Genomic DNA, 55,529 nt, shown 5'->3' on the forward strand with positions numbered 1-55,529 from the left:
CGACGGGCGGGGCGCCGAGGTATTCGAGGGGCATGGAGACTCCTGAGAGGTGAAGGGTAGTGAAGGAAGGAGAGTCGCGAGTATCGCGCTCAATCTGAAAATCTCTTTCAGAATAACCCTTGATCGAGGGTTAACACGGATGATTTGGCATGAATACTGCTTCAAAGTCCAGGCCGAAGAGAAATTTTCTTTCAAAAACTCGCACGCCCCATGAAGGAGTTCCCCATGCCCCACGTCGGTCCTGTTGTCCAGCGCCTGCCCAAGCTGTCGAAGCGCAGCCTGCTGGGAGCTTCCCTGCTCGCGATGCTGTGCGCCGCGCTGCCCCATCAGCAGGTCCACGCCCAGGGCCCGCGCAACTTCGCCACGCTGGCGATGGTGGCCGAGCCGCAGACGCTCGACCCGATGGCCTCCACGGCCGACCTGGTCGGAACCATCATGCAGCACGTGTACGAGACGCTCTACACCTTCGACGCCAAGTGGAACGTGGTGCCGATGCTGGCCGAAGGCATGCCGAAGATCTCGGCCGACGGCAAGACCTACGCCATCACCCTGCGCAAGGGCGTGATGCTGCACAACGGCCACGAACTCACGGCTGACGATGTGGTGGCCAGCCTGCAGCGCTGGATGGACCAGTCGCCGCGCGGCAAGGCCGTGGGCAAGGAGGTCGCCAGCCTCAAGGCCAAGGGCCCGCTGGCGGTCGAAGTCGTGCTGAAGGAGCCTTATGCACCGCTGCTGTCGCAGCTCGCGCTGCCCAGCGGCATGGCCGCGATCATGGCCAAGGATTCCATCGCCTCGCCGCTGAAGGACTTCGTCGGCACCGGCCCCTACAAGTTCAAGGAACGCCGCCCCGACCAGTTCGTGCTGCTCACGCGCTTCGACAAGTACAGCGCGCGCAAGGAACCGGCGAGCGGTTACGGCGGCAAGCGCGAAGCGGCGATCGAGGAGCTGCGCTTCGTGCCCGTGCCCAACGCCAGCACGCGTGTCGAAGGCGCGCTGGCCGGCCAGTACGACTTTGCCGACCTGCTGCCGGTGGAAGCACTGCCGCGCCTGGAGAAGTCGGGCGGCAAGACGGTGCCGATCATGACGCCCTCGTTCGGCTTCCCGTACCTCGTGCTCAACACCAAGGAAGGCGTGGCCGCCAGCCAGCCGGTGCGCCAGGCGATCCAGACCGCGCTCGGCGAAGGCGAGATGCTCGCGGCCGGCTTCGGCGACACGCGCTTCTTCGTGGCCGAAGGCAACCATTTCCCGAAGGGCTCGCCGTTCTATTCGGCGGCCGGTGCCGACCAGTACAACCAGCGCAACGCCGCCAAGGCGAAGGAGGCCGCGGCCAAGGCTGGCTACAAGGGCGAGCCGATCCGCGTGCTCACCAGCCGCCAGTACGACTTCCACTACAACATGGCGCTGCTGATGGCTGAGCAGCTCAAGCGTGCCGGCTTCAAGGTCGACCTGAACGTGGTCGACTGGGCCACGCTGGTGCAGCGCCGCAACGACCCCAAGCTGTGGGACATCTACGTCACGCATTCGGGCCAGTTCCCCGAGCCGATGCTCTCGCCGCCGCAGCTCGGCGACGGCGCACCCGGCTGGTGGGACACGCCCGCCAAGAAGACGGCACTGCAGGCCTTCAACGTCGAGAGCGACCCTGCCAAGCGCGGCGCACTGTGGGGCAAGGTGCAGCAGGTGGTCTACGACGAGGTGCCGTACATCAACGTCGGCAAGTTCAACGGCCTGTCGGCAAAGAGCCCGGCGCTGGACAACTACCAGCCCGCGACCTGGCCGTTCTTCTGGAATGCCCGGATCAAGTAAGTAACGAGGCCGTTGAAGCAATAACCGCCCCATGATCCGCTACATCGCTTCCCGCGCCGCAGGCATGCTCGTCGTGCTCGCCATCGTGGCCGTGCTCGTCTTCGTGCTCACGCGCGCCGCATCGGGCGACCCGGTCTCGGTGCTGCTGGGCGACCAGGCCACCGCGGCCGACATCGCCCGCGTGCAGAAGGAGTACGGCCTCGACAAGCCGCTGCCCGTGCAGTTCGGCTACTGGCTGCGCGAGGTGCTGCAGGGCAATCTCGGCACCTCGATCTTCCTGCAGCGTCCCGTGACGCAGGCGCTGTGGGAGCGCTCCGAACCCACCACGCTGCTCGCGCTGATGGCCGTGGCCATCGCCGCGCTGATCGGCGTGCCCTGCGGCATCGTCTCGGCCGTGTTCCGCGGGCGCGTGGTCGACCAGCTGTTCACCGGCATCGCGATGCTGGGCGCGAGCATTCCGAGTTTCTGGCTGGGCATCGTGCTGATCCAGATCTTCGCGGTGTCGTTCGGCTGGTTCCCGGTGTCGGGCTACGGCGCGCCCGATGCGGCGCTGGCCGAGCGGCTGCACGCGCTGGTGCTGCCGGCCACGGTGCTGGGCCTCTTGAACTCGGCGCTCATCATCCGCTTCACGCGCGCCTCGATGCTCGACGTGCTCGGCGAAGACTATGTGCGCACGGCGCGCTCCAAGGGCCTGAGCGAAAGCACGGTGGTGCTCAAGCATGCGCTGCGCAATGCGCTGGTGCCCATCGTCACGGTGATCGGCCTCACGGTCGCGCTGATGATCGGCGGCGCCGTCATCACCGAGACCGTGTTCGGCCTGCCCGGCGTGGGCAACCTGGTGGTCAGCGCCGTGCTGCGGCGCGACTACCCCGTCATTCAAGGTGCATTGCTCGTGATCGCCGCGATCTATGTGCTCATCAATTTCTCGATCGACCTGCTGTACGCAGTGGTCGATCCGCGCGTGAAGGTCTGAGCGATGCGCATGCCTCGAATGCTCCGCCAGCTGATGCATCGCCGCATCGTGATGGTTTCCGCTCTGGTGCTGCTGGTGATCGCCATCCTGGCGATCGGCGCTCCGCTGTTCGCCTCCATCGATCCCAACGACACGGCGGTGCTGCAGCGCCTGAAGGCGCCGAGCGCCGAGCACCTGCTCGGCACCGACGAACTGGGCCGCGACCTGTATTCGCGCATCGTGCACGGCGCGCGCTACTCGCTGGCCATCGCTGCGCTCACGGCGCTGGGTGCCGTTATCGCCGGCACGGTGCTGGGCCTGATGGCCGGCTTCTTCCGCCGGCTCGACGCGCCGCTGATGCGCGTGGTCGACGCGATGATGTCCTTTCCCGACATCCTGCTGGCCATTGCGCTGGTGGCGATCCTCGGGCCGTCGCTCATCAACACGGTGCTTGCGCTGGTGCTGGTCTACACGCCGCGTGTGGCGCGGGTGGTGCGGGCCTCGACGCTGGTGGTGCGCGAACTGCTGTTTGTCGAAGCGGTGCGTGCGCTGGGTGTGCGCACCTCGCGCATCCTGTGGCGGCACATCTTGCCGAACCTGATGTCGCCGATCCTGGTGCAGGTGTCGTTCATCTTCGCCTACGCCATCCTGGCCGAAGCGGGTCTGTCGTTCCTCGGCGTCGGCGTGCCGCCCGAGATTCCGACCTGGGGCACGATGGTCGCGGGCAGCCAGCAGTACGCGCACCAGGCCTTCTGGGTGGTGCTGTTCCCGGGGCTTGCGATCATCTTCACGGCGCTGTCGCTGCAACTGCTGGGCGACGGTGTGCGCGACCTGCTCGACCCGAAGCTCAAGAAGACATCGTGATGACGAACGCCAATCAAACACCACGTCTCACGGTCAGCAACCTGAGCACCAGCTTCCCCACCGAAGACGGCCTCGTGCGTTCGGTGGCCGACGTGAGCTTCTCCATCCAGCCCGGCAAGACCACCGCGCTGGTCGGCGAATCGGGCTCGGGCAAGTCGGTGACCAGCCTCACGCTGATGCGCCTTCTGCCCAAGACCGCGAACGCGCAGGTCAGCGGCAGCGCCGCGTTCGTGACGCGCGAAGGCAAGACGCTCGACCTGCTGCAGATCGGCGAACGCGAGATGCGGTCGCTGCGCGGCAACCAGCTGTCGATGATCTTCCAGGAGCCGATGACCAGCCTGAACCCGGTGTTCACCATCGGCGAGCAGATCGCCGAGAGCGTGCGCCTGCACAAGGGCCTCGATCGCAAGGCTGCTTTGGCGCATGCGCTGCGCATGCTCGAATTGGTCGAGATCCCGGCCGCAGCGCAGCGCATCCACGAGTACCCGCACCAGCTTTCGGGCGGCATGCGCCAGCGCGTGATGATCGCGCTGGCCATGGCCTGCGACCCGACGCTGCTGATCGCCGACGAGCCCACCACCGCGCTCGACGTGACCATCCAGGCGCAGATCCTCGAACTCATGCGCCGGCTGCAGGCCGAAACGGGCATGAGCATCCTGTTCATCACGCACAACCTCGGCGTGGTCGCGCACCATGCCGACGACGTGGTGGTGCTGTATGCGGGCCGCGTGGTCGAGAGCGCGCCCGTGCGGCCGCTGTTCGCGCAGCCCGAGCATCCGTACACGCAGGGCCTGCTGGCCTGCCTGCCGGGCAAGGCGCGGCTGCCGGGGCAGCCCAAGCCGAAGCGGCTGTTCGCGATTCGCGGGCAGGTGTCGAGCTCACTCGCGCCGCCGCCCGGCTGCGCCTTCGAGCCGCGCTGCGACCTCGCGCTGCCCGAATGCCGCAGCGCAATGCCGCCGTTGATCGAAACACACCACGGCCGCCAGGCCCGCTGCATCCGCGTGCAGCCAGCGCAACCCCTGAAGAGGGTCGCATGAGAAGCGCACTGCCTGGCGTGTTGCTCCTTCCCCTTCCGGGGGAAGGCTGGGATGGGGGCAAGCGGCGTTTGTTCGGCGCAGTGCTTCATCCAGTGCCGTCGTGCCCCCACCCCAACCCTCCCCCGGAAGGGGAGGGAGCCAATACAAAACACCCACGATGACCACCGCCGTCCCCCTCATCGAAGTCCGCGGACTCAAGAAGTACTTCGGCAGCAGCGATCGCCCCGTGCGCGCGGTCGACGACGTGTCGTTCGCGATCCGGCCCGGCGAGACGCTGGGCCTCGTCGGCGAATCGGGCTCGGGCAAGAGCACCATCGGCCGCACCGTGCTGCGCCTGCTCGAACGCACGAGCGGCCAGGTGCTGTACCGCGGCGACGACATCGGCACGCTGACGGGCGAACGCATGCGCAAGCTGCGCAGCAAGCTGCAGATCATCTTCCAGGACCCGTATGCCAGCCTGAACCCCAAGATGCGCATCAGCGCCATCCTCGGCGAGGCGCTGTCCACGCACGGCCTGCACAAGGGTGCGGCCGCACGCGACAAGCGCATTGCCGAACTGCTCGAAACCGTGGGCCTGCGCGCCGAGCATGCGAGCCGCTTTCCGCACGAGTTCTCGGGTGGGCAGCGCCAGCGCATCGGCGTGGCGCGCGCTCTCGCGGTGGAGCCCGAATTCATCGTGGCCGACGAGCCGCTGTCGGCGCTCGACGTGTCGATCCAGTCGCAGGTCATCAACCTGCTGGCCGACCTGCGCGAGCGGCTGGGCCTGACGATGCTCTTCATCTCGCACGACCTCGACGTGGTCGAGTACCTGTGCGACCGCGTGGTGGTGCTGTACCTCGGCAAGGTGATGGAAGTCGCCACCACCGACGAGCTGTTCGCCCGACCCTCGCACCCCTACACCCAGGCGCTGCTGGCCGCGAGCCCGAAGCCCGACCCGGAGGTCGCGACCGGGCGCATCGCGCTGAAGGGCGACATTCCCAGCCCCATCTCGCCGCCCTCGGGCTGCGTGTTCCGCACGCGCTGTCCGCACGCCATCGAGGCCTGCGCGCAAACGGTGCCGCCGCTCGACGAGATTTCCGCCGGACACTACAGCGCCTGCATCCGCAAGGAATTGCTCTCCAACATTGCCGCACGACCATGACCGATACCGCCACCACCGATTTCAACGACCCGCTGCTGAGCAGCAGTTTCAAGGGCTACCCGCGCACGCAGCCGCCGCGCCGCCGCAGCGAGATCGGCGCCGCCGGCTGGAACGTGCTGGCCGGCGACCTGCCGCTGCCGCTGGCCGTGCTCAAGCGCGAGGCGCTCGAGCACAACCTCGCGTGGATGCAGTCGCGCGTGCGCGAATGGGGCATCGACCTCGCACCGCACGGCAAGACCACCATGTCGCCGCAGCTGTTCCAGCGCCAGCTCGACGCCGGCGCCTGGGGTCTGACCTTCGCGACCGTCACGCAGCTTGCCGTGGGCGTGGCGGCCGGCGCGCGCCGCACGCTCATCGCCAACCAGGTGGTGAGCGACGAAGACCTCGCGGGCATCCAGCTGCTGCTGGCCAACCATGCCGACCTGCGCATCGTGTTCCTGGTCGATTCGCTGGCGCAGCTCGCGCTGATCGAGGACTGGTCATCGCGCCATCCCGCGAGCGAGCCTTTCGAGGTGATGATCGAGATCGGCGTCGACGGTGCACGCACCGGCTGCCGCACGCATGAAGAAGCCGTCACGCTGGCCACGCGGCTGCGCGCCAGCAGCGCCGCGAAGCTCGTCGGCATCGAGACCTACGAAGGGCAGGGCGCGACCGGCGCCAGCGAGCCCGACACGGCCTACGCCAAAACGTTGATGGACCGCGTGGAAGCCGTCGCCCGTCATTGCGACACCGAAAAACTTTTCGAGACCGACGAGGTGCTGGTGTCCGCAGGCGGCTCGGCCATCTTCGACCTCGTGGCCGGGCGTCTCAAGCCCGCGCTCGGCGCGCCGGTGCGCGGCCTGCTGCGCTCGGGCTGCTACGTCACGCACGACCATGGCTTCTACAAGCGCATGGTCAGCGCGGTGGACGAGCGCCTGGGCTGCGGCTGCGGCGAAAGCCTGGTGCCGGCGATGGAGGTCTGGGCCACGGTGCAGTCGCGCCCCGAGCCCGGCCTCGCGATCCTTGCCGTGGGCAAGCGCGACATCTCCTTCGACCTGTCGCTACCCGCGCCCATCGCGCGTGCCGCGCGCGGCGTGCTGCAGCCGCAGGCCGTGCCCGCCGGCTGGAAGATCACCGCACTCAACGACCAGCATGCCTACCTGCGCTGGGACGCGGGCGAGGAAGCCGAGGCGCCCAAGGTCGGCGACCGCGTCGGCCTCGGCATTTCGCACCCCTGCACGACCTTCGACAAATGGCACTGGATGCCTGTCGTCGAACAGGACTACCGTGTGAGCGACGCCGTCGCCATGCACTTCTGAACACGCACCGATGACTCCTTCCCTGCTTCAGAAAATCGGCGGGATCCGCAGCGACGCCCCGGCGACGCGGCGCGCGATTCTCGACCTGATCCTCGAAGACCCCGACCGCGTGCTCGAGGAAAGCTTCGAGCAGCTGGCCGAACGCTCGCGCAGCTCGGTGCCGACCATCATGCGCACCTGCCGCGACCTCGGTTTTGCCGGGCTGCGCGAGTTCAAGCTCGCGCTCGCGCAGGAACTGGCGCTGGGCGGCTCGCCGCTGCACCGCCGCGTCAACATCGAGGATGCGGCCGACGAAGTGGTGGGCAAGATCGCGCGCAGCGCGGCGGCCTCGGTCTCGGGCGTGCGCGGCCAGCTCGACATGCAGGTGCTCGACGGTGCAGTGGCCGCCATCGCGGCCGCGCCGCACGTCGACCTGTATGGCGCGGGCGCGACCTCATGGTTCATGGCCAACGACCTGCAGGCCCGGCTATTCCGCCTCGGCCTGTCGGCCAACGCCTGGGCCGACTATCACCTGCAGCAGGTGGCCGGCGCGGCGCAGCGCCCGGGCGGCGTGGTCATCGCCATCTCGCACGTGGGCGGCATGCCCTCGCTGCTCGACGCGGTGGACATCGCGCGCGGGCAGGGTGCCAAGGTGGTCGCGATCACCCGGCCCGGCACGGCGCTGGCGGCCAAGGCCGACTTTCTGCTCGGACTCTCGGTGCCGGACGACGCGGTAATGCACGTGGGCATCGACGCCTACCTGACGCACCTCACGGCCATCGAGATCCTCACCGTGCTCGTGGCCCAGCGCCGCGGCGAGCCCGCAGTGCAGCGCCTGCAGCGCGCGCGCGAGGCCTTCCAGCGCCATGGCATCGACGCCACCACGCATCCACTGCAGAGCTGGGATGGCGGCGGCATCAGCGGGGGAGGGCGAGCATCGTGAGCCAGGATTCCAAAGCCATCCTGCTCGAGGCCGGCCTCGTGGTCGACGGCTCGGGCGGCCCCTCGTGGCCCGGCGACGTGCTGCTGCAGGCCGACCGCATCGTCGCGCTCGGCGAAGGCCTGCGCGGGCGGCTGCCCGACGGCCTCGCGCTGGCCGACGTCGAGATCGTCGACTGCCGCGCCAAGGTCATCGCGCCCGGCTTCATCGACGCGCACACGCACGACGACGCCATCGTGCTGCGCGACCCGCTGTGCCTGCCCAAGGTGTCGCAGGGCATCACCACGGTGGTGACGGGCAACTGCGGCATTTCGCTCGCGCCGTACCGCACGCCGCAATCGAAGCCGCCTCTTACGCTGCTGGGCGCCGATTCGTTCAAGCACGCGACCATGGCGGAATACCGCGCGGCCGTCGATGCGACGCAGCCCGCGCTCAACGTGGCCGCACTGGTCGGCCACACCACGCTGCGTTTCGCGACCATGCAGGCGCTGGACCGTCCCGCCAGCGCCGACGAACTGGCGCGCATGGAAGCGCTGCTCGACAGCTGCATGGCCGACGGAGCGCACGGCATGTCGTCGGGCCTGTTCTACGAAGAAGCCTTTGCCGCGCCCGCCGAGGAGGTGACGGCGTTGGCGCGCGTCGTGGCCCGCCACGGCGGCGTCTACGCCACGCACCTGCGCAGCGAGATGCAGCAGATCATCGAGGCGCTGCACGAGGCCGGCGACTCGGCCTTCAGCGCCGGCGTGCCGCTCGTCATCTCGCACCACAAGTGCGCCGGGCCGGCCAACTGGGGCCGTACCAGGGAAACCCTGCCGCTGATCGAGTCGCTGGCGCGGCGCCAGAAGATCGCGATGGACGTCTACCCCTATGTGGCCGGCTCGACCGTGCTGCGCGAGGACCTGGTCGACGGCGTGATCGACGTGCTGCTCACCTGGTCCGACCCGCATCCCGAGATGATGGGCCGGCTCATTTCCGACATCGCGCGCGAATGGGGCACCACCGAGCAGGAGGCCTGCCTGCGCCTGAAACCGGGCGGCGCCTGCTATTTCCAGATGCAGGAGGAAGACGTGGAGCGCGTCATCGCGCACCCGCTCACCATGATCGGCAGCGACGGCCTGCCGCACGACCGCCATCCGCATCCTCGCCTCTGGGGCGCCTTTCCGCGCGTTTTTGCGCGCTATTGGCGCCAACGCCGCCTTTTCACACTTGAACAGGCGGTGCACAAGATGACCGGCATGACGGCGCGCAACCTGCGCATTGCCGAGCGCGGCCTGCTGCGCCCGGGCGCCATGGCCGACGTGGTGGTATTCGACCCCGAGACCATCGCCGACACCGCCACCTATGAGCAGCCGCACGGTGTGAGCCTGGGCGTGGAACGGGTGTTCGTGAACGGCGTGCTGGCCTATCGGGGCGGCGAGGCCGAAGCCCGGGTGCTTGCGCGAGCGGGCCGAATGCTGGCGCGGGGGGCCTGAAGAGCGGGGCGGGGCGCCATATCTGGCCGGGAATAACCTCAAGACCTCTAAAGTTCTAACACTCTCGGCAAAAATCAGTCAAACTTGTACATCTTATTGGCCGTCGAATTCCGACAGGAGCAAAGATGGACAAGGACGCTGAAGGCCTTGGTGCTGATTTCGAGCTGTGGCAGCAGCTCACGGACGACTACGAAGCCGCGTTGGGCGCCCTGGCCCGGGGCGAGCCGGGCGCGCGAGAGCGGGTGGTCCGGTTGTCGTTGGCACTTCAGCAACTGCATCCGGACCTCTCCCCCGTCGACCACGACTGCTGAGGCACCGCACAAGATCGGCAAGCTCAGTCCCGCGCCGGCTCCTCTTCCGCCTGTGCCTGGAACATGCGAGTGAAATCGCAGCACGCCTGCGCCAGCATCACGATGGACGAGGTGAGCGCGCTGCGGTGCTCGCCCTTGTGCATCGCCACGTAGCGCACCACGGGCAGGGCTGGCGCCACATCGATCACCGTCAGCATGCCGGCCGCCACCAGCGGCTGCAGGCATTGGCGCGGCAGGTAGCTCACGCCCAATCCCGACACAGTGAGCCCGGTCAGCGCCACCAGGTTGCTCACCACGATCACGTTGGCGGGCTGCACGCCCTGCTCCTTCATCCAGGCGTCATAGGCGCGGCCGGTGCCCGAGTTGTTGCCCTGCACCAGCATGCGATGCCGCGCGAGCTCGTGCAGCCGCACGGTGCCGCCGGCCGGCACCACGCCGAGCTTGCACATCCATGCGCTCGTCACCTGGCCGATGGCCTTGTGCTGCAGCCGCGAGTCGGCGAAGGTGTCGGGCACGATGACGAGGTCGAGTTCGTCGGCCAGCAGCTTGTCGCGCAGCTGCAGGCTGTCGTCCACGTCGGGCTCGAGGATCACCTTGGGGTAGTGCTGCTGGATCAGGCCGACCAGCCGCGGCAGCCACGTCATCGCGGTCAGCTCGGTCACCCCGATGCGGATGCGCCGCTCCACCACGCCGGGCTTGCCGAACTGCTCGATGGCCGCGTCGCGCTGCGCCAGCAGCTTCTGTGCGAGCACGTACATCTCCTCGCCCTTCTCGGTGAGCCGCGCGGTGCGCTGGCTGCGGTCGAACAGCTCGGTGTCGAACAGCTGCTCCAGCTCGTGCACCCGCTTGGAAATGGCCGACTGCGAGGTGTTGAGCTGGTTGGCCGCCTGCGCAAAACCGCCGAGGCGGGCGATCCAGTACAGGGCTTCGAGTTGCTTGAAGGTCATCACGATCGCGGCTCCAGCGATATGCGGTTGATAGAACGCTTTTATTCATGCGATTCGATCACAAAAAATCGCTTTTAGAAATTCATCGCGAAGCCGAAGATTCGCCCGAGCCAACGTCATCGACTCTTCAAGGAACCACCATGGACCTCAGGAAACTGCCTCTCGCACTCGGCCTCATCCTCGCTTTCGCCTGCGGCGCCGCCAGCGCACAGGACGGCGGCACCCTGCAGAAGATCAAGGAGAGCGGCACGATCCAGATCGGCGCGCGCGACAGCCAGATCCCGTTCTCGTACAAGCTCAGCGCCGACAGCGCACCCATCGGCTTCACCAACGACATCTGCCTGAAGATCGTCGACGCGGTGAAGGCCAAGCTTGGTCTCGCGAAGATCGAGGTGCGCTACACCATGCTGAATTCGACCAACCGCATCCCGCTGCTGCAGAACGGCACCGTCGACCTCGACTGCGCCACCACCACCAACACCACGCAGCGGCAGCAGCAGGTCGACTTCGCGCCCAGCCACTTCGTGACCAACATCACCGCCGCCGTGAAGAAGTCCTCGGGCATCAACGCGCTGGCCGACCTCAACGGCAAGAACGTGGCCACCGTCTCGGGCAGCACCTCGATCCAGCTGCTGCGCGGCGCGCGCAAGAGCGGCGCCATCGAAGTCAACGAGATCGCCGGCAAGGACACCTCCGACGGCTTCCTGCTGCTGTCCACCGGCCGCGCCGATGCCTACGTGCTCGACGACGTGCAACTCGCCGGCATGGTCGCCAGCGCGACCAACCCCGGCGACTACAAGCTGCTGAAGGAGTCGCTGCGCCAGGAGCCCTACGGGATCATGCTGCGCAAGGACGACCCGCAGTTCAAGGCGCTGGTCGACGAGACCGTCACCGGCCTGATGAAGTCGGGCGCCATCGAGCAGCTCTACACCAAGTGGTTCCTCTCGCCGATTCCACCGAAGAACGCGAACCTGAACTTCCCGATGTCGGACGCGGTGCGCGAGATCTACAAGAACCCCAACAACAAGGGCGTCTGAGCGATGGATTCCAAGCTGTCTTCGAACCACCCCCACGGACTGGCCTTCTCCGACGCGCTCATGCGCGAGGTGAAGAGCCGCTTCCTGCAGGTCGACCACGACCACCACGGCCGCGAACGCCTGTACTTCGACAACGCGGGCGGCTCCTTCCGCCTCAAGGCCGCGGCCGAGCGCTTCGCGCAGGTCGACGCCATTCCCGACAACGCCGAGCGCATCCACGCCACGGCCGTCGAGCTGCAGGACATCCAGGCCAAGGGAAGCGCCGACCTGCGCACCATCCTCAACGCCACCGGCGGCAGCGTGTACGCCTCGCTCACCGCATCGGGCGCCATGTTCGACATGGTGCGCGCGGTGGCCGAGAACGTGCCGGGCACGAACATGGTCACCACCGTGCTCGAGCACCCCTCGGCCTTCGACGCGATGAGCCTGTATGCCGAGCGCCTCGGCCGCGAGCTGCGCGTGGCGAAGAGCAACCCGGTGACCGGCGGCGTCGACGTGGACGAGATCGTGCGGCTGGTCGATGAGAACACCTGCCTGCTCAACGTGATCTACGCGTCGAACATCTCGGGCGCCAAGCTCGACATGGCCGAGATCGTGCGCCGCGCGCGCGAGATCAAGCCCGACCTGTACATCCTGGTGGACGCCGTGCAGCATGCGCCGCACGGCCTCATCGACCTGCAGAAGACGCCGGTGGACGGCATCAACCTCGCGCCCTACAAGTTCTTCGGCTGCCGGGGCTCGGGGCTGTCATGGATGTCCGAGCGCGCGGCCGTGCTGCCGCACCACAAGCTCGCAGGCAAGAAGCCTGGCTACTGGGACCTGGGCAGCGCCGCGCCGTGGCAGTTCGCGGTGCTCACGGAAATCGTCGACTACGTGTGCTGGCTCGGCGGGCACTTCGTCGACGCCACCGACCGGCGCGCGTTGTTCTCGGCAGGCATCACGCACATCGAACTGCACGAGCGCGCGCTGCTGGCAGTGCTTCTGGACGGCAACGAAAACGCCACCGGCATGCGCAAGCTCGAGGGCGTCAATGTGTTCCTCGACTACCAGGACCTGAGCAAGCGCGACCTGATCCTGGGCATCGGCTTCGACCGCATCGACTGCACGCAAGCCGTGGTCGAGTACGGCTTGCGCGGCGTGACAGTCTACGAGCGCGTGGCGACCAGCATCTACTCGAAGCGCATGCTCGAATCCTTCGGGCTCGCGGGCACGGTGCGGGTGTCGCCGCTGCACTGCAACTCCATCGCGGATGTGGAGAAATTCCTGCGCATCACGCGGGAGATCGCCGCGGACATCTGACTGTCATGAAGCGCCATGTTCAGTAGTCGGCATGCTTTTGGCGGGGTGCCGCCCTGCCAAGGCTACTGCACCGCGTCGTCCACGCTCCACGGCGCATACACCTGCGCCTTCAGGTCGGGCGAATCCACCTTGGCCAGCAGGTCGCGCACGCTGTCCTTCACGCGCGCCAGCGACAGGCGCGCGCCACGCACGCGCACATAGGCCGCAAAGTCGCACAGCGCCTCGATGCTGGTCGCGTCGAGGTCCGGCGACTCCTCCAGGCTCAGCACCATGCGTTGCAGGCCCGGCGTCGCGTCGATGCGCGCACGGATCGACGCAAATACCGCATCCGCATTGCCGAAGAACAGCGGCACCTCGGGTCGCGCGATGAGCACGCCCGGCGGCACCACGGCCTCGGGGTGGCGTGCCGTGTCGACGAAGTCATGGCTCCCGCCCAGCCGCCCGAGCCAGCTTACGGTGGTGCGCGAGAAGCCGCGCAGCAGCAGCAGCAGGCTCACGCCAATGGCAGCCAGCAAGCCGTCGAGCACACCCAGCAGCAGCACCGCGGCCACCGCCACCAGTGCCACGAGCCGGTCGCGCCGCCACTGGAAGTACGGCCGCAGTGCTGCCGGGTTCAGCGTGTGACTCACCGCATGGATCACGATGGCCGCCAGCAGCGGCTCCGGTGTGTGCGCGATCCACGGCAGCAGCGTCAGCACAGCCACCAGCACCACCAGCCCCGCCACGATGCCGGCCGCGCGGCTCTGCGCACCGGCCGATTCGTTGGCCGACGTGGCCGAGTAGCCCGCGCCCACCGGCATGCCCTGGAACAGCGCCGACAGCAGGTTCGCGCCACCGAGCGCCAGCAGGTCGCGGTTGGCCGACACGTTGTCGCCGTGGCGCATCGCGAAGGTGCGGATCGAGCCGTACGACTCGGCATAGAGGATCAGCGCCATCGCAAAGGCCAGCCCGCCGAGGCTCTGCCATTGCGAGCGGTCGAGCTGCGAAACGCCCGGGTGCGAGAAGTCGAGCGAGATCGGCCCCACCGCCGCCACGCCCCAGGCATGGCACAGCCCGCTCACGTCGAGCGCGATGCCGGCCACGATCACGAGCAGCGCCGCCGGCACCGCGCGCCATCGCGCGAGGCCGCGCAGCAGCACGAGCGCTACCAGCGCCATGGCCGCCCCCGCAAGGCTCCAGTGCCGCCATTGGACCGCGAGCCCTGCGGCGAGCCGGAAGAAATCGCTGTGCGCCGGCTGAACCGCCAGCACCTTGGGCAGCTGCTTGACCACGATGGTCAGCGCAAGCCCCAGCGCGAAGCCACGCAGCACCGGCTTGGCGATCAGGCTGGACACCGCGCCGAGCCTGGCAATGCCGGCGATGACGAAGAACGCCCCGGCCAGCAGCACGATGCCCGCGCCCATCGCGAGCCGCGTGGCCGCATCGACACCCGTCACCGACATGGTGGCCGCGAACAGCACCGCGGCGGAAGACGAGGTGGCCGAGACGATCGCGAAGCGGCTGCTGCCGAAGAGGCCGTAGACGAGAAGGCCCGCGAACAGCGCGATCACGCCGGCTTGCGGCGGCAGCCCCGCGATGCCCGAATAGGCCACGGCCTCGGGCAGCAGCAGGCCTGCGATGGAGACGCCCGCCACGATGTCGGCCAGGCCGGGGCGGCGAGGGGTGGACGTGGGCATCGGGGTTGGGGGCGTTTCCTCGGTCATGGGCAAGTGTGCTGTGGCCGCCCCCATGCTGGCAACGGGTGGCGGACCGGAACCTGACGGCGGGGCGCCTGGGGTGCTGCGCGACCGGGCATACTCGCGCGCGCTCCACATTCCAACACTTCACAGCAAGGACCCCATGTCAGGACACGGCTTTCACGTGCACGGCCCGCACGATCACGAACTCGAACACGCCGCAACCGGCGGCCATGGCCACGGCCCCGAAGACGGCGCCGCGGCTCATTCAGGCGGCATGAACATGACGAGCAAGATCGCGGTGTGCACCGCCGTGATCGCCACCTTCGGCGCGATCTTCTCGTACATGGGGGGTGCCACGCAGGCCAACGCCGGCCTCTACAAGAACAACGCCGCGATCAAGAAGACCGAGGCGTCGAACCAGTGGAATTACTTCCAGTCGAAGAGCACCAAGCAGGCGCTGGCCGAATTCGCACGCGACACCGCGGCGGACGACGCCCGAAAGCAGGGCTGGCAGGTCAAGGTGGCGCGCTATGAACAGGAGAAGACAGACATCCAGACGGCAGCGAAGAAGCTGGAGGCCGAGGCCAGCCAATGGGACGCGCAGTCTGAAGAGCAGATGCACCAGCACCATCGCTGGGCCCAGGCGACCACGGTGCTGCAGGTGTCGATCGCGCTGGCTGCGATTGCCTTGCTGACGAAGAAGAAATGGCTCGAGCGCGCGATGTTCGGGGTGGCGGCGGCGGGGCTTGTGGTGGGTGGGCTGGCGGCGTTTCACATATAGGTGTGGCAGGCTGGCGAGCACGGCCCGCCGCCTTCCCGCCAGCAGCCGCGACCGCTATTACTCCTGCGGCTCCAACGCAACCGGCGGCTGGATCCCGTTCTTCTTCCGGGCCTGGAGCGCGAACGAAACCACCTGCCACACCACAAAGATCCCGATCAGGCCCAGCAGCGTGCCGCTGATCGGCCGCGAGACGAAGGTGCCGAAGCTCCCGCGGCTCAGCAGCATCGCCCGGCGGAAGTTCTCCTCCAGCATCGGGCCGAGGATGAAGCCGAGCATGAGCGGTGCGGCATCCAGCTCCAGCCGCATGAACATGTAGCCCATGAAGCCGAAAGCCGCCGTGATGAAGACGTCTTCCAGGTTGTTGTTGACGCTGTAGGTGCCGATGCAGCAGAAGAACAGGATCGACGGGAACAGCACGGCGTACGGGATCTTGAACACCGACAGCCAGTAGCGCACCAGCGGCACGTTCAGCACCAGCAGGAACACGTTGCCGATCCACATGCTGGCCACCAGGCCCCAGAACAGCTCGGGATGGCTGCCGATCATGTTCGGGCCGGGCTGGATGCCCTTGATGATGAAGGCCGCCAGCATCAGCGCCATGACGGCGTTTTCCGGAATGCCGATGCTCATCAGCGGAATGAAGCTCGTGCGCGCCGCCGCTTCGTCGGCCGCGGCCTGGCCGGCCACGCCCTCGATGCAGCCGGTGCCGATCTCGTGCTTGTACTTGCTGACCTTCTTGTCGATCGCGTATGCCGCAAACTGGGCGATGGTCGGGCCGCCGCCGGGAAGGATGCCCAGGAAGGAGCCGACCACGCTGCCGCGCAGGGCGCTCGGAATGATCCGCTTGAACTCCGCCCAGGTCGGGATCAGGTTGATCTTGCCGTTGAAGGGCGAGCGCTCCTCGCGCGAGTCGAGGTTCTTGGTGATCTCGGCGATGCCGAAGCAGCCCAGCGCGATGCTCACGATGCCCACGCCGTCCACGAGGAAGGGCAGGTCGAGCGTGAAGCGCTGCGCGCCGCTGTTCACGTCGGTGCCGATGGTGCCGAGCAGCACGCCGATCATGCACATGGCCAGCCCGTTGAGCAGGCTGCCGGTGGTCACGAAGCTCACGCACACGAAGCCCACCAGCATCATGGCCACGTAGTCCGCGGGGCCGAAGAGGAATGCCACCTCGCCGAGCACGGGCGCCAGGAACGACAGCACGAGGATCGCCACCGTGCCGCCGATGAAGCTCGAGAAGCCGGCCGTGAACAGCGCCAGCCCGGTCTGGCCCTTGAGCGTCATTGCATAGCCGTCGATGCAGGCCACGATGCTGCTCGCATGCGGGATCTTCATCGTGATGGCGCTGACGCTGTCGCCGTACTGCGCGCCGTAGTAGATGCCGGCCAGCATGATGAGCGCGCCGGTCGTCGGAATGGAGTAGGTCAGCGGCAGCAGCAGGCTGATGGTGGCCAGCGGGCCGAGGCCGGGCAGCAGCCCGACCAGCGTGCCCACGGTACAGCCGATGGCGCAGAACAGGAGGTTCTGCATGGTCAGGGCGTGCGAGAAGCCGAACGCCAGGTTGTTGAGGACTTCCATGGTCTTTTTCTTTTTCTCAATAGAGCGGCAGGTTCAGGCCGAGCAGTTTCTGCAGCGCCAGCGCCATGACGATCAGGCCGGCGGAGACCTTGGCGTTGCGTACCCACGAGTAGGACGAGGCGGCAAAGCCGGAGCAGAAGACCATGAAGATGATGCCCGCGATCATGTTCAGGTACATCGAGATCACCGCGAAGCCGCAGAGGCTGGCCAGGATCAGCCCGATGTTCCTGAAGTTGAACTCCAGCGGCACGCCCTCCACGAGGAACGACCGGACCACGGTCGCCACGCCGATCACCAGCAGCATGCCGCTGATCATGGCGGGGAACAGGCCAGGCCCGGCGCGGCTGAAGTCTCCGATGGGGTAGCGAAGCGCGGTCAGGCCGAAGGCCAGCGCGATTGCCATGAGGAAGAGTCCTCTGACAAGATTTCTATTTTTCATACGCTCACGATGTAGTGGGATTGAATGCGCCCGGCTCCGCTCGAACCGGCCCGGGCCTGTCTCCATCCGGATGTGATTCCGGACGCCCCCGATGCTCTTCGGGCCTGGCTGATCGGAATCTGACGCGTGCGTGAGGGGAACTACGTATGAAGGGGCGCGGAGCAACGGTGGCGCGCGCGACGTTGCCGTCAGGATGGCCGGGGCAGGCACCGCGAGAGCGGCGCGAGTGCAATCCCGCCGCTCGCCGCAAGCACCAGCCCGCGCAGCACGGCGTACTCGCGCAACCGGGCGCCGCCGTGCGGGTCGCCGGGCAGGATGCCGGCGGACGGGTGGCACATGAGCACGTCGCCGGTGCGGCAGGCCGCCAACCATTCGGACAGGCGCTGTTCGTGGCGCTGCATGTCGCCCGAGAAATCGTAGACGCCGAGCAGGCGGCTGCTCATGGGAATGCCGCGTTGCGCGGCCAGCGCGGCCAACTGCGCGCCGCCCAGTGCGTGGATGACCCGGGCCTTCAACCGGTCGGGGCCACGCTGCGCGCCCGGCGCCGTGTTGCGGATCCAGGGCGGCGACGCCGCATAGCGCCGCGCGATCTCCTCCACCAGCAGTTCGCGCACCACCGGGAACTGGTGCACGTGCCGGTGCCCGTCGACGAAGGCGGGCGCGCGGCCCATGGCGTCCTCGAAGCGCGTCAGCTGTTCGCGGATGTCGGCCTGCAGCCCCGGCGCGAACACCGTGCGTGTGTACGTCCGGGCGAGCAGCCCAAGCAGGCCGGGCTCGGGGCCGCCGGCGAGCGCGGGCCGCGTGAGGTCGAGGTGCAGGCCGACGTCGAGCCGTGCCGGGTCGATGAGCTTCAGCACCTTCGCGCCTTCCTCCCAGGCGTCGCGATGCACCATGCCGCTGGTGGCGGTGATCTTTCCCTGTTCGGCCAGGTCGAACACGGCGGAGTTGATGCCCGCGCTCATGCCGAAATCGTCGGCGCAGATGCAGAGGCGGCGCGTTGCCTCAGTCATCGCCGTTCGTTCCGGAAGCCGGGGCGGGCGCAACGTCCAGGCAGTGCGGATCGTGCGTGGCGCTGCCCGCGAAGCGCCAGGCTGCGGCGCTCTCGTTCACCGCCACCAGCTGCGCGCGAAAGAGCCACGGATTGGCGAGCTGTGCCGTGTTCGAGCCGACGAGCCAGGTGACGCGCGGCGCGCACAGCGTGGCCGCGAGCTGCGTGCGGTCGAGCAGCGTGGCCGCGGCGCGCGCGGGCTCGAAGCGGCCGGCGTCCGAGATCTCCTTGCGCCAGTTGTCGCGGGTGTCCCGGGCCGCGGCCTGCCAGTCGTCCGAAATCAGCACGGGCTCGCGCAGGTTCCAGTAGAAGGGAATCTCGTAGTAGTAGCTGTCGAGCATCAGCACCTGGTCGCCGGGCGCCACCGCCTGCCCGGCGGGCAGCCGCAGCCGCGCGCCCGGCGGTGACGCCAGGACCGTGACGGCGCCCACGCAGGCAATGCACACGGCGGCGGCGGCCAGCGTCATCGCGCGCACCTTCGGCAGCAGCGTTTCCGGCACACGGCCCGCGAGCACGCGCTGCGCGATCAGGAAGGCCAGCGGCGGCAGCGCCGGCAGCACGTAGCCGACGAGCTTGGAGCGCGGCAGCGAGAAGAACACCACGATGACCGCGAGCCAGATCCACATCAGCCAGTCGACATCCGAGCGTCCGGGCCGTGCGGCGTCGTCCTTGCCCCGCGGCACGAACACCCACGCGAACCACGGCAGCGTGAGCCCCGCCAGTACCGGCAGGTAGAACCAGAAGCCGTGCTCGTTGTTGAAGCCCGAGGACGCAAAGCGCCGGAAGTGCTGCGTGACGACGAAGTAGTCGAAGAACTCCGGGTACTTCAGCTGCATTGCGACGAACCACGGGCCGGCCACGGCCAGCAGCACCGCCCAGCCGGGCAGCCACAGCGCGAGCCGCAGCGCCGCGAACCTGCGCGTCGCCGCGCACCAGATCGCGATCACCGCCACGGGCAGCACGAGGCCGATCAGCCCCTTGGCCAGCAGCCCGGCTGCCGCGAACAGGTAGGCGCCCGCGAGCAGCGCCCGCCAGGGTTCCTCGCGCTCCTTCGCCAATGCGGCGCCGGCCGCCAGCAGGATCGTGGCCGAGATGCAGCCGGCCACCAGCATGTCGAGGTTCGCGAACTGGGCGCCCAGGAAGAAGAAGGGTGTGGTCACCAGCACCACGGTCGACAGCAGCGCCAGCCGCACCGTCGACCACCGGCGCAGGAACAGGAACAGCGCCGCCGCCGCGGTGCCCGCGCCCAGCACGGAGGGCAGCCGCGCCGCCCATTCCACCGGCCCCGTCACCGCCATCGCGGCCGCGCCGATCCAGTAGAACAGCGGCGGCTTGTGGAAGAAGGGCAGGCCGTCGAGCCGCGGCACCAGCCAGTCGCCGGAGCGCAGCATCGCGAGCGCGACGCCGCCGTAGCGGCCCTCGTCGGGCGCCATCAGCGGGCGCACCCAGGCCGTGGCCAGCAGCCATGCGAAGAGGGTGGCAATGAGCCACAGTGGCTGCGGCGCAGTCCACCATGCAGGGGCAGGTCGCTTCATGGTTTTTCGGCCTCGAGCCCCGTGCCGCTCTCGCGGCGCACCACGTACAGCGGGCGGCCCTTGACCTCCTCGTAGATGCGCGCGATGTACTCGCCCACGATGCCGGTGGAAATCATCTGGATGCCGATGAAGAACATCAGGCTCACGACGATGGTGGTCCAGCCCGAGACCGCGTTGCCGAACATCAGGTAATCGATCGCCACGAAGGTGCCATAGGCAAAGGCCGGCAGCGCCAGCAGCAGCCCCGCCACGCTGACGATGCGCAGCGGCCAGGTGGTGAAGGCCGTCAGCCCGTCGATGGCCAGGCGTACCAGCCGCCGGGCGTTGAAGGAGCTGCTGCCCGCCGCGCGCGGCGCGGGCGTGTAGGGCAGCGCCACGGCGCGAAAGCCCACCCAGGCGTACAGGCCCTTCATGAAGCGGCTGCGTTCCGGCAGGTTCATGAGCGCATCGACCACCTTGCGGTCCATCAGGCGGAAGTCGCCCGCGTCTCGGGGCACGTCGAAGCGGTCCGAGGAATTGACGAGGCTGTAGAAGAGCTTGCTGCCGATCTGCTTGAAGCGGCTTTCGTCGCTGCGTTGCTCGCGCACCGCGTACACCACTTCCGCGCCGGCCACCCATTGCGCGACCATCGTGTGGATGAGCTCGGGCGAGTGCTGCAGGTCGCCGTCGAGCAGCACCACCGCGTCGCCGGTGGCCGCGGCGAGGCCTGCGGTGAGCGCGGCCTCCTTGCCGAAATTGCGCGACAGCGAGATGCAGCGAAAGCCGGAGAGCTCGCACCACGCTTCAGCCACGGCGGCGGTGTCGTCGGTGCTGCCGTCGTCCACCACGATGATCTCCCAGCGCATGTGCGTGGCCCAGAGGATGTCTTCGAGCAGCGGCAGCAGGTGGCGCAGGTTGGCCGCTTCGTTGAAGCACGGGATCACGCAGGAAATGCTGCGCGCGCCGGCCTCTGTTGCGAGCGGCGTGGCCGTGTGCGGCGCGGGAGCCTCGGCCTGGGGGAGATCGGCCGGTGCGCGTGAATGCCTGGTGGTGTGGGTCGAGGAGATCATGGATGCCTCCAGAAAGAAGCGGCCGTCGTCTTGTCGTCGCGCGTGCGGCCGGCGTGCGACGCCTGAAAAGAGAGGAAATGGCGCACGAACCATTGCGCGGCGGCGAGCACTCCCACGATCGCGCACGCGAGCAGCAGGCCTGCGGCGATGTCGAGCGGGAAATGAACGCCCACGTACACGCGCGCCCACCCGGTGAGGGCCGCCAGCGCCAGCAGCGGTGCCCCAAGCCTGCGCAGGCTGGGACGCAGCAGGAAGGCCAGCGCCACCAGGAACATCACCGTTGCGTGCGTGCTGGGCAGAGACCCGCGGCTCGCATGCTCGATGTACGACGGCGCCACCCCCAGCACGAAGGGACGCGGCATGTTGAGCGACAGCGAGATCGCGTGCGAGGCCATGGAGGCGAGGCCCGCGAGCGCCGCGACGATGCACAGGTAGGCCCGGTCGGCGCGATGCCGCCACAGCGCCACGGCGACCACACCGGCACTCAGCCAGCTGCCCCAGAGCGCGAGGGCCGAGGCCACGGACAGCACCCACGGCGTCGGCTGGCTGCCGGCTGCGAGCCAGTGGAAGAGCGTGAGGTTGAGCGCGTTCATGGCGCCACCTTCGATGGATGGGAGAAAAAAATGGGCGTGCCGCAGCAGCCGATGGGGGGTGCGCAACAGCGAGAACCGGACATGGTCAAACCTTTCGACGGGACGAGAGAGCCCGCTGCGCGACGCAGCGGACGGTCCGACGCGCGAGGCGTCGTGTCTCAGATTCCGGTAGGCGGTGCGGCAGTGGGCGGCAGGCGCCGCCAGGGTTGCGCGGAGGGTGGCGCACCGCCGTGCGGCGGCACGTATTCGATCGCTTTGCGCACGATGGGCACTGCCAGCCGCGCGACTGCAATGGCAAGCGGCAGCAGCGCCAGCACCATCGCCATCAGCGTGCCCAGCGCGGAGCCGAAGGCGTCGGGGTGGTCGATGCTTGCCGGCGCCTGGGCGAACACGGTGGTCTCGCGGTCGGACGGATGGTCCGCGCGGTCGTCGGCTTCGAACTGGGTGGTGTCGCTGGCGCTGCGCACCCGCAGCATCGGCTCGTCTTCCAGGCCGTCGCAGCGGAAATGGACCGCGATGAAGGGCTGCAGGAAGATCAGCAGAATGCCTGCGACGCACCACGCCCTGTGGTGCGTTTCGGCGAAACGGCGGATGCGTGCGAACAGCATGCGCGAATGCTAGGCCGCTCTTGTGAACGGAACCTGAGCACGCGGGTCAGCATCCCGCAAGGTAGTGCATGACGCGCGTGTGAACGGACCCTAGGGTCTGTCATCAATCAAACGCCCTCGCCCGGAGGGAACCCCTGCTGCGCGGTGCATTGCGGCGTTGCCCTTCACTTGCGTAGCGATGCTACGCGGCGTTCAGGGCGCCTTGCACTGCACCGCGCAGCAGGGGTTCGCGAGGGCGTTTGATTGATGACAGACCCTAGAGCACGAACGGAATGAAGCGCCGCGTGCCGCGCATGTAAGCGCGGTAGGCGTCGCCGAAATGCGCGATGCATTCCTTCTCGTCGCGCAGGGCAGTCAGGAACAGCAGCACCGTGGCCGCGAGCACCAGTGCCAGCGTGAGCCAGGTGAACTGCTTGAGGAAGGCGCCCCAGGCCAGCAGCATCAGTGCCGTGTACATCGGATGTCGTATGTACCGGAAGGCGCCGGTGGTGACGATGGACGAGGTTTTCTCGAAACCATACAGAGCGGGGTCGTCGCTGCGCGCCTCGGTCGGCTTGCCCTGCGCCTTCAGCAGCCGCACCGCGTGGATCGGCAGCCAGATCGACAGCACGAAGAAGAGCGAGGAGACGATCTGCCTCGCCGAAAACGGATCGTCATGCCACACGGGCAGGTTCACCACGACCAGCACCAGCATGCATTCCCACGCGAAGAAGCGGTAGAAGCCGTGCGAGCCGGGCCGGCTCAGCGGGCCGCGCGACACGTACAGCAGCGCCGCGGTGCCGGCGACGAATAGGAAGAGCTGGAGCCAGAAGAGCATGGCGGGCGAATTTACACGGCCTTGGGCGCTTTCCGGTGCGTCAGGAGGCCGCCGCTTCGGGTTTCTTGGAAACCAGCGTCAGGATGTCGTAGCTGGCGACCAGCTCGCCGTCCTGGTTGGTCACCTCCACGTCCCATGCGACCACGCCCTGGCCCTGGCCGCTCGCGTCCTTCCTGTTGCGGTCGATCTTGCGCTTGCAGGTCAGGCGCGCCTGGATGGTGTCGCCGATGCCCACGGGCTTGGTGAAGCGCAGCGTGTCCAGGCCGTAGTTGGCGAGCACCGGGCCCGGCGACGGCGACACGAACAGGCCTGCCGCGGCCGACAGCACGAAGTAGCCGTGCGCGATGCGCTTGCCGAAGGGCGATTCCTTGGCCGCCACCTCGTCGAAGTGCATGTAGAAGTAGTCGCCCGAGATGCCGCCGAAGGCGACGATGTCGGCCTCGCCCACGGTGCGGCGGTGGGTGAGCAGCGAGTCGCCGATGCGCAGGTCCTCGAAGTAGCGGCGGAAGGGGTGCACCTCGCTCTCGCGCACGGCCGCGCCGCGCACGTGTTCGCCGGTGATGGCGGCGAGCATGGTGGGCGAGCCTTGCACCGCGGCGCGCTGCAGGTAGTGCTTCACCGCGCGCAGGCCGCCGAGCTCTTCGCCGCCGCCCGCGCGGCCCGGGCCGCCGTGCTTGAGCTGTGGCAGCGGCGAGCCGTGGCCGGTCGATTCGGCGGCGGCCTCGCGGTCGAGCACCAGCAGGCGGCCATGCCACGCGGCAGCCACCGGAATGGCCTTGGCCGCAATGGCCGGATCGCGCGTGACCAGCGTGCCGACGAGGCTGCCGCGGCCGCGCGCAGCCAGCGCCAGTGCTTCGTCGATGCCCTCGTAGGGCATCAGCGTGCTGACGGGGCCGAAGGCCTCCACGTCGTGTGCAGCGTCGTGCTCGAGCGGCTTGCGGCTCAGCAGCAGCGTAGGCGCGAAAAACGCGCCATCGGCCACGCCCTCGCCAATCGGCGAGAAGCCGTCGCGCTCGCCGTAGACCAGCTCGGCGCCTTGCAGCAGCGTGGCGACACGCGCGGCCACGTCGGCCTGCTGGTCGCGCGAGGCGAGCGCGCCCATGCGCACCTCTTCGCGCGAGGGATCGCCGACCACTGTCTTCGCGAGCCGCGCGCGCAGCCGCTCGGCCACCGCATCGAGGTGCCGGCGCGGCACGATCGCACGGCGGATGGCCGTGCACTTCTGGCCGGCCTTGGTCGTCATCTCGCGCGCCACTTCCTTCACGAAGAGATCGAACTCCTCGTCGTCCGGCGTCACGTCGGGCGCGAGGATCGCGCAGTTGAGCGAGTCGGCCTCGGCATTGAACGGGATCGACTGGCGCACGATGTTCGGGTGCACGCGCAGCTTGGCGGCGGTGTCGGCCGAACCGGTGAAGGTGACCACGTCGGGCCCTTCGAGCCGGTCGAGCAGGTCGCCCGTGCCGCCGATGACGAGTTGCAGCGCGCCCGCCGGCAGGATGCCCGACTGCACGATGAGCCGCACCAGCGCCTCGGTGAGGTAGCTGGTGGCCGTGGCCGGCTTGCCGATGCAGGGCATGCCCGCGAGGAAGCTGGGCGCGAACTTCTCGAGCAGGCCCCACACCGGGAAATTGAACGCATCGATATGCACCGCCACGCCGCCGCGCGGCACCAGGATGTGCGTGCCCGCGAAGCCGCCCTTCTTGCCGAGCGGGAAGGCCGGGCCCTCGTGCACGAGGTTGCCGGAGGGCAGCTCGTTGGTGCCGATGCCGGCATAGGCGCTCAGCGTGCCGGCGCCGCCTTCGATGTCGATCCAGCTGTCGGCGCGCGTGGCGCCCGTGTGGGCCGAGATGGCGTAGAGCGTTTCCTTGTTCGCGGCGATGTACTTGGCCAGCGCCTTCAGGCGCTCGGCGCGCTGCTGGAAGTCGAGCGCCATCAGCGCGGGAATGCCGGTGCGGCGCGCGTACTGCAGCGCTTCGGCGAAGTCGATGGCCTCGGCGTGCGTGGCTGCCACGGGCTGGCCGTTGACGGCGCTGCGCAGTTGCTGGGCGGCCTGCTGGCCGATCCAGCGGCCGGCGATGTAGCTTTGGAGGGTGGTGGTCATGGGCAATGTCCTTTCCGTGTTGCTCCTTCCCCCTCTGGGGGAAGGCTGGGATGGGGGCTGTCCCCCGATTCAGTCGGCGTGGAGGTGGAGGCCGCATGCCCCCACCCCGGCCCTTCCCCAGAGGGGGAGGGAGGAATTCAGGTCACTCTTTCTTGCCGATACCCAGGTAGGTATCGATGATCCGCTGGTCGTGCAGCAGGTCGCGCGCCTTGCCTTCGAGCGCCACGGCGCCCATCTCCAGCACGTAGGCGCGGTCGGCCACCTGCAGCGCGGCGCGTGCGTTCTGCTCCACGAGCAGCACCGACACGCCATGGCTGCGCAGCTGCGACACCACGCGCAGCACCTCGCGCACCACCAGCGGGGCGAGGCCCAGCGAGGGTTCGTCGAGCATCAGCAAACGCGGCCGCGCCATCAGCGCGCGGCCGATGGCCAGCATCTGGCGTTCGCCCCCCGAAAGCGTGGAAGCCAGCTGTGGGCGGCGCTCGCGCAGGCGCGGGAAGATCCCGAAGATCTCGTCCATGCGCGCGCGCTGGTCGCGCTTGCCTTTGCGCCACTGGTAGAAGCCGCCGAGCAGCAGGTTGTCTTCCACCGACATCTCGCCGAACAGCTCGCGCCGCTCGGGCACCAGTGCGACGCCGCGCGCCACCATGGTCTCGACGCTGGGGCGCGCGACGCGCTCGCCGTCCAGCATCAGCTGGCCGGTGGAAGGCAGCAGGCCCATGGCGGCGCACAGCAGCGTGGTCTTGCCGGCGCCATTGGGGCCGATCACGGTGACGATCTCGCCCTCGTTCACCTGCAGGCGCACGCTGTGCACCGCTTCCACGGTGCGGTAGGCGACGCAGAAGCCGTCGAGTTGAAGCAAAGGATGGCTCATCGGGCGTCTTCCAGCAGTTCGTCGTCCGCGCCGCCGAGGTAGGCTTCAAGCACGCGCGGGTTGGCCTGCACTTCGGCCGGCGTGCCGGTGGCGATGACGGTGCCGAATTCGAGCACCGTGATGCGGTCGGCGAGGTTCATTACGAACTCCATGTCGTGTTCCACCACGAGGATGCCGAGGCCCTCGGCGCGCAACTGGCTCAGCAGCACCGAGAGCGCGCGCTTTTCAAGATGGCGCAGGCCGGCCGCCGGTTCGTCGAGCAGCAGCACCGAGGGCTGGCCGGCGAGCGCGCGGGCGATTTCGACCACGCGCTGCTGGCCGAGCGAGAGCGATGCCGCGGGCGTGTCGGCATGCGCGCCGAGGTCGCAGCGTTCGATCTGCCTGCGGGCCTCGGCCATCAGTGCGGCTTCTTCGGCACGGTCCAGCCGCAGCATCGCGGCGAGCCAGCCACGCTTCGCACGCAGGTGCGCGCCGAGCGCGACGTTCTCGGCCACGCTGCGCTGTCCGAGCAGGCGCACGTGCTGGAAGGTGCGGCCCAGGCCCAGCGCGGCGAAGGCGCGCGAAGGCTTGGCCGCCATCGGCTGGCCGGCGAGCTTCACCTCGCCCGAGGTCGGGTCGTCCACGCCCGAGATCATGTTGAAGAAGGTGCTCTTGCCGGCGCCGTTCGGGCCGATCAGCGCATGGATCTCGCCGGCCTTCAGCGTCATCGAAATCGCGTTGTTGGCCACGAGCCCGCCGAATCGCTTGCTCACGTCGCTGGCTTGCAGCAGCAGTTCGCCACTCGCGGGCAGCGTGCGCTGCGCGAGCTGCACGGTCGGCGCCTTCGATGCGAGAGCCGGCGCCTTGCGCGCCGCATCGTTGCGCACCCAGCGGCGCGTGATGCGCGCCAGCGTGGGCCACAGGCCGTCGGAAAAACGCTGCAGCACGAAGAGCATCAGCAGCCCGAACACGATCACCTCGAAGTTGCCGCTGCTGCCGAGCAGCGAGGGCAGCACGTCCTGCAGCTTTTCCTTCAGCAGCGTGATCAGCGCCGCACCCAGCACCGCACCCCACAGGTGGCCCGCGCCGCCGACCACTGCCATGAACAGCAGCTCGATGCCGATGTTCAGGTTGAAGGGCGTTGGGTTCACGAATCGCTGCAGGTGCGCATAGAGCCAGCCCGACACCGCCGCGAGCAGCGCGGCCAGCACGAACAGCTTGATGCGGTGGCGCGCCGTGTCGACGCCCATCGACTCGGCCATCAGCCGCCCGCCCTTGAGTGCGCGGATGGCGCGGCCTTCGCGGGAATCGAGCAGGTTGTGCAGCGCCCAGAGCGCCAGCAGCAGCACCGCCCAGATCACGACGCCGAGCGCGCGCGGCGTGGCCAGCGATAGCCCCGCCACCACCAGCGGCGGCACGCCCGTGATGCCGGTCTGCCCGCCGAGGAAGTCCATGTTGCCCAGCAGGTAGTACAGGCTCAGGCCCCAGGCGATGGTGCACAGCGGCAGGTAGTGGCCCGACAGCTTGAGCGTGACCGCGCCGAGCATCCAGGCCAGCGCGAAGGTGAACGCCAGGCCCAGCAGCAGGCCGGCCCACGGCAGCAGCGCAGGGCCGACCGCGCCACCCAGCCAGGCGGCAGCAGTGGGCGACGTGCAGATCCATGCGGTGGCGTAGGCGCCCATGCCGACGAACGCGGCCTGCCCGAAAGAGGTCATGCCACCCACGCCGGTGAGCATGACCAGCCCGGCCGCGACCAGCGCATACAGGCCGATGTTGCTGAGCACCGAGACCGTGAATTCGGGCAGGAAGCCCCAGGCCAGCGCCAGCAGCACCACGCACGCCAGCGTGAGCTGGCGCGGCGTGACCAGCGGCTTGCCTTCGGGCGGGGTGTTCAGTGTCGCGGGATTCGAAGACGCGCTCATTCTTCGTCCTCCACGTGGCGGCTGTGGAGCGAACGCCACCACAGCACCGGAATGATCAGCGTGAAGACCAGCACCTCCTTGAACGGGCTGGCCCAGAACGAGGCGAATGCTTCGAGCTGTCCCACCAGCAGCGCGCCGGCCAGCGCCAGCGGATAGCTCGCAAGCCCGCCGACGATGGCGGCGACGAAGCCCTTCAGGCCGATGAGAAAGCCGGTGTCGTAATACACCGTGGTGATCGGTGCGATCAGCAGCCCCGAGACGGCGCCGATGAGCGCTGCGAGCGCGAAGCTCAGGTCGCCCGAGAGCTCGGTCGGAATGCCCGACAGCCGCGCGCCCACCCGGTTGATGGCGGTGGCACGCAGCGCCTTGCCGACCATCGAGCGGCCGAAGAACAGGAACATGGCAATCACCAGCAGCAGCGTGACACCGACCACCACCAGCGACTGTCCGCCGACTGGAATGCCGCCGATGTCGAGGCGCGCTTCGGAGAACGCCGCGGTGCGCGAGCCTTCGGCGCCGAAGAACAGCAGGCCCAGCCCGACCAGCACGCCGTGCAGCGCGACCGAGACGATCAGCAGCATCAGCACGTTGGCGTCCGCCAGCGGCCGGTAGGCCAGGCGGTAGAGCAGGGGGCCGAGCGGCATGATGAGAAGCAGCGTGGTGAGCGTCTGGCCCGTCATCGACGTGGGTTTGAGCAGCAGCACCAGCGCGGCGGCCGCCGCCGGCAACACCACGCACCATGCGAGCGCGGAGGCCCAGTCGACCACCGCGCCGCGCTTCCAGCGCCAGATTTCCACCAGCAGCACCGCGACTGCCAGCACCAGCAGCAGCCACAGCGTGGCCGGCACACGGCCAGCCTGCAGCATCGCCATAGAGAGCGCCCCGAAGGCGACGAACTCACCTTGGGGAATGAAGATGACGCGCGTGACTGAAAACACCAGCACCAGTGCGAGCGCCATCAAACCGTAGACGGCACCGTTGACGATGCCGTCCTGCCCCAAGAGCAGGGCGATCTGCAAATCCATAAAAGAAACCTTCGGGCTTGGCCCGTGTATCGAATCAGGGTCAGGCACAAGCGCCGTCAGTTGCGCTGCCTTGTGTTGCTCCATCCCCCTTTTGGGGGAGGGAGCGAAGACATCAGGGCTGGTATTTCCAGGCGCCGTTCTCGATCTTCACCATCACGCGGGCGCGTTGGTCGAGACCCAGGTGGTCCTTCTCGGTCATGCTGAACACGCCGTGCGCGCCCGACACTTCCTTGACCTGCTCCAGCGCATCGCGCAGCGCGGCGCGGAATTCCGGCGTGCCGGGCTGCGCCTTCTTCAGTGCGACGGGCACGGCCGAGGTCATCAGCAGGCCGGCGTCCCAGGCGTGTGCGCCGAAGGTCGACACGGTGCCCTTGCCGTAGGCGGCCTCGTAGGCGCCGACGTAAGCCAGCGCAGATTTCTTCACCGGGTTGCTGGCGGGCAGCTGCTCGGCCACCAGCACTGGGCCGGCGGGCAGGAAGGTGCCTTCCACGTCCTTGCCGCCCACGCGCAGGAAGTCGGCGTTCGCCACGCCGTGCGTCTGGTACATCTTGCCGGCGTAGCCGCGTTCCTTGAGCGTCTTCTGCGGCAGCGCGGCCGGTGTGCCCGAGCCCGCGACCAGCACCGCGTCGGCCTTGCTGGCCATGATCTTCAGCGCCTGGCCCGTCACCGAGGTGTCGGTGCGGGAGTAGCGCTCGTTGGCCACGATAGTGATCTTCTTCAGCGCAGCGGCCTTGGCGAATTCTTCCGACCAGCCTTCGCCGTATGCGTCGGAGAAGCCGATGAAGGCCACGGTCTTCACGCCGTTGGCGGCCATGTGCTCGGCGATGGCGAGCGACATCATGATGTCGTTCTGCGGCGTCTTGAACACCCACTTCTTCTTGGCGTCCATCGGTTCGATGATGCGGGCCGAAGCGGCGATGGAGATCATCGGCACCTTGGCTTCGCTCGCCACGTCGATCATGGCCAGCGAGTTGGGCGTGGTGGTAGAGCCCAGCACGACGTCGACCTTGTTCTCGGCGATGAGCTTGCGCGTGTTGGCCACGGCCGCGGTGGTGTCCGAAGCGTCGTCGAGCACGATGTAGTTGATCTTCTGGCCGCCGATGGTCTTGGGCATCAGCGCGATGGTGTTCTTCTCCGGAATGCCGAGCGAGGCGGCCGGGCCGGTGGCCGAGAGCGTCACGCCGACATTGACGTCGGCCCACGCCGCGGCGGCGGTGGCGCACAGCGCGGCGATCAGCAGGGGCTTGAAGAAGAGTTTCATTGGTCTTGTCTCCGGTTGAAAAATATTTGAAGTTCTAGCGCTCGTCGAATGAGAGCGTGACGCGTTCGGTCAGGGGGTGTGCCTGGCAGGTCAGCACGAAACCTGCTGCCACTTCATTCTTGTCGAGCGCAAAGTTTCTTTCCATGCGGACTTCCCCGTCCACGCATTTGGCGCGGCAGGTGCCGCACACGCCGGAGGTGCACGAGAACGGTACTTCGAGCCCAGCGGCCGAAGCCGCATCGAGGATGCTCGGCTGGCCTTCGGTGTAGGTGATCTCGCGCTGCAGCCCGTCGCGCACGATGACGATGCGCGCCTGCCTGGCGTCGCCGGGCTGCGCCTCGTGCACCACCGCGCCGACCTGCGTGGCCGAAGGCAGCGCCACGCCGAAGCGTTCGATGTGGATGCGTTCCTCGGGCACGCCGGCGGCCAGCAGCGCGGCCTCGGCTTCGTCGTTCATCTGGAACGGGCCGCAGACATAGACATGGTCGATCGTCTTCGCAGGCACCACCGACGCCAGGAACTCGCCGATCTTCTCGCGGTTCATCACGCCGAAGCCCAGCGGCGAATCGGTGTGCTCGTCGGAGAACACGTGCTGCAGCACAAGCCGCGTCATGTAGCGGTTCTTCAGGTCCTCGATTTCTTCCTTGAACATCGTGGACTGCAGCTGGCGGTTGCCGTAGATCAGCGTGAAGCGGCTCCGCGGCTCGCGCGCCAGCACCGTCTTCATGATCGACAGGATCGGCGTGATGCCGCTGCCGCCCGCGATGCCGACGTGGTGGCGTGCCGAAGCCGGCTCGATGGGCACGAAGAAGCGGCCCTGCGGCGCCATCACCTGCAGGGTGTCGCCCGGCTGCAGATGGGCGTTGATCCAGTTGGAGAACACGCCGCCGCGCACCTTGCGCACGCCGACGCGCAGCTCGCCATCGTCGAGGCCGGCGCAGATCGAATAGGAGCGGCGCAGGTCCTGGCCGTCGATGTCGTGGCGCAGCGTGAGGTACTGGCCCTGCGTGAAGCCGAAGACCTGCTGCAGGTCGATGGGCACTTCGAACGAGACGACGACGGCCTCAGCCGTGTCGGGCTCGATGGCCTTCACGCGCAGGGGATGGAAGAGGGTGCTCATCGCGGGGGAGTCTCAGAAGGGTTTGAAGTGTTCGAAAGGCTCCTTGCACGCCATGCAGCGGTACAGGGCCTTGCAGGCGGTGGAGCCGAATGCGGAAAGCCGCTCGGTGCGCTCGCTCGCGCAGCGCGGGCAGGCGATGCGCTCGCCGGCGATGCGGCCGAAGAGCTTGATGGGCATGGCGGTGCTGGCGGCCTGCTCGGCGTTCAGGTGCGCGGGCGGCGCGATGCCGTAGGCCTTGAGCTTGGCGCGACCCTCGTCGCTGATCCAGTCGCTGGTCCAGGCGGGCGCACGGCGCAGGGTTGCGCGCGCACGGCCCAGGCCGGCCTGCTCGATGGCGGCCAGCACGTCGTGCTCGATGGCCTCGGTGGCGGGGCAGCCGGAGTAGGTCGGCGTGAGCACGATCTCCAATCCGTCGTCATGCTCGATCACGTCGCGCACGATGCCGAGGTCGCACACCGACACGGCCGGCACCTCGGGGTCGGGCACCGTGTGCAGTACGGCCCATGCCGCGTCGACGCGGGAGGCGAGGGCGTTCACCACACCCCCCCGGGAAAGCTGCGTTGCAGGTGCTGCATCTCCGCGAGGATGTAGCCCATGTGCTCGCTGTGCACGCCGTGCTTGCCGGTGCTGCGGAAGGCGGCTTCCTTCGGCATGGCGAGGCCGGCGGCATCGAGCACCTGTTGCATTTCGGCGAGCCAGGGGTCGCGCAGTTCGCTCCACGCCGGACCGAGGCCGCTGGCGCCGGCTTCGGCATCGACCGCGTCGCTGAAGAAGAGCTCGGGCATGTAGAGCCATAGCTGCTCGAGCGCCTTTTCGGTGCGGCGGCGCGATTCGTCGGTGCCGTCGCCCAGCCGCACCACCCAGTCGCCCGAATGCTGCTGGTGGTAGCGCGCTTCCTTCACGGCCTTGCCGGCGATGGCAGCCACTTCGGGGTCGTTCGATGCGGCCAGGCGCTGCCACAGCAGCTTGAGCAGTGTCGACACCATGGTGTTGCGCACCACGGCGAAGGCGAAGTCGCCGCGCGGCAGTTCGGCAATGGTGAGGTTGAAGTAGTCGCGCTCGTCGCGCAGGTAGGCGAGTTGGTCTTCGTCGTGCTCGCGGCCTTCGATGCGGCCTGCGTGTGTCAGCAGCGCGCGCGCCTGGCCGACGAGGTCGAGCGCAATGTTGGCCATCGCGATGTCTTCCTCCAGCACGGGCGCATGGCCGCACCATTCGCCCAGGCGCTGCGCGAGCACGAGGCAGGTGTCGCCGATGCGCAGCAGGTATTGCACGGCGGGCGTGCGGTTCAGTTCGATCGATGCTTGCATGGTCCTGGCCTTGCTCACATGTGGTCGACCGACTTGGGCAGCGCGTAGAAGGTCGGGTGGCGATACACCTTGTCTTCCGCCGGGTCGAAGAACATGTCCTTGTCGCCCGGGTCGCTCGCCACGATCTGGTCGGAGCGCACCACCCAGATGCTGCTGCCTTCCTGGCGGCGCGTGTACACGTCGCGCGCCATCTGGATCGCCATCTTCGGATCGGCCGCGTGCAGGCTGCCGCAGTGCTTGTGATCGAGCCCGGCCTTGCTGCGCACGAACACTTCCCACAGGGGCCACTCTTGCTTGCTGGTATCGGTGCTCATGCTGCTTCCTTCATCGGTTGCTTGTTGGCGTGGGCCATGGCGGCTTCACGCACCCACGCGCCTTCTTCCCAGGCGTCGACACGGGCCTGAAGGCGCTCGCGGTTGCAGGGGCCGTCGCCGCCGATCACGCGCCAGAACTCGCTCCAGTCGATCGCGCCGAAGTCGTGCGCCTGGCGCTCTTCGTTCCACTTCAGGTCGGGGTCGGGCAGGGTCACGCCGAGGATGCGCGCCTGCTCCACCGTGGCGTCGACGAACTTCTGGCGCAGCTCGTCGTTGCTGAAGCGCTTGATGCCCCAGCGCATCGACTGCGCGCTGTTGGGCGACTGGTCGTCGGGCGGGCCGAACATCATGATCGAGGGCCACCACCAGCGGTTGACCGCGTCCTGCACCATGGCCTTCTGCGCTTCGGTGCCGTGGGTCATCATGGTCAGCAGGGCTTCGTAGCCCTGGCGCTGGTGGAAGCTTTCCTCGCGGCAGATGCGGATCATGGCGCGCGCATACGGCGCGTACGAGCAGCGGCAGATCGGCACCTGGTTCATGATGGCCGCGCCGTCCACCAGCCAGCCGATGGTGCCCATGTCGGCCCAGGTCAGCGTGGGGTAGTTGAAGATCGAGCTGTACTTGGCCTTGCCGCTGTGCAGCGCGTCGAACATCTGGTCGCGCGAGGTGCCCAGCGTTTCGGCCGCGGCATACAGGTAGAGGCCGTGGCCGCCTTCGTCCTGCACCTTGGCCAGCAGGATGGCCTTGCGCTTGAGCGTGGGCGCGCGGCTGATCCAGTTGCCTTCGGGCAGCATGCCGACGATTTCCGAGTGCGCGTGCTGGCTGATCTGCCGCACCAGCGTCTTGCGGTAGTGCTCGGGCATCCAGTCCTTCGCCTCGATGAAGTCGCCGGCGTCGATGTGCGCGTCGAAGCGTTCCTCGAGCCGCATTTCCTCGGCGGAGCGCACGGCCTTCTGTTTGCCGTCGCCTGCGTCCTTGCCCATGGTGTCCATGGCTTGTGTGTACATCGCGGTTCTCCTTGAGGGTGAGTGGGTGCGCCGGATTGGCGCTCAATAGCTCAACTGTTTCGTCGACTCGGCCCGACGGTCCACCTCGGTTGGCGTCAGTGCCTCGGCCTTGCATCCGAAGTCCTTGAACAGCACCATCTGGTCTGCGTAGTGCGCCGACTTGCGGCCATCGGGCGCAACGAAGCCGCTCTGGCCGGGCGGCGCTGCGGTGCACAGCGTGACGCCTTTGGCGCCCAGCACCACCTTGTCGTTCTGGGAGCCGCGGTTCATGAAGCTCGGCAGCGTGAGCAGCTCGTCGGCGCCGGCCTGGGGCGCGCCGATGAAATTGCTGGTGAGAAAGGCGTGCTTCACCACCGGTGTGCGCCATTTCGAGGTGTCGCTGCCAAGGCGCTGCTGCAGCTCGGCCATGGCCTGGGTCAGCGTGGCGCGCAGCACCACGTTCTTGTCTTCGCCGTTGAAGAAGTCGAAGGTCTGCGGCACGCCGGCCTTGGGGCCGAGCAGGGCGTTGTAGACCAGCTTCAGGCCGTTGCCCGGGCGGATGCTCGCAACCTGGGTTTCGCCGGCATAGCCGTTGCCCGCGTAGGCAGCGAAGACTTCGGGCGGCAGGTCGTCGGCCAGCACCTTCTTGTAGAGGATGGGCAGCCAATGCATCATCAGCGTGGTGGCCGGGCTGTCGTATACGCCGCGCTCGGCGGGGTCTTCGTTGAGCATGTTCCAGCCGGCCAGCATCTGCGCTGCGCGCCGTGCCGGATCGTTGGCCGGCAGGTTGCGGGTTGCCTCGATGGCGAAGGGCACGATGTAGCGCGCGTTGGTGTCGGAGTAGGCGGTGGCGCGGTTCAGGGCCCACAGTTCGTCGGCCGTGAACTTCGGCTTGGCCTCGAGCCGCGCGGTGAATTCGCGCACGCGGTCGACCACCGAGTAGTTGCCGCCGTCGCTCACGGCGCCGGGTGCCGACTGGTTGTTCCAGTTGGCGACATAGCCCTGCGCCGGGTTGAAGACCTTCGGGTCTTCGCTGAAGGGCCGGATGCCGAGCCATTCCATCGAGCCGTCGCCGACCGCGGGCAGGCGGATGTCCTGCGTGGCCGGCCGGATCGGCAGGCGGCCGGGCGAGACATAGCCGATGTTGCCGCTGGTATCGGCGTAGTACCAGTTGATGGTGATGGCCACACGCGAGGCTTGCGCAAGCCATTGATCCCAGTTCGTCGCCTGCATCGAGTGGATCCAGCCGAGCAGGGATTCGAGCTCGTAGCCATCCCAGCTGCGCTTCATCGAATAGGCGGTGCCGTTGGGAATGTCGAAGTTGGTGACGACGCCATGCACCGTCGAGTAGATGTCCAGGCTCTGGTCGGGCTGGCCCTTGACCTTGATGACCTCGGTGCGCTTCGTCATCGGGCGCATTGCGCCGTTGAAGCGGTACTCGTACGGGTTGGCCGGGTTGAGCTTCTCCTGGTACATGTCGTTCACGTCCAGCGGCCCGGCGGTTGCGCCCCAGGCGATCTTGCCGTTGGTGCCGAAGAGCACGACCGGATGCGCGAACGGCGTGTTGCCGGTCACGTCGAAGCCCGCGCCATGCAGGCCGATGCCGAACACGTACGAGGGGTTGAACCAGTTGAACTGCGGGCCGTTGATGAGGACGGCGCTGCCGTCGGTGGTCTTCGACGGGCCGGCGATCCAGAGATTGCTGGCGATCGGGCGTGTCCAGGGTTCGGCGACGCCTCGACGGGCAGCATCGATCTCGCTGCTCGCAACCAGCAGTTCGGGCGAGACGGGTGCGAGGCGCGCAACGGCGTCATCGCCGGCCGGCTGCGTCAGGGTCTGGCCGCGCGCTCCGGTGCGTGGCACGGTCGTCGGCGCCAGCGGGTCCTCGACCCAGCGGATCTGGTCGAACAACTGGCGGCCGGCGACATCGCCGCGTGCCTTGCGCAGTTGCTCCAGCAGCCGCAGGTTGGCGACTTCGCTGCTCACGTTGGAATAGCGGTTGGCCATGGTGCCGACCCAGATCATGGCCACGTCGTAACCCGTCCAGTCGGCCTTGGGCTTGAAGCCAGCGTCGTTGAACTGCTTGGGCAGCAGGGTCGCCTGTGCCGCCAGCACCTCGTTGACGCGGGCGTTGAAGCCGGCGGCATAGCCGTCGAAGATCGCCTTGTCGTCGCTCGACAGTTTGTCCATCTGCGCGCGGATCGAGGCCGGGGTGAAGCCCGCGCGGCTGCCCTTGTCGAGCGCCACGTAGGGCGGGCCCATCACTTCCGACACGGTGCCGAGCACCGCGCGGCGCGCCATTTCCATCTGGTACAGCCGGTCTTCGGCCACGGCATAGCCGAAGCCGTGGAACAGGCCGCGCACGTCGTTGGCGTACACGTGCGGCACGCCGTAGCTGTCGCGCTTGATCGTGACCTTGCCGGTGGGCGCAGGCGTCGTGGCGGCGCAGCCGGCCAGCGCCAGGGCGATGCAGGCGAGGGCGATCGGTCGGAAATTCAATGTCATCTGTGGTGTTCTTGCAGGGAAGCGATGCGTTCAGCGCGGGCGCGTGTCGATCACGCGGCGTGCCTTGCCGGTCTGGGTGCGTTCCATCTCGTTGGGCGCATGGACCACCACGCGCGTGGAGATGCCGATGAGCGTCTTCACGCGGTGCTGCACCCATTCGCCGATGGCGGTGCGGTCCGCCGATGCTGCGTCGGCTTGGTTGAGTTCGCAGTGCACCTCGACCTGATCGAGCTTGTCGGCGCGGCTCACGTGCACTTGGTAGAGGCCCGACAGCGCCTTGTGCGCGAGCACGATTTCTTCGACCTGCGTGGGAAAGACGTTGACGCCGCGGATGATCATCATGTCGTCGCTGCGCCCGACGATCTTGCCCATGCGGCGGAACGAACGCGAGGTGGGCGGCAGCAGGCGCGTGAGGTCGCGCGTGCGGTAGCGCACGATGGGCATGGCCTCCTTGCTCAGCGAGGTGAAGACCAGTTCGCCTTCTTCGCCGTCGGCCTTCAGCTCGCCGGTTTCGGGGTCGATGATCTCGGGGTAGAAATGGTCTTCCCAGATGACGGGGCCGTCCTTGCTCTCGACGCATTCGCTGGCTACGCCGGGGCCCATCACTTCGCTCAGGCCGTAGATGTCGACGGCGTCGATGCCTGCCTTGGCCTCGATGTCGCGGCGCATGGCCTCGGTCCACGGCTCGGCGCCGAAGATGCCGACCTTGAGCGAGCTGTCTTTCGCGTCGAGGCCCTGGCGCTCGAACTGCTCGATGATCACCTGCATGTAGCTGGGCGTGACCATGATGATGTCCGGCTTGAAGTCCTGGATCAGCTGCACCTGCTTCTCGGTCTGGCCGCCCGACATCGGGATGACGGTGCAGCCCGCGCGCTCGGCGCCGTAGTGCGCGCCCAGGCCGCCGGTGAACAGGCCGTAGCCGTACGACACGTGCACCATGTCGCCGGGCCGCCCACCCGCGGCGCGGATGGAGCGGGCGACGAGGCCGGCCCAGGTGTCGATGTCCTTCAGCGTGTAGCCGACCACGGTCGGCTTGCCGGTGGTGCCCGACGAGGCGTGGATGCGCGCCACCTTCTCGCGCGGTACGGCGAACATGCCGAAGGGGTAGTTGTCGCGCAGGTCGCCCTTCACCGTGAACGGGAACTTCGACAGGTCGGCGAGCGACTTCAGGTCGTCGGGGTGCACGCCCTTGGCGTCGAAGGCCTTGCGGTAGTGGGGCACGTTGTCGTAGGCGCGCTGCAGCGTGGTGCGCAGGCGCTGGATCTGCAGCGCGGTGATTTCGTCGCGGCTCGCGGTTTCGATCGGCTCGAGGTCGCCGGGGGTGGGGCGTTTGACTGTCATGTGTCTTGTCTCCTCAGGCAGCAACGGCGGGGCGGCCCTTGGCGGTGTAGGAGCGGCCGCGGAACATCGCGATGCGCTCGCCGCGCTGGTTGGTGATTTCGGTGTCGTACACGCCGGTGCGGCCGGCCTTCGAGACCTCGTGGCAGCGCGCGGTGAGCACGTCGCCCTCGCGCGCCGGGGCAATGAAGTCGATCGAGAAGCCCGAGGCCACGGTCAGTTCGTTGTACGAGTTGCAGGCAAAGGCGAAGGTCGAGTCGGCCAGCACGGCCATGAAGCCGCCGTGGCAGGTGGCGTGGCCATTGAGCATGTCGGGGCGCACCTTCATCTCTATGGTGGCTTGGCCGGGGCCGACCTCGACGATGCGCATGCCGAGGCCCTGCGTGGCGTTGTCGTTCGCGAGCATGCCGTCGCGGACGTACTCGGCTGTTTGTTGAGGAGTGCGGGTGGATTCGGTCATCTTTTTTCAGCTGGCTCGAAGCTGCGTGTTCGGGTTCGGGGTGCGTGCACAGGCCACCCCGCCGGCGCGAGCGCGCCCCGAAGCACCCGTCTCACGCACAACGCGAAAGATCAAGAAGCAATGCTTCATCTCAGCGATCCTTGAACATCGGCGCACGCTTCGCGCGGAAGGCTTCGACGCCTTCGCGGTAGTCGTCGGCATTGCCCATGACGCGCTGCAGTCGGGCTTCTTCGTCGAGCGCCGTCCGCAGGTCCATGCCTTGCGCATCGGCCATGGCCTGGCGCGTGGCGATGAGGGCGCGGGTCGGCATGGCCGCCAGCTTCGATGCGAGGGCCGCCGCGGTTTCGGCCAGCGCCGCGTCGTCCACGCACTGCCAGATCAGGCCGATGCGCGCAGCCTCTTCGGCCGGCAGCTTGTCGCCCAGCATCGCGATGCCGAGCGCGCGCGCCGAACCCACGAGGCGCGGCAGCAGCCATGTGCCGCCGGTGTCGGGCACGAGGCCGATCTTGGTGAAGGCCTGCATGAAGCTGGCCGAGCGTCCCGCCACCACGAGGTCGCAGCACAGCGCGAGGTTGGCACCCGCACCGGCCGCCACGCCGTTCACCGCGGCGATCACCGGCACCGGCATCGAGCGCAGGCGCGCGACGAGCGGGGCGTAATAAGTGGAGATGACGTGGCCCAGGTCCTTGGGCGCGGCGCCCGGAGTCGGGTCGGGCGCGACCGAGGGATCGGCGAGATCCTGGCCGGCACAGAAGGCGCGGCCGGCGCCCGTGAGCACCACGCAGCGCACGCTCTCGTCCTGCGCTGCGGCCTCCAGCGCCGCCATCAACTCCGCATGCAGTTCGGTCGTGAAGCTGTTGAGCGCCGCAGGGCGGTTGAGGCTCAACGTGCGGACGGTGCCGGCGTTGCCGGTGAGTACCAAAGGCTCAGGCATGGCGTGTCTCTTTCATCCTCTGTGGGGGTGGATCGGCTCGCAAACACTATTGACCGACCGTTCGGTTGATTTTAGGATCGACCTCCATCCCGGCACAAGCGGGGTTGGTTCAGGGCAAACCCTGAGTCACGGAAAAAGGAGTCCGACCCAATGCCCAGCTATTCCATCGACGGCGTGGTTCCCGTCGTCGACCCGAGCGCGTACGTGCACCCCACGGCCGTGCTGATCGGTGACGTGATCGTCGGCCCGAACTGCTATGTGGGTCCCTGCGCCAGCCTGCGCGGCGACTTCGGCCGCATCGTGCTGGAGGAGGGCTCGAACGTGCAGGACCACTGCTGCGTGCACGGCTTTCCCGGCAACGACACAGTGATCGAGGTCAATGGTCACATCGGCCACGGCGCGATCCTGCACAGCTGCATCGTGCGGCGCGACGCGCTGGTGGGGATGAACGCGGTGGTGATGGACGAGGCCGAGATCGGCGAGAAGGCCATCGTCGCGGCCTGCGCCTTCGTGCCGGCCGGCATGAAGGTGCCGGCACGCTCGCTGGTCGCGGGCATTCCGGCGAAGGTGAAGCGCGAATTGAGCGAGGACGAGATCGCCTGGAAACTCGAGGGCACGCAGACCTACCAGGCGCTCACGGTGCGCAGCCTCGCGAGCCTGCATGAAGTGGCGCCGCTCGCGCAGGTGGAGCCGCACCGCCCGCGCCTGCCGGCCACCGAGGTGCGCTCGCTCATCGCCACGAAGCGGGGCTGATCCGGTTCGCGCTTCGTGCAAGATCGCCCGTTGCCCTCAACACAACAGTCCAACCCAGGAACAAGAACCGATGCCGCGTGGAAGATCCGCCACCTACGACGACCAGCGTGAACTGATCCTCGCGCAGGCCGCCCAGCTGTTCGCACGCAGCGGCTATCCCGCCACCTCGATGAACCAGGTGGCCGAGGCCTGCGGGCTCTCGAAGGCGACGCTCTATCACTACTACAAGGACAAGAGCAGCCTGCTGATCAGCATCGCGGAGACGCACGTCTCCAAGCTCGCGGCGCTGGTGGCCGAGGAAGAGGCGTCGACGCACACCGACGAGCAGCGCCTGCGCCGCTTCATCTACCGCATCGTCGAGGAATATGCCGGCGCGCAGGACGCGCACCGCGTGCTGACCGACGACGTGCGCTTTCTCGAAGAGGCCGACCGCGAGCGCGTGCTCGACAAGGAGCGCGAGGTGGTCGCGGGCTTTGCGCGCGCCGTGTCTGCGCTGCGCCCCGGCGCACCGAGCGACGACCTCGCCAAGCCGCTGACCATGCTGCTGTTCGGCATGATCAACTGGATGTTCACCTGGATGAAACCCGATGGCCGGCTCGACCACGCGGCCATCGCGCCGATCGTGGCCGACCTGTTCCTGGGAGGTATCGGCGCGGTCAAGTCGCCCGATGCGCCGGCGGCCATGCCGCGCGGGCCTAGAGAATCCGGTTGAACCAGAGCAGCGACAGCCCCGCAGACAGCAGCGTGAGCACCGCGGCGCCCAGCGCGAACAGTGCCGAGATCTCGGTTTCCTTCTTCTCCACGGTGAGCTTGGAACTCAGCGTCTCGTAGACCTTCTTCAGGTCGTTCGCCGTGCCGGCGTAGAAGTACTCGGCGTTCGTCTTGTTGGCGATGGCCTTGAGCGTCTCCTCGTCGAGCCGCACGCGCATCGACCAGCCCTCGAAGCCGATGGTCTCGCCGTCGACCGTGCCCACGCCCACCGTGTAGATGCGCACGCCGCGGTCGGCCGCTGCCTTGGCCGCGTCCAGCGGATCGACGCCGGTGGTGCGCTGGCCGTCGGTCAGCATGATGATCGCGGCCGAGGTGAAGGAGCCCGGCGCCACGGGCGTGAATTCCTTGAGTTTCTTCTCGTTCTGGTCGATCGCAGCACCGCGCTGGCGGCTGGGCGAGCTGAACTGCTCGACGTCGATGCCCGCGTCGGGGAACAGCGTGGCCAGCGACACCACGATGGCATTGCCCGTGGCGGTGGCGCGCTGCAGCTGGAAGCTGTCGATGGCGGTCACCAGGTCCTCGTGGTTGGTGGTGGGCAGCTGTGCCACCTGCGCGCTGCCCGCGAAGGCGACGATGCCCACCTTCACGCTGCGCGGCAGGTCCTTGATGAAGCTCTTGGCCGCCTCCTGCGCCGCCACGAGCCGGTTGGGCTGCACGTCGGCCGCGCGCATGCTGCCCGACACGTCCATCGCCAGGATGATGGTCTGCTGGTTCGACGGCAGCACCACCACCGCCATGGGACGCGCCGCGGCCACCAGCATCGCGGCCATGGCCAGCAGGAACAGCGCGGGCGGCAGATGCCGCCGCATGCTCTGCCCGGCACCTATGGCCTCGCGCACGATCGACAGGCTCGCATAGCGCACCGCCAGCTTCTTCTTGCGGCGCAGCAGCCAGAGGTAGAGCAGGATCAGCAGCGGCAGGGCCGCCAGCAGCCAGAGGAATTGAGGCCAGAGAAAAGTCATGCTGCCACCGCCTTCATGCCTGCCGGGCCGATGCGCGCGCGGCGCTTGCGCAGATCGGCGAAACGAACGATGGCTTCCACCAGGTCGTCATTGGTCGAGAGTTCGAGTGCGTCGACGCCGGCCCTGGCCAGTGCCTCGCGCAGCGCGGTTTCACGTTCCGACGCCAGGCGCGCGAAGCGCTTGCGAAAGCCCGCATCGTGGGTGTCGACCCACAACTGCTCGCCGGTCTCGGCGTCGCGCAGCGGCACCAGGCCGAGGTCGGGCAGTTCGAGTTCGAGCGGGTCGAACAGGCGCACGGCGATAACCTCGTGGCGCTGCACCAGTTGGCCGAGCGGGCGCTCCCAGCCGGGCTCGCTCAGGAAGTCGGACACCACGAACACGGTGGAGCGGCGCGGCATCAGCGTGGCGGCCGACTTGAGCAGGTCGGCCAGGCGCGTCATGCCTTTCTGCATGGGCGCGGCCTCGGCTTTTTCAGCGCGCTTCTCCATCGCGTGCAGCAGGTGCAGCACGTGGCGCCGTCCGGTGCGCGGCGGAATCACCGCTTCGAGATCGCTGCCGTAGACCAGCGCGCCCACCCGGTTGCCGTGCCGCGTGAGCAGCCGCGCCAGCACGCCGACGAAACCCGCCGAGACCTCGCGCTTGGCCTTCAGGCCCGAGCCGAAATCGACCGAGCGGCTCAAGTCGAGCACGAACCACGCAGCCATCTCGCGGTCTTCGGTGAACACGCGCACATGCGGCGTCTGCAGCCGCGCCGTGACGTTCCAGTCGATGTGGCGCACGTCGTCGTGGTGCTGGTACTCGCGCAGGTCGGCCAGGTCGAGGCCGGTGCCGCGCATCAGCGTGCGGTAGTCGCCCTGCAGCAGGCCGTCGAGGCGGCGAATGACAGTCCATTCGAGCCGGCGCAGCGCGCGTTCGGCCCCACCGGCTTCTGCGGCGAGCCGTTCGTCGTTCGCGGCCGCGGGGGCCTTACGCCACCAGCTTTTCATGTTCGAGCGGCTTGGGAGGAGCGGGGACTGCGCGCATGATCTTCTCGACCAAGCCGTCGGGCGTCAGGCCCTCGGACAGGCCTTCGTAGGAAAGCGTCACGCGGTGGCGCAGCACGTCGGGCACCAGCGCCGTCATGTCTTCCGGCAGCGCATAGCTGCGGCCGCGCAGCAGCGCCAGGGCGCGCGCGCCCTCGGTCAGGCTGATGCTGGCGCGCGGGCTGGCACCGAAGGTGATGAAGCGGCGCAGGTCCTTCAGGCCATGCTTCTCGGGCGTGCGCGTGGCCGACACCAGCTTCACTGCGTACTGGATCAGCGAGGGGTCGACATACACGCGCCGGGCCTCGGCCTGCAGCGCCGCGAGCTGCTCGGTGGTGGCCACGGGCGTGGCGTTGACCGCCGGGCCGATCACGCGCTGGACGATGACGAATTCTTCCTCGTCGCTCGGGTAGTCGACCAGCACCTTCATCATGAAGCGGTCGACCTGCGCCTCGGGCAGCGGGTAGGTGCCCTCGGTCTCGATGGGGTTCTGCGTGGCCATCACGAGGAAGGGGCGCGGCACCTTGTGCGTCTCGCCGGCGATGGTGACCTGGCGCTCCTGCATCACCTCGAGCAGCGCGCTCTGCACCTTGGCCGGCGCGCGGTTGATTTCGTCGGCCAGCAGCAGGTTGGCGAACACCGGGCCCAGCGAGGTGCTGAACTCGCCCGTCTTCTGGTTGTAGATGCGCGTGCCCACGAGGTCGGCGGGCACGAGGTCGGGCGTGAACTGGATGCGCTTGAACTGGCCGCGCACGGTGTCGGCCAGCGTCTTGACGGTGAGTGTCTTCGCCAGGCCCGGCACGCCCTCGACCAGCAGGTGCCCGCCCGCGAGCATGGCGACCATCACGCGCTCGAGAAAGCGGTCCTGGCCCACGACCACGCGCTTCACTTCGTAGAGGATCTGCTCCATCAGTTCGGCGGTGCCGGCGGGCGTGGGATTGACGGTCTCTGTGCTCATGCGAAGGACTTTCGAAAAAGAATCGTCAGAACGGCGGCGAACCCGCGGCGGACGCGGCGTTCTCGATGGGCACCGCGAAGCCGATGCCGATGAAGGTGCGCTGCTGTGTCGGGTTGAGGATGGCGGTGACGATGCCGAGCACCTCGCCGTCCATGTTGATCAGCGGCCCGCCCGAATTGCCGGGGTTGGCGGCCGCGTCGAACTGGATCAGGTTGCCCAGCTCCTGCTTGCCCTCGGGCGAGCGGAACGAGCGCTTCAGGCCCGACACCACGCCGGCCGACACGGAAGGCCCGATGCCGAACGGAAAGCCCACGGCCGCCACCTGGTCGCCGGGCCGCAGGTCGGCGGTCGAGCGCATGGTGGCGGGGATCAGGTCGTCGGGAATCTTCTGCGCCTGCAGCACGGCAAGGTCGTTCTCGGGCTGCACGCCGGTGATGGTGGCCACAGCCTCCAGGCCGTCGAAGAAGGTGACCTTGATCTTGTCGGCGCCCGCGACCACGTGCAGGTTGGTCAGGATCACGCCCTTGTCGACGATCACCACGCCCGTGCCCACACCGCGCTCGACCTCGCCGGGCGTGCCGCCATCGCTGGGGGCTTCGGGCGGCTTGCCCTTGGCGAGGTTGCGTCCGCGCTTCTGGATCTTGGCTTCGGGCGTGTTCTTTTCTTCGCCGTAGCTCACGACCCGCACCACCGAGGGCCGGATGATGTCCGCGGCCTTGGCGGCCGGCGAGGGCAGGGTGGTGGTCTGCAGCGTGCGCAGCACGGCCGCGTCGATGTCTTTCTGCGTGAGGGCCTTGGCGCCCGGGCGCGGGACCCACAGCGCAGCGCCGGTGACCAGCGCGGCCGACAGCACGACCAGCATCGCGAAGCTGCGGCGGCCGGGTTGCCAGCCGGTCTTCTTTGCGGGGGCGGCTTGCAGCGCAGGGCCCGCGCCGACCGCTTCGGGCGAGGCTGGCGCCCCTGCCCGTTCGGCCGCCTCGTCTGCGGCCGGTGGCAGCGTGCGGGGCGAATGGCTGTAGACACCTGGCCTGCGCATCGGAGCACCTCCGGCAAAAAGTCGCGTGAAGGAGTTCACAGTAGCACGCTTTCCACGCCTGCGCATCCCATCGGGCATCATCGCGCGATGGCTACCTTCGTCGATACCCACTGCCACCTGGATGCGCCTGAATTCGGTGCCGAGATGCCCGTCCTGCGCGCCCGCGCCTCCGCGCGGGGCGTGGCGATGTGCGTGATCCCGGCGGTGGCCGCCTTCAACTTCGCAGCTGTGCGTGAACTGGCCCATGCGCAGGGCGATGCCTACGCGCTGGGCATTCACCCGCTGTGCACCGGGGAGGCGAAGGACGAAGACCTCGAAACCCTCGATGCCGAGCTGGCCGCGCAGCGCGGCGACCCGCGGCTGGTGGCGGTCGGCGAGGTCGGGCTCGACTACTTCGTCGAGGGGCTCGACGGCGAGAAGCAGGAGCGGTTTTTTCACACTCAGTTGCAACTGGCACGCAGGCACGGGTTACCCGTGCTGATCCATGTGCGGCGCTCGGTCGACAAGGTGCTCAAGCACCTGCGGCAGACGGCAGCCGGCAAGCCGTGGCAGGGCATTGCGCATGCCTTCAACGGCAGCGAGCAGCAGGCGCATGCGTGCATCGAGCTCGGGTTGAAGCTCGGCTTCGGCGGCGCGGTGACCTTCGAACGCGCGCTGCAGCTGCGGCGGCTGGCCACCACTTTGCCGCTTGGATCCATCGTGATGGAAACCGATGCGCCCGACATCCAGCCGCACTGGCTGTACCGCACGCAGGCCCAGCGAGATGCCGGCGAGCCGCAGGGCCGCAACGAGCCGGCCGAGCTGCCGCGCATCGCCGAAGTGGTGGCCGGCCTGCGCGGCATCGGCCTTGACGAGCTGGCCGCAGCCACCACCCGGAATGCGCTCGAAGCGCTGCCGCGTCTGGAAAATCTCATGGCCATGTCGGCGCGCCCGCCGCACCCGGCGTAGGCCAATGCCCCGTCCTGCCTGCATGCGGGCAGATGCCGCGGATTTGCTGTCATCCTCGAGCGCCACCAGTTCGTTGCTGGTTCAGTGGCAAGTCAGTCACTCAAAACTTCATCCAACAAGGAGCTTTACATGAGCACGTCTTTCGTTCGCACCATGCCCGTCGTCCTCGCACTGGCACTCGCCTCCATCGGCGTGTCGGCCGTGGCCCAGACCACCGCGCCTGCAGCCGCACCGGCCCCCGCTGTGGCCCCGGCCGAGCCCACCACCACCGAGAAGATGAAGGAAACCGGCAAGGAAGCCGTCGACGCCACCAAGCGCACGACCAAGAAGGCTGTCGCGGCCACCGAGAGCGGCACCAAGAAGGCCTGGAAGGCCACCAAGCGCACGACCAAGAAGGCCACCAACGCCACCAAGAAGGCAGCCGCCAAGACCGGCGAAGCCGTCGAGAACGCCGGCCACAAGGCGGCCGACGGCATGCGCAGCACCGGCAAGGCCATCGGCGAGAAGATCCCCGGCACGGCAGAGAACGAAGCCGCCAAGAAGTAAGCCTGCTTCGGCCTTCGCGAAAAAACCCGCTTCGGCGGGTTTTTTCATGGGCGGTGCAAGTGCGCGCGGGACGGTGGCACGATTGCCGCCCATGAATCCACACGCCGCATCCGCTACCGCCGCGAGCACGTTGCTCACGGGACTCGCGCCCATCGTGTCGCCCGCCACCGTCGTGCTGATCCTCGGCAGCTTCCCCGGGGTCAAGTCGCTCGAGCGGCAGCAGTACTATGCACACCCCCAAAACCAGTTCTGGAAGATCTTGCAAGCCGTCTGGCCCGAAGTCCCCTTGCCGTCGGGCATAGACAGCTACGCGCAGCGCTGCCGGTGGCTGCTCGACCGCGGCCTGGGCGTGTGGGACGTGTACGGCGCCTGCGAGCGCGAGGGCAGCCTCGATTCGGCCATCCGCGCGCCCGTGGCGAACGACATCGCCGGGCTGCACCTGCCAAAGCTCGCGGCCATCGCGCACAACGGCGGCGAGAGCTTCAAGCACGCACGGCACACGCGCACCCTCGGCGTGCCGGTCTATCCGCTGCCTTCCACCAGTCCCGCCAACGCGTCGTGGAGCTTCGAGCGCAAGCTCGCGGCCTGGCGCGAGGTCTTCGCCGCCCACCAACTCGTCTGATGGCATCCAGCAAAATTCCCGCCGTTCTTCCCGAAGTCAATTTCTCCGACTGGGGCGACATCCGCTACCTGCACCTGGGCACCGAATGGGTCCAGGGCTCGATGAAGCTGGACGCGCCCTTCGAGATCGAGCTCGAATACGTGCAGCGCATGATGGCCTGGCTGCTGTTCGCCGACAGCAAGACCGTGGCCAGCCGCCACGCGATGCAGCTCGGCCTGGGCGCGGCCACGCTCACCAAGTTCAGCCGCAAGATCCTGCGCATGCGCACCACCGCGATCGAGCTCAATCCGCAGGTGGTGTCGGCCTGCCGCGGCTGGTTCAAGCTGCCGCCGGACGACCCGAAGCTGCGCGTGGTGATCGCCGATGCGGCCGCCGAGATCCGCAAGCCCGAATGGCACGGCACGGTCGATGCGCTGCAAGTCGACCTGTACGACCACGAGGCCGCTGCACCCGTGCTCGACAGCGAAGACTTCTATGCCGACTGCCGCGCGCTGCTCACCGAGGACGGCTGCATGACGGTCAACCTCTTCGGCCGCTCGTCGAGCTATGAGCGCAGCCTCGAAAAAATCGCCGGGGCCTTCGGTGCCGATGCCGTCTGGGCGTTCAGGCCGACGCGCGAAGGCAACACGGTGGTGCTCGCGCAGCGCACGCCGAGCCGCCCGAAGCGCGAGGCGCTTGCCGAGCGCGCCCAAACGATCCAGACTCGCTGGAGCTTGCCCGCGCCGAAATGGCTGCGGGTCTTCAAGCCCCTGAATATTTCACTTACCCGACCTGCCGGCTCATGAGCGTTGTTCCCGCTGTTTCTGCTCCCGCCCCACTGGCCGCCCGCCACGAAGGCCCGCTCGACCTGCGCCGCCTGATCGAATGGCTGGCTGCCGACGGCGTGATCTCGCCCATGGAGGCCAAGCGCACCATCGCGCGCTGCGCCCAGGCCGAAAGCCGGCAGGCGCCGCTGGTGCGGCTGGCCAACGTGGCCATGACGCGCGAGGGCGACGGCAAGCCGCTCGATCTAGAAATGCTCACGCAATGGCTCGCGGGCCGCGCCGGGCTCACGTACCTGCGCATCGATCCGCTCAAGGTCGACGTAGGCAAGGTAGCCGACACCATGAGCGCTGCATATGCCGAGCGCCACAAGGTGCTGCCGGTGCAGGTGCTGCCCAGCGAGGTGGTGGTGGCCACGGCCGAGCCCTTTCTCACCGACTGGATCGCCGAGGTCGAGCGCCAGTCGCGCCGCGCGGTGCGCCGCGTGGTCGCCAACCCGGCCGACATCCAGCGCTACACGGCCGAGTTCTTCGCGCTCGCGAAGTCGGTGCGCGCCGCGCAGAAGGCCGGCGGCAACACCGGCGGCGCGAGCTTCGAGCAACTGGTGGAGCTCGGCAAGAGCAACAAGCAGCTCGACGCCAACGACCAGAGCGTGGTGCAGGTGGTCGACTGGCTGTGGCAGTACGCCTTCGACCAGCGCGCGAGCGACATCCACCTGGAGCCGCGCCGCGAGCAGGGCGTGATCCGCTTTCGCATCGACGGCATCCTGCATCCGGCCTACCAGATGCCGATGGGCGTGATGAACGCGATGGTCGCGCGCATCAAGCTGCTGGGCCGCATGGACGTGGTGGAAAAGCGCCGCCCGCTCGATGGCCGCATCAAGACCCGCAACATGCGCGGCGACGAAATCGAAATGCGCCTGTCGACCCTGCCGACGGCCTTCGGCGAGAAGATGGTGATGCGGATCTTCGACCCCGACACCGCCGTGAAGGACCTCGACGCACTGGGCTTCGCGCAGCACGACGCCCAGCGCTGGGAGCAGCTCGTCACGCGGCCCAACGGCATCATCCTGGTGACCGGGCCCACGGGCTCGGGCAAGACCACCACGCTGTACTCCACGTTGAAGCGCGTGGCGACCGAAGAGGTCAACGTGAGCACGGTGGAAGACCCGATCGAAATGATCGAGCCCTCGTTCAACCAGACGCAGGTGCAGCCGCAGCTCGACTTCGGCTTCACCGAAGGCCTGCGAGCGCTGATGCGGCAGGACCCGGACATCATCATGGTCGGCGAAATCCGCGACCTCGCCACCGCCGAGATGGCGGTGCAGGCCGCGCTCACCGGCCACCTCGTGTTCAGCACGCTGCATACCAACGATGCGCCGAGCGCCATCACGCGGCTGATGGAGCTGGGCGTGCCCTCGTACCTCATCAACGCGGTAATGCTGGGCGTGCTCGCGCAGCGGCTGGTGCGCACGCTGTGCCCCAACTGCAAGCAGCCCGACGACAGCGTCACGCGCGAGAAGCTCGAAGCCATCGTCAAGCCGTGGCAGATCACGGGCTCGGTGCGCGCGTACAAGCCCGTGGGCTGCGTCGATTGCCGCATGACCGGGTACATGGGGCGCATGGGCCTCTACGAACTGCTGAGCATCAGCGAGGCGTTCAAGGGCAACGTGACCAAGGAGCCCAACCTCGCCGGGCTGCGCCGCCAGGCTGTGATCGACGGCATGCGCCCGCTGCGGCTGGCCGGCGCGCTGCGCGTGGCCGAGGGCGTGACCACCATCGAGGAAGTGCTGAGCGCCACGCCGCCACTGGAATAGTCTTCCGCCCCAGGACCCTGAGTCCTTTCGGGTTATCCCTAGGCCTTTTGTTAGTGGAATCCACATCAGGCTGACCGGAAGCTGACTCGACAATCCCGCATCGAAATTTGTTCGAGGAGACTGTTCGTGAAGATCAAGAGTCAGAAAGACTTTTTCTCGGGCCTGATGTTCACGGTGGTGGGTGTGGCGTTCGCATGGGGCGCCACCACCTACACCGTGGGCAGCGGAGCCCGCATGGGTCCGGGTTATTTCCCGTTGATGCTCGGCATCCTGATGGCCCTCATCGGCCTCGGGATCATGTTCAGCGGGCTCACCGTTGAAACCACCGACGGCGAGAAGATCGGCAAGTGGGCCTGGAAGCAGGTGGTGTTCATCCTGGGCGCCAACCTCGCGTTCGGCATCCTGCTCGGCGGCCTGCCGAGTATCGGCGTCCCCGCCATGGGCATGATCATCGCCATCTACGCGCTGGTGATCATCTCCAGCCTTGCGGGCCATGAGTTCAAGCTGCCCAGCGTGCTGATCCTGGCCACCGTGCTGGCCATTGGCAGCTATGTCGCATTCATCTGGGCGCTGAAGCTCCAGATCCAGGTCTGGCCGACCTTCATCACCGGCTGAGAAGAAAGCTGCTCACATCATGGAATTGGTTGAACACCTCTCGATGGGTTTTGGCGTTGCCTTTACCTTCACCAACCTGCTGTACTGCCTGATCGGCTGCATCCTGGGCACGCTGATCGGCGTGCTCCCGGGCATCGGCCCGGTCGCGACCATCGCGATGCTGCTGCCCGCCACGTACGCGCTGCCGCCCGTGTCGGCGCTGATCATGCTGGCCGGCATCTACTACGGCGCGCAATACGGCGGCTCCACCACTGCGATCCTGGTCAACCTGCCGGGTGAATCCTCGTCGGTGGTGACCGTGATCGACGGCTACCAGATGGCGCGCAAGGGCCGTGCGGGCCCGGCGCTCGCCGCGGCGGGCCTGGGTTCGTTCTTCGCGGGTTGCGTCGGCACGCTGATCCTGGCCGCCTTCGCACCGCCGCTGACCGAACTGGCCTTCAAGTTCGGCCCGGCCGAATACTTCTCGCTGATGATCCTGGGCCTGATCGGCGCCGTGGTGCTGGCTTCGGGCTCGCTGCTCAAGGCGATCGCGATGATCGTGCTGGGCCTGCTGCTCGGCCTGGTCGGCACCGACGTGAATTCGGGCGTGGCGCGCTACAGCTTCGACATCCCGGAGCTCACCGACGGCATCGGCTTCGTGGCCATCGCCATGGGCGTGTTCGGCTATGGCGAAATCATTGCCAACCTCTCGCGCCCCGACGACGAGCGTGAAGTGTTCACCGCCAAGGTCTCGGGCCTGTTCCCGACCAAGGAAGACTTCAAGCGCATGCTGCCCGCAGTGCTTCGCGGCACGGCGCTGGGCGCGGCACTGGGCATCCTGCCCGGCGGCGGCGCGCTGCTGGCAGCCTTCGCGGCCTACACGATCGAGAAGAAGACCAAGCTGAAGCCGGGCGAAGTGCCCTTCGGCAAGGGCAACATCCGCGGCGTGGCGGCTCCCGAGTCGGCCAACAACGCCGGTGCGCAAACCTCCTTCATCCCGCTGCTGACGCTGGGCATTCCGCCCAACGCGGTGATGGCGCTGATGGTGGGTGCGATGACGATCCACAACATCCAGCCCGGCCCGCAGGTGATGACCAGCAACCCCGAGCTGTTCTGGGGCCTGATCGCCTCGATGTGGATCGGCAACGCGATGCTGATCATCCTGAACCTGCCGCTGATCGGCATGTGGATCAAGCTCCTGTCGGTGCCCTACAAGTTCCTGTTCCCGGCGATCGTGCTGTTCTGCGCGATCGGCGTGTACTCGACCAACAACAACACCTTCGACATCTGGATGGTGGGCATCTTCGGCCTGGTGGGCTACAGCTTCTTCAAGCTGGGCTGCGAGCCTGCGCCGCTGCTGCTGGGCTTCATCCTGGGGCCGATGATGGAAGAGAACCTGCGCCGTTCGCTGCTGCTGTCGCGTGGCGACTGGAGCGTGTTCGTGACGCGCCCGATCTCGGCGAGCCTGTTGGCTGCGGCTGCATTGCTGCTTGTGATCGTGCTGCTGCCTGCAGTCAAGTCCAAGCGGGAGGAAGCTTTCGTCGAGGAGTGACGGACAGAGTTCCCTCGCGGGACTTCAGAAAGAACGGCGCTTCGAGCGCCGTTTTTCATTTCTGTGTGCATCGCTTCGGGGCGCCTGCGCAGGGCTCGCTGCTGGTGCTCGCCGATCAAAACCCAGGTCATGTCTTACGGTCTGCTCGCCCGTGGCGGCTTCATGTGCTGTCGCGCCATCGCGAGGAAGGCCATCCCCGCCGGGCTCAGCGGATGCTTGGCCAACCGCACGGCGACCACCGGGTACTCCAGCGCAGGCCGCGTCACGCCCACGGCGCGCAGGTTGCCCGGCATCAGCACCTCCACGTAGCGCGGCAGCAGCGCCACCCCCGCGCCTGACTGGATGAGGCCGAACGCCGTCGACAGCATCGACACGTGATGCACCACGCGCGGGTACACGTTGGCCATGCTTGCGAGCTGGCGGCTCACGGCGCGCCACACGTTGGCGTCGGGGTTGACGTGGATGAACGGCAGTCCCTCCAGGTGCTTGGCATCGACCACCGCGTGCTGCGCCAGCGGATGGTCTTCGCGCACGAACAGGGCCATGCGGTCCGAGAACAGCGGCTCGGTCGCCAGCTCCGAATGCTTCTGGCCGATGTCCGAGCCGAAGCCCAGGTCGGCCTCCTGCGAGAGGATGCGCGAGATCATTTGCTCCGCCGTGCTGTCGAGCAGCGTGGTCGCGAGCGTCGGGTGCCTCTGCGAAAAGCGCCCGAGCAGCGGCGGCAGCAGGGCGCCGGCCGTGAGATGGCCCACCGCGAGCACGATGCGGCCTTCGCGCAGCTGCGACTGCGAGCGGCAGGCGCCCACGGATTCATCGATCAGCCGAAGCGCCCGCACCGCCGTGTCGACCATCATCTGGCCCGCGTTGGTCATGCGGATGCGGCGCCCGCGCACCACCAGCGGCTGCGCCAGCTCTTCTTCCAGCCGCTTGATCAGGTGGCTGATGGCGGGCTGCGTGAGCTGCAATGCCTCGGCCGCGAGCGTGAAGCTGCCCGTCTCGGCCACCGCCGCCAGCGCCCGCAGCTGCTGCAGCGAGATCTCTTCCGCGGTGCTTCTTGTCATAAGCAGTGTTCATAGTTGAATAAGCGGAATTATCTGGCTTGATGCGCCACTGCTGCATAGCATCCACTTCTCGTTCACAGGCACAAATTCCGCACATGAAACGCCTCCAGTTCCTCCAGGCGCTTGCCGTTGCGCTCGGCGTGGCCACCTCGTCCGCCAGCCTCGCGCAGGGCTACCCGAACAAGCCGATCCGCCTGATCGTGCCGTTCCCGGCGGCCGGCGCCACCGACCTCTTCGCCCGCACGCTGGGTCAGAAGATGGGCGACAAGCTCGGCACCACGCTGGTGGTCGACAACAAGCCCGGTGCGGGCGGCGCCATCGGCTCCGACCAGGCCGCCAAGGCCGCGCCCGACGGCTACACGATCCTGCTGGCCACCACCAGCACGCACTCGATCGGCCCGGCCGTCAGCAAGCTGCCCTACGACACGGTGCGAGACTTCACGCCCATCGCGCACGTGGGCGATGCCGCCAGCATCATGCTGGTGCCGGTCAATTCGCCCGCGAAGACGGTGCGCGAGTGGATCGATTACGCGAAGAAGAACCCCGGCAAGCTCAACTACGCGTCGAGCGGCAACGGCACCATCGTGCAGCTCACGGCGGAGCTGTTCAAGGCGCAGGCCGGCGTGTTCGTCACGCACATTCCCTACAAGGGCACGGCGCTGGCGATCCCCGACCTGATCAGCGGCAAGGTCGACGTGCTGTTCGATTCGCTGCCCACCGGCATGCCGCACGTGCGCGACGGCCGCCTGCGCGCGCTGGGCGTCACCTCGCTCAAGCGCAGCCCGCTGGCGCCCGAGCTGCCACCCATCGCCGATACGCTGCCCGGCTACGAGTCGAACACGTGGTTCGGCTTCTATGGTCCGAAGAACCTGCCGGTGGACATCGTCGCGAAAATCAACAAGGCCGCCAACGAGGCGCTGGCCGACCCCGAGGTGAAGGAAAAGCTCGCACGCCTGGGCATCGAGTCCGCGACGCCGGGCACGCCCGAGCAATTCGCGAAGATGGTGGCAGCAGACGCCGCCAAGTGGAAAAAGATCGTGGTCGACCGCAAGATCACCAACGAATAAGGCAAGGCACACCGACATGAACTTCGACTTCAACAATCCGTACCTCTCCACCCGCATCCCGATCTTTGCGCGCAACGTGGTATCGACATCGCACCCGCTGGCCTCGCAGGCTGGGCTGCGCATCCTGCAGCAGGGCGGCAACGCGGTCGATGCGGCCATTGCCACCGCCGCCGTGATGACGCTGGTCGAGCCGGTGAGCAACGGCCTGGGCAGCGACGCCTTCTGCATCCTGTGGGACGGCAAGGAACTGCACGGCCTGAACGCCTCGGGCCCCGCGCCCAAGGCCTGGACGCCCGAATACTTCAAGGCCAAGTACGGCGCCGACGCCACGACGCCGCCGATGCGCGGCATCGACTCGGTCACGGTGCCGGGCGCGGTGCGCGGCTGGGTCGCGCTGAGCGATCGCTTCGGCAAGCTGCCGTTCGCCGACCTGCTGGCCCCGGCCATCGACATCGCCGAGCGCGGCTACCTCGTGCCGCCGGTGGTGCAGGGCAAGTGGGCCGCGGCCACGCCGCTGCTGGGTTCGCAGCCGGGCTTTGCACAGACCTTCCTGCCGTGGGGCCGGGCGCCCGCGATCGGCGAGCTGTTCCGCTTCACGGCCGCTGCGCGGGCGCTGAAGGCCATTGCCCGCACCAAGGGCGAGGCCTACTACAACGGCGAGATCGCCGAGGCGCTCGCGAAGTTCTCGAAGGAGCAGGGCGGCGCGCTCACCGTGGCCGATCTCGCGGCCTACCAGCCCGAGTGGGTCAAGCCGATCTCGCGCGACTACCGCGGCCACACGCTGCACGAGATTCCGCCCAACGGCCAGGGCATTGCCGCGTTGATCGCGCTGGGCATCCTCGAGAAGTTCGACATCGCCTCGCTGCCGGTCGATTCGGTCGCCTCGCAGCATCTGCAGATCGAGGCCATGAAGCTGGCCTTCGCCGACGTGTATCGCTACGTGTCGGAGCCATCGTCGATGACGGTGACCCCCGCGCAAATGCTCGATGACGCCTACCTCGCATCGCGTGCGAGACTCGTCGACGTGAAAAAGGCGCAGGACTTCAAGGCCGGCAACCCCGTGAAGGGCGGCACCATCTACCTCACCGCGGCGGACGAGCGCGGCATGATGGTGAGCTTCATCCAGAGCAACTACATGGGCTTCGGCTCGGGCTGCGTGGAGCCCGGGTACGGCATCAGCCTGCAGAACCGCGGCCACGGCTTCAGCCTGAAGGCCGAGAGCCCGAACGTGGTGGCACCGGGCAAGCGGCCGTTCCACACCATCATCCCGGCCTTCCTCACGAAGGACGGCCAGCCGGTGATGAGCTTCGGCGTGATGGGCGGCAACATGCAGCCGCAGGGCCACATGCAGACGCTGGTGCGCATGCTCGACTACGGGCAGAACCCGCAGGCCGCGTGCGATGCGCCGCGCTGGCGCTTCAACGCGGGGCTCGAGATCAACGTCGAGGCCGCGATGAACCCGGCCACGGTGCAGGGCCTGCGCGACCTGGGCCACCACCTCGACGTCATCGACGATTCGTACCAGGACTTCGGCGCCGGCCAGTTCATCTGGCGCGCGGGCGAGCCGTCGGTCGAAGGCTACGTGGCCGCCAGCGACCCGCGCCGCGACGGCCTCGCTGCAGGTTACTGAGGATCAAGGGATGATCGGGGAATGAACAAGACAGCCGCATCGATCGGCATTCCCCCTCACCAGGGCGCAAGGAAAGGCGTTGCGTCCGGCCTGATC

At 67.8% G+C, this 55,529-nt stretch carries 54 protein-coding genes (2 of these 54 running past the window's edge); 24 read left to right on the plus strand and 30 right to left on the minus strand.

The window, feature by feature from the left end:
- Positions 1–34, minus strand: partial view of a RidA family protein gene (locus ACEN9N_RS01780; protein WP_007837475.1) — the 5' end (the start) only. The gene continues 356 nt to the left of window position 1, outside the view; 34 of the gene's 390 nt are visible here — the first part of the coding sequence; its start codon is at positions 32–34; its stop codon lies off the left edge, out of view.
- A gap of 191 nt (positions 35–225) precedes the next feature.
- On the opposite strand from ACEN9N_RS01780, the gene ACEN9N_RS01785 reads away from it, so the two are divergent.
- The 9 genes from ACEN9N_RS01785 (at position 226) to ACEN9N_RS01825 (ending at position 9,797) form a co-directional block, all read left to right on the plus strand.
- The gene (locus ACEN9N_RS01785) at positions 226–1,803 is read left to right on the plus strand and encodes an ABC transporter substrate-binding protein (protein WP_495655244.1); all 1,578 of its coding nucleotides are present in this window, start codon (positions 226–228) and stop codon (positions 1,801–1,803) included.
- Between the two features lie 31 nt (positions 1,804–1,834).
- A complete protein-coding gene (locus ACEN9N_RS01790; protein WP_056586187.1) occupies positions 1,835–2,776 on the plus strand; it encodes an ABC transporter permease in 942 nt (313 codons plus the stop codon).
- 3 nt (positions 2,777–2,779) lie between these two features.
- On the plus strand, positions 2,780–3,619 hold the full coding sequence (locus tag ACEN9N_RS01795; RefSeq protein ID WP_007837472.1) for an ABC transporter permease: 840 nt from the start codon (positions 2,780–2,782) through the stop codon (positions 3,617–3,619).
- Positions 3,619–4,656, plus strand: coding sequence for an ABC transporter ATP-binding protein (locus tag ACEN9N_RS01800; RefSeq protein ID WP_478179495.1), 1,038 nt, complete (start codon positions 3,619–3,621; stop codon positions 4,654–4,656). Before ACEN9N_RS01795 ends, ACEN9N_RS01800 begins: the two co-directional genes overlap by 1 nt.
- A gap of 157 nt (positions 4,657–4,813) precedes the next feature.
- The gene (locus tag ACEN9N_RS01805) at positions 4,814–5,797 is read left to right on the plus strand and encodes an ABC transporter ATP-binding protein (RefSeq protein WP_007837467.1); all 984 of its coding nucleotides are present in this window, start codon (positions 4,814–4,816) and stop codon (positions 5,795–5,797) included.
- Positions 5,794–7,095 carry an amino acid deaminase gene (locus ACEN9N_RS01810; RefSeq protein ID WP_495655245.1) on the plus strand — a complete coding sequence of 434 codons (1,302 nt, stop codon included), beginning with the start codon at positions 5,794–5,796 and terminating at the stop codon, positions 7,093–7,095. Before ACEN9N_RS01805 ends, ACEN9N_RS01810 begins: the two co-directional genes overlap by 4 nt.
- Before the next feature lie 10 nt (positions 7,096–7,105).
- The gene (locus ACEN9N_RS01815) at positions 7,106–8,017 is read left to right on the plus strand and encodes a MurR/RpiR family transcriptional regulator (RefSeq protein WP_495655246.1); all 912 of its coding nucleotides are present in this window, start codon (positions 7,106–7,108) and stop codon (positions 8,015–8,017) included.
- The gene (locus tag ACEN9N_RS01820) at positions 8,014–9,486 is read left to right on the plus strand and encodes an N-acyl-D-amino-acid deacylase family protein (protein WP_495655247.1); all 1,473 of its coding nucleotides are present in this window, start codon (positions 8,014–8,016) and stop codon (positions 9,484–9,486) included. Before ACEN9N_RS01815 ends, ACEN9N_RS01820 begins: the two co-directional genes overlap by 4 nt.
- A 125-nt stretch (positions 9,487–9,611) precedes the next feature.
- Positions 9,612–9,797 (plus strand): hypothetical protein, encoded by a 186-nt coding sequence (locus ACEN9N_RS01825; protein WP_007837463.1) that lies wholly within the window; start codon positions 9,612–9,614, stop codon positions 9,795–9,797.
- A gap of 23 nt (positions 9,798–9,820) precedes the next feature.
- Here the strand turns inward: ACEN9N_RS01825 and ACEN9N_RS01830 are convergent, their stop codons facing one another.
- Entirely contained in the window at positions 9,821–10,744 is a 924-nt protein-coding gene (locus ACEN9N_RS01830) for a LysR family transcriptional regulator (protein WP_495655248.1), read from the minus strand.
- A 140-nt stretch (positions 10,745–10,884) separates the two neighbouring features.
- On the opposite strand from ACEN9N_RS01830, the gene ACEN9N_RS01835 reads away from it, so the two are divergent.
- Positions 10,885–11,781: a transporter substrate-binding domain-containing protein gene (locus tag ACEN9N_RS01835; RefSeq protein WP_007837461.1), complete on the plus strand. Its 897-nt coding sequence runs from the start codon at positions 10,885–10,887 to the stop codon at positions 11,779–11,781.
- A gap of 3 nt (positions 11,782–11,784) precedes the next feature.
- Complete coding sequence (locus ACEN9N_RS01840; RefSeq protein WP_495655249.1) at positions 11,785–13,080, plus strand: aminotransferase class V-fold PLP-dependent enzyme; 1,296 nt, start codon at positions 11,785–11,787, stop codon at positions 13,078–13,080.
- A 62-nt stretch (positions 13,081–13,142) separates the two neighbouring features.
- Here ACEN9N_RS01840 and ACEN9N_RS01845 read toward each other — a convergent pair whose 3' ends face one another.
- Positions 13,143–14,783: a SulP family inorganic anion transporter gene (locus ACEN9N_RS01845; protein ID WP_495655250.1), complete on the minus strand. Its 1,641-nt coding sequence runs from the start codon at positions 14,781–14,783 to the stop codon at positions 13,143–13,145.
- A 136-nt stretch (positions 14,784–14,919) separates the two neighbouring features.
- On the opposite strand from ACEN9N_RS01845, the gene ACEN9N_RS01850 reads away from it, so the two are divergent.
- Positions 14,920–15,540, plus strand: coding sequence for a DUF4337 domain-containing protein (locus tag ACEN9N_RS01850; protein WP_007837458.1), 621 nt, complete (start codon positions 14,920–14,922; stop codon positions 15,538–15,540).
- A 57-nt stretch (positions 15,541–15,597) separates the two neighbouring features.
- On the opposite strand, the gene ACEN9N_RS01855 is transcribed toward ACEN9N_RS01850, so the two are convergent.
- From ACEN9N_RS01855 to ACEN9N_RS01960, 22 genes are all read right to left on the minus strand, one after another.
- On the minus strand, positions 15,598–17,118 hold the full coding sequence (locus ACEN9N_RS01855) for a tripartite tricarboxylate transporter permease (protein ID WP_007837457.1): 1,521 nt from the start codon (positions 17,116–17,118) through the stop codon (positions 15,598–15,600).
- A gap of 16 nt (positions 17,119–17,134) precedes the next feature.
- Positions 17,135–17,521, minus strand: coding sequence for a tripartite tricarboxylate transporter TctB family protein (locus ACEN9N_RS01860; protein WP_495655251.1), 387 nt, complete (start codon positions 17,519–17,521; stop codon positions 17,135–17,137).
- Positions 17,522–17,745: 224 nt separating this feature from the next.
- On the minus strand, positions 17,746–18,567 hold the full coding sequence (locus ACEN9N_RS01865) for a ChbG/HpnK family deacetylase (RefSeq protein ID WP_495655252.1): 822 nt from the start codon (positions 18,565–18,567) through the stop codon (positions 17,746–17,748).
- Positions 18,560–20,140 carry an ArnT family glycosyltransferase gene (locus ACEN9N_RS01870; RefSeq protein ID WP_495655253.1) on the minus strand — a complete coding sequence of 527 codons (1,581 nt, stop codon included), beginning with the start codon at positions 20,138–20,140 and terminating at the stop codon, positions 18,560–18,562. Before ACEN9N_RS01870 ends, ACEN9N_RS01865 begins: the two co-directional genes overlap by 8 nt.
- Positions 20,137–21,189 (minus strand): glycosyltransferase family 2 protein, encoded by a 1,053-nt coding sequence (locus tag ACEN9N_RS01875; RefSeq protein ID WP_495655254.1) that lies wholly within the window; start codon positions 21,187–21,189, stop codon positions 20,137–20,139. Before ACEN9N_RS01875 ends, ACEN9N_RS01870 begins: the two co-directional genes overlap by 4 nt.
- Complete coding sequence (locus ACEN9N_RS01880; RefSeq protein WP_495655255.1) at positions 21,186–21,782, minus strand: phosphatase PAP2 family protein; 597 nt, start codon at positions 21,780–21,782, stop codon at positions 21,186–21,188. The genes ACEN9N_RS01875 and ACEN9N_RS01880 overlap by 4 nt, the downstream gene beginning before the upstream one ends.
- A 158-nt stretch (positions 21,783–21,940) precedes the next feature.
- A complete protein-coding gene (locus tag ACEN9N_RS01885) occupies positions 21,941–22,390 on the minus strand; it encodes a hypothetical protein (protein ID WP_495655256.1) in 450 nt (149 codons plus the stop codon).
- Between the two features lie 256 nt (positions 22,391–22,646).
- Positions 22,647–23,207: a methyltransferase family protein gene (locus tag ACEN9N_RS01890; RefSeq protein WP_413315526.1), complete on the minus strand. Its 561-nt coding sequence runs from the start codon at positions 23,205–23,207 to the stop codon at positions 22,647–22,649.
- A gap of 40 nt (positions 23,208–23,247) precedes the next feature.
- Complete coding sequence (gene paaZ, locus ACEN9N_RS01895) at positions 23,248–25,308, minus strand: phenylacetic acid degradation bifunctional protein PaaZ (RefSeq protein ID WP_007837444.1); 2,061 nt, start codon at positions 25,306–25,308, stop codon at positions 23,248–23,250.
- A 142-nt stretch (positions 25,309–25,450) separates the two neighbouring features.
- A complete protein-coding gene (locus tag ACEN9N_RS01900) occupies positions 25,451–26,182 on the minus strand; it encodes an ABC transporter ATP-binding protein (RefSeq protein WP_413315527.1) in 732 nt (243 codons plus the stop codon).
- Positions 26,179–28,083, minus strand: coding sequence for a branched-chain amino acid ABC transporter ATP-binding protein/permease (locus tag ACEN9N_RS01905; protein WP_495655257.1), 1,905 nt, complete (start codon positions 28,081–28,083; stop codon positions 26,179–26,181). The genes ACEN9N_RS01900 and ACEN9N_RS01905 overlap by 4 nt, the downstream gene beginning before the upstream one ends.
- Positions 28,080–29,108 (minus strand): branched-chain amino acid ABC transporter permease, encoded by a 1,029-nt coding sequence (locus ACEN9N_RS01910; protein WP_495655258.1) that lies wholly within the window; start codon positions 29,106–29,108, stop codon positions 28,080–28,082. The genes ACEN9N_RS01905 and ACEN9N_RS01910 overlap by 4 nt, the downstream gene beginning before the upstream one ends.
- 112 nt (positions 29,109–29,220) lie before the next feature.
- Entirely contained in the window at positions 29,221–30,369 is a 1,149-nt protein-coding gene (locus ACEN9N_RS01915; protein WP_413315529.1) for an ABC transporter substrate-binding protein, read from the minus strand.
- Between the two features lie 34 nt (positions 30,370–30,403).
- A complete protein-coding gene (paaE, locus tag ACEN9N_RS01920) occupies positions 30,404–31,489 on the minus strand; it encodes a 1,2-phenylacetyl-CoA epoxidase subunit PaaE (RefSeq protein ID WP_007837435.1) in 1,086 nt (361 codons plus the stop codon).
- 12 nt (positions 31,490–31,501) lie between these two features.
- On the minus strand, positions 31,502–32,026 hold the full coding sequence (gene paaD, locus ACEN9N_RS01925) for a 1,2-phenylacetyl-CoA epoxidase subunit PaaD (RefSeq protein ID WP_007837434.1): 525 nt from the start codon (positions 32,024–32,026) through the stop codon (positions 31,502–31,504).
- Positions 32,023–32,796 (minus strand): 1,2-phenylacetyl-CoA epoxidase subunit PaaC, encoded by a 774-nt coding sequence (paaC, locus tag ACEN9N_RS01930; RefSeq protein WP_413335163.1) that lies wholly within the window; start codon positions 32,794–32,796, stop codon positions 32,023–32,025. Before paaC ends, paaD begins: the two co-directional genes overlap by 4 nt.
- Positions 32,797–32,810: 14 nt before the next feature.
- Complete coding sequence (gene paaB / locus ACEN9N_RS01935; protein ID WP_007837429.1) at positions 32,811–33,110, minus strand: 1,2-phenylacetyl-CoA epoxidase subunit PaaB; 300 nt, start codon at positions 33,108–33,110, stop codon at positions 32,811–32,813.
- A complete protein-coding gene (gene paaA / locus ACEN9N_RS01940; protein ID WP_495655259.1) occupies positions 33,107–34,117 on the minus strand; it encodes a 1,2-phenylacetyl-CoA epoxidase subunit PaaA in 1,011 nt (336 codons plus the stop codon). Before paaA ends, paaB begins: the two co-directional genes overlap by 4 nt.
- A gap of 42 nt (positions 34,118–34,159) precedes the next feature.
- Positions 34,160–36,601, minus strand: coding sequence for a penicillin acylase family protein (locus ACEN9N_RS01945; RefSeq protein WP_495655260.1), 2,442 nt, complete (start codon positions 36,599–36,601; stop codon positions 34,160–34,162).
- 30 nt (positions 36,602–36,631) lie between these two features.
- Positions 36,632–37,942: a phenylacetate--CoA ligase PaaK gene (gene paaK / locus ACEN9N_RS01950; RefSeq protein WP_495655261.1), complete on the minus strand. Its 1,311-nt coding sequence runs from the start codon at positions 37,940–37,942 to the stop codon at positions 36,632–36,634.
- A 13-nt stretch (positions 37,943–37,955) separates the two neighbouring features.
- The gene (gene paaI, locus ACEN9N_RS01955) at positions 37,956–38,399 is read right to left on the minus strand and encodes a hydroxyphenylacetyl-CoA thioesterase PaaI (RefSeq protein ID WP_413315535.1); all 444 of its coding nucleotides are present in this window, start codon (positions 38,397–38,399) and stop codon (positions 37,956–37,958) included.
- A gap of 130 nt (positions 38,400–38,529) precedes the next feature.
- Positions 38,530–39,333 (minus strand): enoyl-CoA hydratase-related protein, encoded by an 804-nt coding sequence (locus ACEN9N_RS01960; RefSeq protein ID WP_495655262.1) that lies wholly within the window; start codon positions 39,331–39,333, stop codon positions 38,530–38,532.
- A gap of 150 nt (positions 39,334–39,483) precedes the next feature.
- On the opposite strand from ACEN9N_RS01960, the gene ACEN9N_RS01965 reads away from it, so the two are divergent.
- Positions 39,484–40,086: a phenylacetic acid degradation protein PaaY gene (locus tag ACEN9N_RS01965; protein WP_495655263.1), complete on the plus strand. Its 603-nt coding sequence runs from the start codon at positions 39,484–39,486 to the stop codon at positions 40,084–40,086.
- 70 nt (positions 40,087–40,156) lie between these two features.
- Entirely contained in the window at positions 40,157–40,798 is a 642-nt protein-coding gene (locus ACEN9N_RS01970) for a TetR/AcrR family transcriptional regulator (protein WP_007837421.1), read from the plus strand.
- Here ACEN9N_RS01970 and ACEN9N_RS01975 read toward each other — a convergent pair.
- Genes ACEN9N_RS01975 through ACEN9N_RS01990 form a run of 4 tightly spaced genes read right to left on the minus strand, consistent with a single transcriptional unit; the run spans position 40,782 to position 44,835 of the window.
- Complete coding sequence (locus ACEN9N_RS01975) at positions 40,782–41,819, minus strand: VWA domain-containing protein (RefSeq protein WP_007837419.1); 1,038 nt, start codon at positions 41,817–41,819, stop codon at positions 40,782–40,784. The genes ACEN9N_RS01970 and ACEN9N_RS01975 overlap by 17 nt on opposite strands.
- Positions 41,816–42,805, minus strand: coding sequence for a DUF58 domain-containing protein (locus ACEN9N_RS01980; protein WP_007837418.1), 990 nt, complete (start codon positions 42,803–42,805; stop codon positions 41,816–41,818). The genes ACEN9N_RS01975 and ACEN9N_RS01980 overlap by 4 nt, the downstream gene beginning before the upstream one ends.
- Positions 42,786–43,799, minus strand: coding sequence for an AAA family ATPase (locus ACEN9N_RS01985; protein ID WP_007837416.1), 1,014 nt, complete (start codon positions 43,797–43,799; stop codon positions 42,786–42,788). The genes ACEN9N_RS01980 and ACEN9N_RS01985 overlap by 20 nt, the downstream gene beginning before the upstream one ends.
- A gap of 25 nt (positions 43,800–43,824) precedes the next feature.
- The gene (locus ACEN9N_RS01990; protein WP_007837415.1) at positions 43,825–44,835 is read right to left on the minus strand and encodes a S1C family serine protease; all 1,011 of its coding nucleotides are present in this window, start codon (positions 44,833–44,835) and stop codon (positions 43,825–43,827) included.
- An 87-nt stretch (positions 44,836–44,922) separates the two neighbouring features.
- Here ACEN9N_RS01990 and ACEN9N_RS01995 point away from each other — a divergent pair, with 87 nt between their 5' ends.
- The 7 genes from ACEN9N_RS01995 to ACEN9N_RS02025 all read left to right on the plus strand — a co-directional run bounded on the left by ACEN9N_RS01995 (position 44,923) and on the right by ACEN9N_RS02025 (position 51,675).
- The gene (locus tag ACEN9N_RS01995; RefSeq protein WP_413315541.1) at positions 44,923–45,783 is read left to right on the plus strand and encodes a TatD family hydrolase; all 861 of its coding nucleotides are present in this window, start codon (positions 44,923–44,925) and stop codon (positions 45,781–45,783) included.
- 129 nt (positions 45,784–45,912) lie between these two features.
- Positions 45,913–46,329 carry a hypothetical protein gene (locus ACEN9N_RS02000; protein WP_007837412.1) on the plus strand — a complete coding sequence of 139 codons (417 nt, stop codon included), beginning with the start codon at positions 45,913–45,915 and terminating at the stop codon, positions 46,327–46,329.
- A gap of 91 nt (positions 46,330–46,420) precedes the next feature.
- Complete coding sequence (locus ACEN9N_RS02005; protein ID WP_495655264.1) at positions 46,421–46,951, plus strand: DNA-deoxyinosine glycosylase; 531 nt, start codon at positions 46,421–46,423, stop codon at positions 46,949–46,951.
- A complete protein-coding gene (locus tag ACEN9N_RS02010; protein WP_056586306.1) occupies positions 46,951–47,736 on the plus strand; it encodes a class I SAM-dependent methyltransferase in 786 nt (261 codons plus the stop codon). Before ACEN9N_RS02005 ends, ACEN9N_RS02010 begins: the two co-directional genes overlap by 1 nt.
- Positions 47,733–49,529, plus strand: a complete 1,797-nt coding sequence (tfpB, locus tag ACEN9N_RS02015; protein WP_413315543.1) for a type IV pilus assembly ATPase TfpB — start codon at positions 47,733–47,735, stop codon at positions 49,527–49,529. The genes ACEN9N_RS02010 and tfpB overlap by 4 nt, the downstream gene beginning before the upstream one ends.
- Positions 49,530–49,655: 126 nt before the next feature.
- Complete coding sequence (locus ACEN9N_RS02020; protein WP_007837406.1) at positions 49,656–50,144, plus strand: tripartite tricarboxylate transporter TctB family protein; 489 nt, start codon at positions 49,656–49,658, stop codon at positions 50,142–50,144.
- Positions 50,145–50,163: 19 nt separating this feature from the next.
- Positions 50,164–51,675, plus strand: a complete 1,512-nt coding sequence (locus ACEN9N_RS02025) for a tripartite tricarboxylate transporter permease (protein ID WP_413315544.1) — start codon at positions 50,164–50,166, stop codon at positions 51,673–51,675.
- Between the two features lie 134 nt (positions 51,676–51,809).
- Here the strand turns inward: ACEN9N_RS02025 and ACEN9N_RS02030 are convergent, their stop codons facing one another.
- Entirely contained in the window at positions 51,810–52,736 is a 927-nt protein-coding gene (locus tag ACEN9N_RS02030) for a LysR family transcriptional regulator (protein WP_495655265.1), read from the minus strand.
- 95 nt (positions 52,737–52,831) lie between these two features.
- On the opposite strand from ACEN9N_RS02030, the gene ACEN9N_RS02035 reads away from it, so the two are divergent.
- The 3 genes in view from ACEN9N_RS02035 to ACEN9N_RS02045 are tightly spaced (at most 21 nt apart) and all read left to right on the plus strand, a layout consistent with a single transcriptional unit that may run on beyond the window.
- Positions 52,832–53,803, plus strand: a complete 972-nt coding sequence (locus tag ACEN9N_RS02035) for a Bug family tripartite tricarboxylate transporter substrate binding protein (RefSeq protein ID WP_007835460.1) — start codon at positions 52,832–52,834, stop codon at positions 53,801–53,803.
- A gap of 16 nt (positions 53,804–53,819) precedes the next feature.
- Positions 53,820–55,433, plus strand: coding sequence for a gamma-glutamyltransferase family protein (locus ACEN9N_RS02040; RefSeq protein WP_495655266.1), 1,614 nt, complete (start codon positions 53,820–53,822; stop codon positions 55,431–55,433).
- A 21-nt stretch (positions 55,434–55,454) separates the two neighbouring features.
- Positions 55,455–55,529, plus strand: the start of a protein-coding gene (locus tag ACEN9N_RS02045; RefSeq protein WP_413335173.1) for a DMT family transporter. Its footprint extends 888 nt past the window's final position; only the first 75 of its 963 coding nucleotides appear in the window; it begins with the start codon at positions 55,455–55,457; its stop codon lies off the right edge, out of view.

The sequence above is a fragment of the Variovorax sp. Varisp46 genome, from assembly GCF_059491885.1.

Bases quoted from the DNA above. Each gene is read 5' to 3' on its own strand.
- ACEN9N_RS01785 (WP_495655244.1), top strand. From the start codon at position 226: ATGCCCCACGTCGGTCCTGTTGTCCAGCGCCTGCCCAAGCTGTCGAAG.
- ACEN9N_RS01790 (WP_056586187.1), top strand. From the start codon at position 1,835: ATGATCCGCTACATCGCTTCCCGCGCCGCAGGCATGCTCGTCGTGCTC.
- ACEN9N_RS01795 (WP_007837472.1), top strand. From the start codon at position 2,780: ATGCGCATGCCTCGAATGCTCCGCCAGCTGATGCATCGCCGCATCGTG.
- ACEN9N_RS01800 (WP_478179495.1), top strand. From the start codon at position 3,619: ATGACGAACGCCAATCAAACACCACGTCTCACGGTCAGCAACCTGAGC.
- ACEN9N_RS01805 (WP_007837467.1), top strand. From the start codon at position 4,814: ATGACCACCGCCGTCCCCCTCATCGAAGTCCGCGGACTCAAGAAGTAC.
- ACEN9N_RS01810 (WP_495655245.1), top strand. From the start codon at position 5,794: ATGACCGATACCGCCACCACCGATTTCAACGACCCGCTGCTGAGCAGC.
- ACEN9N_RS01815 (WP_495655246.1), top strand. From the start codon at position 7,106: ATGACTCCTTCCCTGCTTCAGAAAATCGGCGGGATCCGCAGCGACGCC.
- ACEN9N_RS01825 (WP_007837463.1), top strand. From the start codon at position 9,612: ATGGACAAGGACGCTGAAGGCCTTGGTGCTGATTTCGAGCTGTGGCAG.
- ACEN9N_RS01830 (WP_495655248.1), bottom strand. From the start codon at position 10,744: ATGACCTTCAAGCAACTCGAAGCCCTGTACTGGATCGCCCGCCTCGGC.
- ACEN9N_RS01835 (WP_007837461.1), top strand. From the start codon at position 10,885: ATGGACCTCAGGAAACTGCCTCTCGCACTCGGCCTCATCCTCGCTTTC.
- ACEN9N_RS01840 (WP_495655249.1), top strand. From the start codon at position 11,785: ATGGATTCCAAGCTGTCTTCGAACCACCCCCACGGACTGGCCTTCTCC.
- ACEN9N_RS01845 (WP_495655250.1), bottom strand. From the start codon at position 14,783: ATGACCGAGGAAACGCCCCCAACCCCGATGCCCACGTCCACCCCTCGC.
- ACEN9N_RS01850 (WP_007837458.1), top strand. From the start codon at position 14,920: ATGTCAGGACACGGCTTTCACGTGCACGGCCCGCACGATCACGAACTC.
- ACEN9N_RS01855 (WP_007837457.1), bottom strand. From the start codon at position 17,118: ATGGAAGTCCTCAACAACCTGGCGTTCGGCTTCTCGCACGCCCTGACC.
- ACEN9N_RS01860 (WP_495655251.1), bottom strand. From the start codon at position 17,521: ATGGCAATCGCGCTGGCCTTCGGCCTGACCGCGCTTCGCTACCCCATC.
- ACEN9N_RS01865 (WP_495655252.1), bottom strand. From the start codon at position 18,567: ATGACTGAGGCAACGCGCCGCCTCTGCATCTGCGCCGACGATTTCGGC.
- ACEN9N_RS01870 (WP_495655253.1), bottom strand. From the start codon at position 20,140: ATGAAGCGACCTGCCCCTGCATGGTGGACTGCGCCGCAGCCACTGTGG.
- ACEN9N_RS01875 (WP_495655254.1), bottom strand. From the start codon at position 21,189: ATGATCTCCTCGACCCACACCACCAGGCATTCACGCGCACCGGCCGAT.
- ACEN9N_RS01880 (WP_495655255.1), bottom strand. From the start codon at position 21,782: ATGAACGCGCTCAACCTCACGCTCTTCCACTGGCTCGCAGCCGGCAGC.
- ACEN9N_RS01885 (WP_495655256.1), bottom strand. From the start codon at position 22,390: ATGCTGTTCGCACGCATCCGCCGTTTCGCCGAAACGCACCACAGGGCG.
- ACEN9N_RS01890 (WP_413315526.1), bottom strand. From the start codon at position 23,207: ATGCTCTTCTGGCTCCAGCTCTTCCTATTCGTCGCCGGCACCGCGGCG.
- paaZ (WP_007837444.1), bottom strand. From the start codon at position 25,308: ATGACCACCACCCTCCAAAGCTACATCGCCGGCCGCTGGATCGGCCAG.
- ACEN9N_RS01900 (WP_413315527.1), bottom strand. From the start codon at position 26,182: ATGAGCCATCCTTTGCTTCAACTCGACGGCTTCTGCGTCGCCTACCGC.
- ACEN9N_RS01905 (WP_495655257.1), bottom strand. From the start codon at position 28,083: ATGAGCGCGTCTTCGAATCCCGCGACACTGAACACCCCGCCCGAAGGC.
- ACEN9N_RS01910 (WP_495655258.1), bottom strand. From the start codon at position 29,108: ATGGATTTGCAGATCGCCCTGCTCTTGGGGCAGGACGGCATCGTCAAC.
- ACEN9N_RS01915 (WP_413315529.1), bottom strand. From the start codon at position 30,369: ATGAAACTCTTCTTCAAGCCCCTGCTGATCGCCGCGCTGTGCGCCACC.
- paaE (WP_007837435.1), bottom strand. From the start codon at position 31,489: ATGAGCACCCTCTTCCATCCCCTGCGCGTGAAGGCCATCGAGCCCGAC.
- paaC (WP_413335163.1), bottom strand. From the start codon at position 32,796: ATGCAAGCATCGATCGAACTGAACCGCACGCCCGCCGTGCAATACCTG.
- paaB (WP_007837429.1), bottom strand. From the start codon at position 33,110: ATGAGCACCGATACCAGCAAGCAAGAGTGGCCCCTGTGGGAAGTGTTC.
- paaA (WP_495655259.1), bottom strand. From the start codon at position 34,117: ATGTACACACAAGCCATGGACACCATGGGCAAGGACGCAGGCGACGGC.
- ACEN9N_RS01945 (WP_495655260.1), bottom strand. From the start codon at position 36,601: ATGACATTGAATTTCCGACCGATCGCCCTCGCCTGCATCGCCCTGGCG.
- paaK (WP_495655261.1), bottom strand. From the start codon at position 37,942: ATGACAGTCAAACGCCCCACCCCCGGCGACCTCGAGCCGATCGAAACC.
- paaI (WP_413315535.1), bottom strand. From the start codon at position 38,399: ATGACCGAATCCACCCGCACTCCTCAACAAACAGCCGAGTACGTCCGC.
- ACEN9N_RS01960 (WP_495655262.1), bottom strand. From the start codon at position 39,333: ATGCCTGAGCCTTTGGTACTCACCGGCAACGCCGGCACCGTCCGCACG.
- ACEN9N_RS01965 (WP_495655263.1), top strand. From the start codon at position 39,484: ATGCCCAGCTATTCCATCGACGGCGTGGTTCCCGTCGTCGACCCGAGC.
- ACEN9N_RS01970 (WP_007837421.1), top strand. From the start codon at position 40,157: ATGCCGCGTGGAAGATCCGCCACCTACGACGACCAGCGTGAACTGATC.
- ACEN9N_RS01975 (WP_007837419.1), bottom strand. From the start codon at position 41,819: ATGACTTTTCTCTGGCCTCAATTCCTCTGGCTGCTGGCGGCCCTGCCG.
- ACEN9N_RS01980 (WP_007837418.1), bottom strand. From the start codon at position 42,805: ATGAAAAGCTGGTGGCGTAAGGCCCCCGCGGCCGCGAACGACGAACGG.
- ACEN9N_RS01985 (WP_007837416.1), bottom strand. From the start codon at position 43,799: ATGAGCACAGAGACCGTCAATCCCACGCCCGCCGGCACCGCCGAACTG.
- ACEN9N_RS01990 (WP_007837415.1), bottom strand. From the start codon at position 44,835: ATGCGCAGGCCAGGTGTCTACAGCCATTCGCCCCGCACGCTGCCACCG.
- ACEN9N_RS01995 (WP_413315541.1), top strand. From the start codon at position 44,923: ATGGCTACCTTCGTCGATACCCACTGCCACCTGGATGCGCCTGAATTC.
- ACEN9N_RS02000 (WP_007837412.1), top strand. From the start codon at position 45,913: ATGAGCACGTCTTTCGTTCGCACCATGCCCGTCGTCCTCGCACTGGCA.
- ACEN9N_RS02005 (WP_495655264.1), top strand. From the start codon at position 46,421: ATGAATCCACACGCCGCATCCGCTACCGCCGCGAGCACGTTGCTCACG.
- ACEN9N_RS02010 (WP_056586306.1), top strand. From the start codon at position 46,951: ATGGCATCCAGCAAAATTCCCGCCGTTCTTCCCGAAGTCAATTTCTCC.
- tfpB (WP_413315543.1), top strand. From the start codon at position 47,733: ATGAGCGTTGTTCCCGCTGTTTCTGCTCCCGCCCCACTGGCCGCCCGC.
- ACEN9N_RS02025 (WP_413315544.1), top strand. From the start codon at position 50,164: ATGGAATTGGTTGAACACCTCTCGATGGGTTTTGGCGTTGCCTTTACC.
- ACEN9N_RS02030 (WP_495655265.1), bottom strand. From the start codon at position 52,736: ATGACAAGAAGCACCGCGGAAGAGATCTCGCTGCAGCAGCTGCGGGCG.
- ACEN9N_RS02035 (WP_007835460.1), top strand. From the start codon at position 52,832: ATGAAACGCCTCCAGTTCCTCCAGGCGCTTGCCGTTGCGCTCGGCGTG.
- ACEN9N_RS02040 (WP_495655266.1), top strand. From the start codon at position 53,820: ATGAACTTCGACTTCAACAATCCGTACCTCTCCACCCGCATCCCGATC.